The 57,671-nt window shown below is 71.1% G+C and carries 48 protein-coding genes (2 of these 48 running past the window's edge); 20 read left to right on the top strand and 28 right to left on the bottom strand.

Annotation, left to right across the window (positions count from 1 at the left end; genetic code table 11):
- Window positions 1-4,212, bottom strand: partial view of a non-ribosomal peptide synthetase gene (locus tag EWH70_RS07335; protein WP_240686850.1) — the 5' portion only. The gene continues 10,254 nt to the left of window position 1, outside the view; the window shows 4,212 of its 14,466 coding nt (coding positions 1-4,212); its start codon is at window positions 4,210-4,212; the stop codon falls past the left edge of the window.
- The gene (locus tag EWH70_RS07330; RefSeq protein ID WP_130474496.1) at window positions 4,209-5,555 is read right to left on the bottom strand and encodes a lysine N(6)-hydroxylase/L-ornithine N(5)-oxygenase family protein; all 1,347 of its coding nucleotides are present in this window, start codon (window positions 5,553-5,555) and stop codon (window positions 4,209-4,211) included. Before EWH70_RS07330 ends, EWH70_RS07335 begins: the two co-directional genes overlap by 4 nt.
- A gap of 166 nt (window positions 5,556-5,721) precedes the next feature.
- On the opposite strand from EWH70_RS07330, the gene EWH70_RS07325 reads away from it, so the two are divergent.
- The 3 genes from EWH70_RS07325 (at window position 5,722) to EWH70_RS07315 (ending at window position 10,765) form a co-directional block, all read left to right on the top strand.
- Window positions 5,722-6,675: a methionyl-tRNA formyltransferase gene (locus tag EWH70_RS07325; protein WP_130474495.1), complete on the top strand. Its 954-nt coding sequence runs from the start codon at window positions 5,722-5,724 to the stop codon at window positions 6,673-6,675.
- Between the two features lie 39 nt (window positions 6,676-6,714).
- Complete coding sequence (locus EWH70_RS07320; protein WP_130474494.1) at window positions 6,715-7,128, top strand: cold-shock protein; 414 nt, start codon at window positions 6,715-6,717, stop codon at window positions 7,126-7,128.
- Between the two features lie 907 nt (window positions 7,129-8,035).
- The gene (locus EWH70_RS07315; protein WP_240686849.1) at window positions 8,036-10,765 is read left to right on the top strand and encodes an AfsR/SARP family transcriptional regulator; all 2,730 of its coding nucleotides are present in this window, start codon (window positions 8,036-8,038) and stop codon (window positions 10,763-10,765) included.
- Window positions 10,766-11,054: 289 nt separating this feature from the next.
- Here EWH70_RS07315 and EWH70_RS07310 read toward each other — a convergent pair whose 3' ends face one another.
- Window positions 11,055-12,119: a tartrate dehydrogenase gene (locus EWH70_RS07310; RefSeq protein ID WP_130474492.1), complete on the bottom strand. Its 1,065-nt coding sequence runs from the start codon at window positions 12,117-12,119 to the stop codon at window positions 11,055-11,057.
- Window positions 12,120-12,180: 61 nt separating this feature from the next.
- Window positions 12,181-13,050, bottom strand: coding sequence for a LysR family transcriptional regulator (locus EWH70_RS07305; RefSeq protein ID WP_130474491.1), 870 nt, complete (start codon window positions 13,048-13,050; stop codon window positions 12,181-12,183).
- 94 nt (window positions 13,051-13,144) lie between these two features.
- On the opposite strand from EWH70_RS07305, the gene EWH70_RS07300 reads away from it, so the two are divergent.
- A complete protein-coding gene (locus tag EWH70_RS07300) occupies window positions 13,145-14,737 on the top strand; it encodes an SLC13 family permease (protein WP_130474490.1) in 1,593 nt (530 codons plus the stop codon).
- 31 nt (window positions 14,738-14,768) lie between these two features.
- Window positions 14,769-15,701, top strand: a complete 933-nt coding sequence (locus tag EWH70_RS07295; RefSeq protein WP_130474489.1) for a phosphotransferase family protein — start codon at window positions 14,769-14,771, stop codon at window positions 15,699-15,701.
- Here the strand turns inward: EWH70_RS07295 and EWH70_RS07290 are convergent.
- Window positions 15,670-17,433 carry a beta-propeller domain-containing protein gene (locus EWH70_RS07290; protein WP_130474488.1) on the bottom strand — a complete coding sequence of 588 codons (1,764 nt, stop codon included), beginning with the start codon at window positions 17,431-17,433 and terminating at the stop codon, window positions 15,670-15,672. The genes EWH70_RS07295 and EWH70_RS07290 overlap by 32 nt on opposite strands.
- 53 nt (window positions 17,434-17,486) lie before the next feature.
- On the opposite strand from EWH70_RS07290, the gene EWH70_RS07285 reads away from it, so the two are divergent.
- Window positions 17,487-18,077 carry a TetR/AcrR family transcriptional regulator gene (locus EWH70_RS07285; protein WP_130474487.1) on the top strand — a complete coding sequence of 197 codons (591 nt, stop codon included), beginning with the start codon at window positions 17,487-17,489 and terminating at the stop codon, window positions 18,075-18,077.
- Between the two features lie 396 nt (window positions 18,078-18,473).
- Here EWH70_RS07285 and recG read toward each other — a convergent pair whose 3' ends face one another.
- A complete protein-coding gene (recG, locus tag EWH70_RS07280) occupies window positions 18,474-20,627 on the bottom strand; it encodes an ATP-dependent DNA helicase RecG (RefSeq protein WP_130474486.1) in 2,154 nt (717 codons plus the stop codon).
- 1 nt (window position 20,628) lies between these two features.
- Window positions 20,629-22,224 (bottom strand): DAK2 domain-containing protein, encoded by a 1,596-nt coding sequence (locus EWH70_RS07275; RefSeq protein ID WP_130474485.1) that lies wholly within the window; start codon window positions 22,222-22,224, stop codon window positions 20,629-20,631.
- A gap of 137 nt (window positions 22,225-22,361) precedes the next feature.
- On the opposite strand from EWH70_RS07275, the gene rpmB reads away from it, so the two are divergent.
- Entirely contained in the window at window positions 22,362-22,553 is a 192-nt protein-coding gene (gene rpmB / locus EWH70_RS07270; RefSeq protein ID WP_130474484.1) for a 50S ribosomal protein L28, read from the top strand.
- A gap of 550 nt (window positions 22,554-23,103) precedes the next feature.
- Here rpmB and EWH70_RS07265 read toward each other — a convergent pair.
- The 4 genes from EWH70_RS07265 to EWH70_RS07250 are packed head-to-tail and all read right to left on the bottom strand — an operon-like array spanning window position 23,104 to window position 25,801.
- Entirely contained in the window at window positions 23,104-23,781 is a 678-nt protein-coding gene (locus EWH70_RS07265; RefSeq protein WP_130474483.1) for a uracil-DNA glycosylase, read from the bottom strand.
- A gap of 44 nt (window positions 23,782-23,825) precedes the next feature.
- Window positions 23,826-24,347 (bottom strand): gamma carbonic anhydrase family protein, encoded by a 522-nt coding sequence (locus tag EWH70_RS07260; RefSeq protein ID WP_130474482.1) that lies wholly within the window; start codon window positions 24,345-24,347, stop codon window positions 23,826-23,828.
- Window positions 24,347-24,826, bottom strand: coding sequence for a GNAT family N-acetyltransferase (locus tag EWH70_RS07255; protein ID WP_130474481.1), 480 nt, complete (start codon window positions 24,824-24,826; stop codon window positions 24,347-24,349). Before EWH70_RS07255 ends, EWH70_RS07260 begins: the two co-directional genes overlap by 1 nt.
- Window positions 24,827-24,835: 9 nt before the next feature.
- Window positions 24,836-25,801: a thiamine-phosphate kinase gene (locus tag EWH70_RS07250; protein WP_130474480.1), complete on the bottom strand. Its 966-nt coding sequence runs from the start codon at window positions 25,799-25,801 to the stop codon at window positions 24,836-24,838.
- 111 nt (window positions 25,802-25,912) lie between these two features.
- On the opposite strand from EWH70_RS07250, the gene EWH70_RS07245 reads away from it, so the two are divergent.
- Window positions 25,913-26,146, top strand: coding sequence for an Lrp/AsnC family transcriptional regulator (locus tag EWH70_RS07245; RefSeq protein ID WP_130474479.1), 234 nt, complete (start codon window positions 25,913-25,915; stop codon window positions 26,144-26,146).
- Window positions 26,147-26,170: 24 nt separating this feature from the next.
- Window positions 26,171-26,722, top strand: coding sequence for a DUF3515 domain-containing protein (locus EWH70_RS07240; RefSeq protein WP_130474478.1), 552 nt, complete (start codon window positions 26,171-26,173; stop codon window positions 26,720-26,722).
- A gap of 164 nt (window positions 26,723-26,886) precedes the next feature.
- Here EWH70_RS07240 and EWH70_RS07235 read toward each other — a convergent pair whose 3' ends face one another.
- Together EWH70_RS07235 and pdxR are read right to left on the bottom strand one after the other, a co-directional pair.
- The gene (locus EWH70_RS07235; RefSeq protein WP_130474477.1) at window positions 26,887-27,987 is read right to left on the bottom strand and encodes a D-alanine--D-alanine ligase family protein; all 1,101 of its coding nucleotides are present in this window, start codon (window positions 27,985-27,987) and stop codon (window positions 26,887-26,889) included.
- A 25-nt stretch (window positions 27,988-28,012) separates the two neighbouring features.
- Window positions 28,013-29,380 (bottom strand): MocR-like pyridoxine biosynthesis transcription factor PdxR, encoded by a 1,368-nt coding sequence (gene pdxR, locus EWH70_RS07230; protein WP_130474476.1) that lies wholly within the window; start codon window positions 29,378-29,380, stop codon window positions 28,013-28,015.
- 85 nt (window positions 29,381-29,465) lie between these two features.
- Here pdxR and EWH70_RS07225 point away from each other — a divergent pair, with 85 nt between their 5' ends.
- The gene (locus EWH70_RS07225; RefSeq protein ID WP_130474475.1) at window positions 29,466-30,122 is read left to right on the top strand and encodes a pyridoxamine 5'-phosphate oxidase family protein; all 657 of its coding nucleotides are present in this window, start codon (window positions 29,466-29,468) and stop codon (window positions 30,120-30,122) included.
- Here EWH70_RS07225 and EWH70_RS07220 read toward each other — a convergent pair.
- The 3 genes from EWH70_RS07220 to EWH70_RS07210 form a co-directional block, all read right to left on the bottom strand.
- Window positions 30,097-30,579, bottom strand: a complete 483-nt coding sequence (locus EWH70_RS07220; RefSeq protein WP_130474474.1) for a cysteine dioxygenase — start codon at window positions 30,577-30,579, stop codon at window positions 30,097-30,099. The genes EWH70_RS07225 and EWH70_RS07220 overlap by 26 nt on opposite strands.
- Before the next feature lie 634 nt (window positions 30,580-31,213).
- On the bottom strand, window positions 31,214-32,218 hold the full coding sequence (locus EWH70_RS07215) for an NAD(P)H-dependent glycerol-3-phosphate dehydrogenase (RefSeq protein WP_130474473.1): 1,005 nt from the start codon (window positions 32,216-32,218) through the stop codon (window positions 31,214-31,216).
- Window positions 32,211-32,915, bottom strand: a complete 705-nt coding sequence (locus tag EWH70_RS07210; protein ID WP_130474472.1) for a lysophospholipid acyltransferase family protein — start codon at window positions 32,913-32,915, stop codon at window positions 32,211-32,213. The genes EWH70_RS07215 and EWH70_RS07210 overlap by 8 nt, the downstream gene beginning before the upstream one ends.
- Window positions 32,916-33,173: 258 nt before the next feature.
- On the opposite strand from EWH70_RS07210, the gene cofC reads away from it, so the two are divergent.
- The 3 genes from cofC (at window position 33,174) to EWH70_RS07195 (ending at window position 36,986) form a co-directional block, all read left to right on the top strand.
- Complete coding sequence (cofC, locus tag EWH70_RS07205) at window positions 33,174-33,794, top strand: 2-phospho-L-lactate guanylyltransferase (RefSeq protein ID WP_130474716.1); 621 nt, start codon at window positions 33,174-33,176, stop codon at window positions 33,792-33,794.
- Window positions 33,795-33,984: 190 nt separating this feature from the next.
- Window positions 33,985-36,069: an RNA degradosome polyphosphate kinase gene (locus EWH70_RS07200; protein WP_240686848.1), complete on the top strand. Its 2,085-nt coding sequence runs from the start codon at window positions 33,985-33,987 to the stop codon at window positions 36,067-36,069.
- Window positions 36,066-36,986, top strand: coding sequence for an NUDIX hydrolase (locus tag EWH70_RS07195; RefSeq protein ID WP_130474470.1), 921 nt, complete (start codon window positions 36,066-36,068; stop codon window positions 36,984-36,986). Before EWH70_RS07200 ends, EWH70_RS07195 begins: the two co-directional genes overlap by 4 nt.
- A gap of 87 nt (window positions 36,987-37,073) precedes the next feature.
- Here EWH70_RS07195 and EWH70_RS07190 read toward each other — a convergent pair whose 3' ends face one another.
- The 3 genes from EWH70_RS07190 to leuC all read right to left on the bottom strand — a co-directional run bounded on the left by EWH70_RS07190 (window position 37,074) and on the right by leuC (window position 39,987).
- A complete protein-coding gene (locus EWH70_RS07190) occupies window positions 37,074-37,748 on the bottom strand; it encodes an HU family DNA-binding protein (RefSeq protein ID WP_130474469.1) in 675 nt (224 codons plus the stop codon).
- Between the two features lie 217 nt (window positions 37,749-37,965).
- Window positions 37,966-38,568 (bottom strand): 3-isopropylmalate dehydratase small subunit, encoded by a 603-nt coding sequence (gene leuD, locus EWH70_RS07185; RefSeq protein WP_130474468.1) that lies wholly within the window; start codon window positions 38,566-38,568, stop codon window positions 37,966-37,968.
- 15 nt (window positions 38,569-38,583) lie between these two features.
- A complete protein-coding gene (leuC, locus tag EWH70_RS07180) occupies window positions 38,584-39,987 on the bottom strand; it encodes a 3-isopropylmalate dehydratase large subunit (protein ID WP_130474467.1) in 1,404 nt (467 codons plus the stop codon).
- Between the two features lie 143 nt (window positions 39,988-40,130).
- On the opposite strand from leuC, the gene EWH70_RS07175 reads away from it, so the two are divergent.
- On the top strand, window positions 40,131-40,832 hold the full coding sequence (locus EWH70_RS07175) for an IclR family transcriptional regulator (RefSeq protein ID WP_165436191.1): 702 nt from the start codon (window positions 40,131-40,133) through the stop codon (window positions 40,830-40,832).
- Between the two features lie 137 nt (window positions 40,833-40,969).
- On the opposite strand, the gene EWH70_RS07170 is transcribed toward EWH70_RS07175, so the two are convergent.
- Window positions 40,970-41,149 (bottom strand): hypothetical protein, encoded by a 180-nt coding sequence (locus tag EWH70_RS07170; RefSeq protein WP_130474466.1) that lies wholly within the window; start codon window positions 41,147-41,149, stop codon window positions 40,970-40,972.
- Window positions 41,150-41,176: 27 nt separating this feature from the next.
- Window positions 41,177-42,634: a GGDEF domain-containing protein gene (locus EWH70_RS07165; protein WP_130474465.1), complete on the bottom strand. Its 1,458-nt coding sequence runs from the start codon at window positions 42,632-42,634 to the stop codon at window positions 41,177-41,179.
- Window positions 42,635-42,973: 339 nt separating this feature from the next.
- Here EWH70_RS07165 and EWH70_RS07160 point away from each other — a divergent pair, with 339 nt between their 5' ends.
- Entirely contained in the window at window positions 42,974-44,206 is a 1,233-nt protein-coding gene (locus EWH70_RS07160; RefSeq protein ID WP_205669055.1) for a cytochrome P450 family protein, read from the top strand.
- On the opposite strand, the gene EWH70_RS07155 is transcribed toward EWH70_RS07160, so the two are convergent.
- Window positions 44,175-46,427, bottom strand: coding sequence for an ATP-binding protein (locus tag EWH70_RS07155; RefSeq protein WP_165436190.1), 2,253 nt, complete (start codon window positions 46,425-46,427; stop codon window positions 44,175-44,177). The genes EWH70_RS07160 and EWH70_RS07155 overlap by 32 nt on opposite strands.
- A 174-nt stretch (window positions 46,428-46,601) precedes the next feature.
- On the opposite strand from EWH70_RS07155, the gene EWH70_RS07150 reads away from it, so the two are divergent.
- Window positions 46,602-47,414, top strand: coding sequence for a hypothetical protein (locus tag EWH70_RS07150; RefSeq protein ID WP_130474463.1), 813 nt, complete (start codon window positions 46,602-46,604; stop codon window positions 47,412-47,414).
- A 58-nt stretch (window positions 47,415-47,472) separates the two neighbouring features.
- Here the strand turns inward: EWH70_RS07150 and EWH70_RS07145 are convergent, their stop codons facing one another.
- The 6 genes from EWH70_RS07145 to EWH70_RS07120 form a co-directional block, all read right to left on the bottom strand.
- A complete protein-coding gene (locus tag EWH70_RS07145) occupies window positions 47,473-48,309 on the bottom strand; it encodes a hypothetical protein (protein ID WP_130474462.1) in 837 nt (278 codons plus the stop codon).
- A gap of 312 nt (window positions 48,310-48,621) precedes the next feature.
- Window positions 48,622-49,839 carry a PP2C family protein-serine/threonine phosphatase gene (locus EWH70_RS07140; RefSeq protein WP_130474461.1) on the bottom strand — a complete coding sequence of 406 codons (1,218 nt, stop codon included), beginning with the start codon at window positions 49,837-49,839 and terminating at the stop codon, window positions 48,622-48,624.
- A 125-nt stretch (window positions 49,840-49,964) separates the two neighbouring features.
- On the bottom strand, window positions 49,965-50,234 hold the full coding sequence (locus EWH70_RS07135; protein WP_130474460.1) for an amphi-Trp domain-containing protein: 270 nt from the start codon (window positions 50,232-50,234) through the stop codon (window positions 49,965-49,967).
- Window positions 50,235-50,305: 71 nt separating this feature from the next.
- Entirely contained in the window at window positions 50,306-52,336 is a 2,031-nt protein-coding gene (locus tag EWH70_RS07130; protein WP_420809038.1) for an APC family permease, read from the bottom strand.
- An 87-nt stretch (window positions 52,337-52,423) separates the two neighbouring features.
- Entirely contained in the window at window positions 52,424-53,569 is a 1,146-nt protein-coding gene (gene dgoD / locus EWH70_RS07125) for a galactonate dehydratase (protein ID WP_130474458.1), read from the bottom strand.
- Between the two features lie 10 nt (window positions 53,570-53,579).
- Window positions 53,580-54,257 carry a TIGR00266 family protein gene (locus EWH70_RS07120; protein WP_130474457.1) on the bottom strand — a complete coding sequence of 226 codons (678 nt, stop codon included), beginning with the start codon at window positions 54,255-54,257 and terminating at the stop codon, window positions 53,580-53,582.
- 143 nt (window positions 54,258-54,400) lie between these two features.
- Between EWH70_RS07120 and EWH70_RS07115 the strand changes: the two genes are divergently transcribed.
- From EWH70_RS07115 to EWH70_RS07100, 4 genes are all read left to right on the top strand, one after another.
- Complete coding sequence (locus EWH70_RS07115; protein WP_240686875.1) at window positions 54,401-55,336, top strand: nucleoside hydrolase; 936 nt, start codon at window positions 54,401-54,403, stop codon at window positions 55,334-55,336.
- A 72-nt stretch (window positions 55,337-55,408) separates the two neighbouring features.
- Window positions 55,409-55,840, top strand: a complete 432-nt coding sequence (locus tag EWH70_RS07110; RefSeq protein WP_205669054.1) for a hypothetical protein — start codon at window positions 55,409-55,411, stop codon at window positions 55,838-55,840.
- A 95-nt stretch (window positions 55,841-55,935) separates the two neighbouring features.
- Complete coding sequence (locus tag EWH70_RS07105; RefSeq protein WP_130474455.1) at window positions 55,936-57,336, top strand: amino acid permease; 1,401 nt, start codon at window positions 55,936-55,938, stop codon at window positions 57,334-57,336.
- A gap of 119 nt (window positions 57,337-57,455) precedes the next feature.
- On the top strand, window positions 57,456-57,671 hold the beginning of the coding sequence (locus EWH70_RS07100) for a LysR family transcriptional regulator (RefSeq protein ID WP_130474454.1). 648 nt of this gene lie beyond the right edge of the window; the window shows 216 of its 864 coding nt (coding positions 1-216); its start codon is at window positions 57,456-57,458; its stop codon lies off the right edge, out of view.

Raw genomic sequence — 57,671 nt, 5'->3', positions numbered from 1 at the left:
GGCGGGTACCGGGTGCGCCGTGTCGTTGCCGCCGTCGATGCGGGCGATTTCCGCGTCCGACAGCAGCCGCGCCTGCCCGACCAGGGAGCCGAGGTCGGCGGTCATCGTCTCCAGCAGCCGCAGGAGGCGGTCGAGCAGCAGCTCGGCGTCCGCGGGGTCCACCCGGGCGGCGTCGTACTTGAGGCTGAACTCCAGGCGGCGCCCGGTAGCGACGATCAACGCGACCGGGTAGTGCACGGCGTCGACGATCTCCACGCCGGTGACCGGCAGTTCGGTGTCCCGCGGGTAGTTCTCCACCACGACCAGCGTGTCGAACAGCTCGTCGCGGATCCCGGTCAGCCGCTGCAGCTCGGCCAGGCCGATCTGCTGGTGGTCGAGCAGCTCGCTCTGCTCGGCCTGCAGCCGGCGCAGGGTCTCGGCGAACGTGTCGCCCGGCGCCCAGCGCAGCCGCAGCGGGACGGTGTTGATGAACAGGCCGACCGCCGACTCGATACCGGCGACCTCCGCACCACGGCCGGACACGGTGCTGCCGAACGTGAGGTCACGCTGCCCGGTCAGGTGGCCCAACAGCAGGCCCCACGCGCCGTGCAGGACGGTGCCCAGCGTCAGCCCGCGTTCCTGGATCCGGTTCCGCAGCCGGGTGGTGTCGCGTTCGGACAGTACGGCCGTGGTCTTGTCCGGACGCATCGGCCCGGCCGGGCCGGATTCGACCAGCCTGGTGGGGCCGTCCACACCGGCCAGTGCGGTGCCCCAGGCCCGCAGCGCCTCGTCGTGGTCGCGGCGGGCGAGCACGCTCAGGTAGTCACGCCGGGAGCTGGGCGGTGACTCGCCCGGCCCGGCGAGCAGCTCGCGCAGCATGACCACGACCGACCAGCCGTCGGCGACGATGTGGTGGAACGTGATCGCCAGCCGCGTCCGCTCCCCGCGGACCAGGGCGAACCGCACCAGCGTGCTGTTCTCCAGGTCGAACGGCCGGGCGCGGTCCTCGGCGAGCAGTTCCTCGCCACCCTCCCGCCACGGGACCTCGGCGTGTGCGCGGACGACCTGCACGACCTGACCGTCCTGGCGTTGCAGGAAACCCGAGCGCAGCGAGGAGTGGCGGTCGAGCAGGTTCTGCGCGGCCTGCCGCAGCGCGGCCGCGTCCACGGGACCGTCCAGGTCGAAGATCTCCTGGATCGTGTAGACGTCACCGGCCTCGGGGTCGAACTTGGCGTGGAAGAAGAATCCCTCCTGCAGCGGGGTGACCGGCAGGATCTCCTCGATGTCGCCGAACCGGGCGGCTTCCTCCGCGGTCGGTTCGAGCGCGGCGATGCCGGGCCGCTCGTCGACCTGCTTCTCCCGCGCGACCGCGGCCAGCTGCTCAGGTGTGCGGAACCCGAACACCTGGCGGGGCGTGATAGTCAGCCCGCGCCGCGCGGCGCCGAGTACCAGCCGGATCGACGTGATGCTGTCGCCGCCGAGCAGGAAGAAGTCGTCCTCGATGCCGACCGTGTCCAGGCCGAGCACCTCGGCGTAGAGGTCGCAGAGCGTGCTTTCCCTGGCGTCACGCGGCGGGCGGCCGGTGCTCAGCGCGCCGAAGTCGGGCGCGGGCAGCGCGGCCCGGTCCAGCTTGCCGTTGGTCATGACCGGCAGGTCGGCCAGCGGGACGAACGCGGCGGGCACCAGGTAGGCGGGCAGCCGGTCCTCGGTGTAGGCCCGCAGGGCCTTCATCAGGGCCGTGACGTCACGGAACGGCGCGGGCCGGTTGGCCACAGGGTGCTCGCCGGCGGGGCGGTACAGCGGGGCGGCACCGAACACGACGTCGAACCGGCCGTCCGTGGCGCAGGCGGTCCAGGTCAGTGCGGCGTCGTGGCCGAGTTCCTCGCCGATCGCCGCGATGGCCTCGGGGTCGATGCCCGGCTCCGGCTCGGGGCCGCCGTCGATCCGGCTCAGCGCACGCAGGTCCTCGGTGAGCCGCGCGTTGGGCACGCCGGTGACCCGCAGCGGCCCGCGGGCCAGCGCGTCCCGGACGTCGTCGAGCGAGGTGACGTCGGTGCCCCAGCGCAGTTCCTCCGGCTGCCGCCGTGACGCGGGCGCGGCCTTGCGCAGCACGACGTCGTAGCGGTAGCGGCTCAGCTCGTTGTGGTAGGCCGCCCGCTTGAGCCGCAGGTCGAAGTCCCAGCCAAGGCCCGCGAAGAAGTCCGGGTCCAGCAGGAGTTCGCCCTCCCAGGCGACGGCGGCGTCGACGGCGGCCCGCGCGCCGGTCCGTCCCGCCTCGACCCCGGCCCGCAGCGTCCGCAGCAGGCGCAGGTTGCGGACGTCGCCGAGGAACACGGCACCGCCGGGGGCCAGCAGGTCGAGTGCGTGGCGCAGCACGTCGACGAGGTAGTCGGCACTCGGGAAGTACTGCGCGACCGAGTTGATCACGACGGTGTCGAAGAATCCGCCGGGCAGGCCGGTGAAGTCGTGGGCGGGCTGGGCCCGCAGGGTGACGATGTCGCGCAGGCCGTCGATGCGGCTGTCCAGGAGTTCGATGACCTCCTCGGACAGGTCCAGGCCCCAGTAGGCCTCGCAGCCTGGGGCGACCTGCGACAGGATCAGGCCGCTGCCGACACCGATCTCCAGCACCCGCCGGGGGTTCAGCTCCCGGATGCGGTCCACGGTCGCCGCACGCCACGCGCGCATGTCGTCCAGTGGCAGGGCCGAGCCGTCGTAGGTGCTGTTCCAGCCGGAGAAGTCCTCGTCGAACGGGTCGCCGCCGGCGACCGAGTAGAGCAGTTCGTGCAGGCCCTTCCACTGGCCGACCTGCTCGCGCTCACGCCGCTCGTCCCTGGCAGGCGCCTGGTCGGCGTGTGGCACGACGTAGGCGACCAGCCTGCGGTCGCCCGGCTTGACCTCCCGGGGGACCACGGCGACGCGGTCCACCGCCTCGTGTGCGGCGAGCACGGACTCGATCTCGCCGGGCTCCACGCGGTGGCCGCGGATCTTGACCTGGTGGTCGCTGCGGCCGAGGAAGTCGATGTTGCCGTCCTCGCGCCAGCGGGCGCGGTCGCCGGTGCGGTACATGCGTGCCCCGGGGCGCCCGAACGGGTCAGCGACGAACCGTTCCGCGGTCAGCGCCGCGCGCCCGACGTAACCGCGGGCGAGACCGCGGCCGCCGACGTACAGCTCGCCCTCCTCGCCGACGGGCACCGGGCGTAGCGCGTCGTCGAGGATGTAGCAGCGGGTGTTCGGGTCCGGCCTGCCGATCGGCACCGGACCGGTCCAGCCGGGTTCGGCAGGCCACAGGGTCGAGTTCACCGTCGCCTCGGTCAGGCCGTACGCGGCCACCACCCGCAGGCGCCGCGACCAGCGGGCGACCAGTTCGGGCGGGACGGTCTCGGTACCCACGATCAACACGGCGCCCTCGGGCAGCTCGCACTCGGCCGGCAGGGCCGCCACCAGCGACGGCGGCAGGATCATGTGGGTGGCGCCGTGGGCGGCGATGTAGTCGGTCAGCTCGGGCCCGGGAACCCGGCGGTGCGACGGCACCAGGATCACCCTGCCGCCCACGCACAGCGACATCACCAGGTCCCACACGGTCACGTCGAAGCCGACCGACGCGAACTGCACCACGCGGCTGTTCGCGTCGATGCCGATGCGGTCGGTCGCGGTGGCGATCAGGCTGCCGATGCCGTCGTGGGACAGCACGACGCCCTTGGGCGTGCCCGTCGACCCGGACGTGTAGATCACGTACGCCGCGCGGTCCAGCCGCGCCGGTCCGCCAACCGGCGCGGCTGGAGTCCCGGCCAGCTCGTTCAGGACGTCCGGGTCGTCCAGTGCCAGGACGTCGTGCCCGGCGGGCAGCTCCGCCAGCTGGTCCACTGTGGACAACACGAGCCGGGCACCCGCGTCGGTGAGCAGGTAGGCGATCCGCTCCTCCGGGTGGTCCAGGTCGACCGGGAGGTAGGCGGCGCCCGCCTTCATCACCGCGAGCAACGCGACGACCAGCCGTGGTTCGCGGGGCAGCGCGACCGCGACCACGTCCTCGTCGCGCACTCCCCTCGCGGCCAGCAGCCGCGCCAGGCGGTTGGCCTCGGCGTCCAGTTCGCGGTAGGTGATCGCCTCGTCCTCGCAGACGAGGGCGACCGCGTCGGGTGTGGTGGCGGCCTGGCGTTCGAACGCCGCGGGCCAGGTCAGCTCGGGTACCTCGCGCTCGTCGCCGACGAACTCGCTGACGAACTCGACGCTCACCGCGATCCGGCCCCGATGACGGCGTACTCCGGCGCAGGCAGCGTGGCCCGCCGTGCCACCACGGAATCCAGGATCTCGCCGACCCGGACGGCCGTGTTGGACAGCAGCGAGGAGGTGATCCCGTGCGTGTGCTCGGTTCCGCCCTGCAGGTAGATCCCGGCCCGGATCCTGTCGTCGGTGCGCAGCCGGTAGTCCCGCTCCACCAGCACGTTGCCCTGGCCGTCGCGGGCACAGCGCTGGCCCAGCTCGCCGAGCACCGGCAGCGGGTCGGCGGGCCGGTACCCCGTCGCGTACACCACGACGTCGGCGTCGAGCACCGTGCGCTCGCCCGTGGTCAGCTCCTCGATCGTGGTTCGCACCCCGGCCGGGGTCTCGACGACCTCCAGCGGCCGGGAGACGTTGAACATCCGCAGCCGCTGGGCGCCGGTGACCTTCTCCCGGTACATCCGCCGGTACAGCTCGTCGATCAGGTCGATGTCCACGGCGGAGTAGTTGGTGTTGGCGTGGTAGCCGAGCAGCCGCTGCTTGACGGCGTCCGGCGCGGTGTAGAAGTGGTCGACCGCCTCCGGGTCGAAGATCCGGTTGGCGAACGAGCTGTCGTCGGACGGGCTGTAGCCGTAGCGGGCGAACACCGAGCAGACCTCGGCGCGGGGGAACCGGTCGTGCAGGAAGGCGGTCACCTCGGCGGCGCTCTGCCCGGCACCGACGACGACGAACCGGCCCGGGTCGAGGTCGGCCAGGCCGTCCACCCGGTGCAGCAGCTCGTGGTTGTGCCAGATCCGGTCGCTGCGCACCACGCCCTCGGGCAGCTGCGGGCGCAGCCCGGTGCCGATCGCGAGATTGCGGGCCCGGAAATCGGTTTCCTCACCGTTGGCGGTGCGGACGCGGACGTCGAAGAAGTCGACATGGTCGCCGGAAATGACCGGTTCGACACCGATTACCTGGCTGCCGTAGGAAACCAGGTCGTCGACCTTCGCGGCAGACCATTCGAAGTAGTCGTGGAACTCGATCCGCAACGGGAACAGGTTCTTGTGGTTGATGAAATCGACCAGCCTGCCGCGGGCGTGCAGATAGGACAGGAAACTGAACTCGCTGGCCGGATTCCGCATGGTGACGAGGTCCTTGAGGAACGAAACCTGCATCGTCGCGTCCTCGATGAGCATGCCGCGGTGCCAGCCGAAGCGGGGCTGCTGCTCGAAGAAGTGCGCCGTGACGGGCTCGACTCGCGGCACGGCGGCGTTGTGCTCCGTCAACGCGATCGCCAGGGCCAGGTTCGATGGCCCGAAACCCACCCCGATCAGGTCGTACACCGGTCCGTCTTCCCCGGGCACTGACAGCGACATAAAGGTCTCCTCAGCCAGACAACACAGGGAACCCTAACCTAACTAAGGGGAGGCTCGCCTAGTCCATCCGAGGGTGATGTGCGTCCCCCGGCCGCGCCCTTGTGTATGTAGGTAAGGCTTGCTTCACTACTGGGGCTTTGCGCCCAGGACTACCAGGAGGACGACGATGCGGGTTGCGATGTTCGGCTACCAGACGTGGGGCCACCGCACCTTGCAGGCGTTGCTGGATTCTCCCCACGAGGTCGCGCTCGTCGTCACGCATCCGAAGAGTGACCACGCCTACGAGCGGATTTGGTCCGATTCGGTGGCGGAACTGGCCGCAGCCCACAACGTTACGTGCCTGGAACTGAACCGCCCGGACAGCCCGGAACTTCTCGCCAGTCTCAAAGAGGCCGATCTCGACCTCATCGTCGCCAACAACTGGCGTACCTGGCTGCCGCCGGAGATCTTCAACCTGCCGCGGCACGGCACGCTGAACATCCACGACTCGCTGCTGCCCGCGTACGCGGGTTTCTCCCCGCTGATCTGGGCGTTGATCAACGGCGAGCCCGAGGTCGGGGTCACCGCCCACATGATGGACGGCGAACTGGACGCCGGTGACATCGTGTTGCAGCGCTCCGTCCCGGTCGGGCCGAGGGACACCTCGACGGACCTGTTCCACAAGACCGTCGACCTGATCGGGCCGATCGCCGCGGAAGCCCTGGACCTCATCGCCAGCGGTACCGCCCGGCCCGTGCCGCAGGACCGGTCCAAGGCGAGCTTCTTCCACAAGCGGTCCATCGAGGACTCCCGGATCGACTGGAACTGGCCCGCCGACGCGATCGAGCGGCTGATCCGGGCGCAGGCCGACCCCTACCCCAACGCGTTCACCTTCCACGGCGGCAAGCGGTTGCGGGTGACCGCGGCCTCGGTGTCCGAGCGGCCCTACGGCGGCACGCCCGGCCGGATCTTCATCCGGGAGGGTGCTGGCGTGGTGATCGTCGCCGGTGCCGACGCGCGCACCGGGCGCAACCGCGGCGTGGTGCTGGAAACCCTGCGTACCGACGACGGCGCGGAGATCGCCGCCGTCGACTACTTCCGTGCCATGGGCGGGTATCTCACGAGTCATCCTGTCGACTGAATGGCTGACAAAGATCACGCACGGTAGGGTCTGGTGGCTATGACGACCGGCAGGATCCTGCGCTTCGACGAGGTTCGCGGCTACGGCTTCATCGCGCCGGACGAGGGCGGCGAGGACGTGTTCATGCACGCGAATGACCTCCTCGACGACAAGCACCTGTTCCAGGCCGGCGTGGTCGTGGCGTTCGACGTGGAGGACAGCGGGCGCGGGCTGAAGGCGTCGAACATCTCCATCGCCTCCAGCGCCGACGCGCCCGCGGCCGAGCCCGCCGTCGTGCCGCCCGCGCCCCGGGCCGACGAGCCGGGTGACACGGTGTCGGCGGCGCGGTTCCGCGGCGAGATCACCGAGACGCTCCTCGCCGCTGCCCCGACGCTGACCGCGGCGCAGATCGTGCAGCTGCGACGGCAGCTGGTGCAGCTGGCGCAGGACCACGGCTGGGTCGAGCCCGGCTGACCCGCCGCCCCCGCGCAAAGCTCGTGAAGGCCACCTTCACCACGTCTCACGTAATGAAGGGGGCCTTCACCACGTCAGCATCCCGACAAAGTCCGGAGTCGTGGTGCGGAGGGTGGAGTTCGCGTGCCGGAGCGTGGAACTCGCGTGCGTGACGGTGGGACTCGCGTGTCCGGGGGGAGGCGGGTGTCTCACCTGGTGAACTCCACGCTCGTGCACGCGAACTCCGCCTTCCGGCACGCGAGTTCCACGCTCCCGCCCCCGCGCAAAGCACGTGAAGGCCACCTTCACCACGTGAGACGTCAGGCCCCGGCAAAGTCGGCGCTGGCGGGCCGGAGGGCGGAACTCACGACGTGTATCCAGTTCTCCTGTCGTGAGGTGGCGGGCGACCGGCGATGCGGTTGTGACGTCTGGGACGGCTGGGACGTGTGGGTTCGGGTGAAGGCCGAGTTTCTGTCGTCTCACGTGATGAAGGTGGCCTTCACGAGCTTCGCGGCCCCGGTGTCACGGCCCCGGCAGCCTCAGTGGTCACAGCAGGCTCGGCAGCCTCACCGGTCGCCACGAACGAGACAACCCCGCGACCGGCGAACTCCCCCAATGTGGCATTGGGGGAGTTCAAGTACCCCAATGCCACATTGGGGTACCGGCGACAAGCCACCCAAGGGGGCCTTCACGAGCCTCGTGGTCACGTGCCCTGACAAGCACCGGAGTCGAAAGTCGCGAGGGGCCCGACTTAGGTATGGGGCTTGCCGGACTACCTGGCGGTTTGCCGACGTGGTTCCTACGATCCAGGAGTCCGACTCCAAGCCAGGTGATGCGGTTGACGGTCAACTCGTTTCGCGTCTTGGGCCCGTTCGACGTCGTCGTCGACGGCACGGCGTTGGCCATTGGGGGGCCCAAACCCAGGTCGATGCTGGCCACGCTCGTCCTGCACCCGAACGTCCCGGTGTCGGTCGACGTGCTCGCCGAGGTGCTCTGGCCGCAGTCCCAGCCGCGCTCGGCGAGCGCGAACATCCGCACCTACGTCCACAGCCTGCGTCGCGGCGGCCTCGCCGACCGGATCGAGAGCAGGCCGGCTGGCTACGTCCTGCACGCCGAGCCACACGAGATCGACGCCACCCGGTTCGAGCTGGTGGCACAACGGGCCCGCGCGGCACTGAACGACGGCGATCCGGCCACCGCCCTCGCCCTGTACGACGAGGCGGGCGGGCTGTGGCGCGGCACCGTCCTCGAAGACCTGCCGCCGTGCCACGTCTGGGCCGCCTCCGCCGCGCGCCTGAGCGAGATGCGCTCGCTGGTCAGGGAACACCGCATCGACGCGCTCATCCAGCTGGGCCGCAGCGGCGAGGCCGTGATCGAGTTGCGCGGCCTGCTCGCCGAGCAGCCGATCCGGGAGGCGCTGTGGGAGAAGCTGGTCGACGCGCTCGCGGCGGCCGGGCGCACCGGCGAGGCCCTGCAGGCGTGTTTCGACGCCGAGAACGTGCTGCTGGAGGAACTGGGCACCAGCCCGGGCGAGGGCCTGCGGAAGGCACGCGCCCGGCTGCTGGGCGCCGAGCCGGCGGAGGAACCCGACCCGTTCCCGGTCCGGCAGCTGCCGCTCGACCTGCCCGACTTCACCGGACGGCGCGGCACCGTCGACGAACTGACCACGCTGCTGCGCGGTAACGGGCGCGCGGTCGCCGTACTGTCCGGCCCGCCCGGGGTCGGCAAGACCTCACTCGCGGTCCGGGTGGTCCACCAGCTCAGCCCGGTGTTTCCCGACGGCCAGCTCTACCTGGACCTGCGTGGCACCTCGGCACGGCCGCGGCAGGCCGGAGAACTGCTACCGGAAGTCCTGCGCTCGCTCGGGATCCCCGACGCCAGCATGCCGCCCACGCTCGCCGAACGTTCCGCGCTGCTGCGCTCGCAGCTGGCGCGGCGGCGCCTGTGCCTGGTCCTCGACGACGCCGCGAACGCCGCCCAGGTCCGGCCGCTGCTGCCGGGAGCGGGACGGTCGGCCGTGCTGATCACCAGCCGGGTCCGGCTGCCCGAGCTGGTCGGCGCGGCGTCGATCAGCGTGGACGTGCTGCCGGAGACGGAAGCCACCGCGCTGCTGACCGAGCTGGTCGGCGAGCGGCGGGTACGGGCCGAACCGGACACGGCCGCCGAAATCCTGCGTGGCTGCGGGTACCTGCCGCTCGCCGTCCGGGTGGTCGGCGCGAAGCTCGCGCAGCGGCCGGCGTGGCGGCTGCGGGTCCTCGCCGACCGGCTGCGGGACGAACGCAGGCGGCTGCGGGAACTCGAGGTCGGCGACCTCGCGGTGCGGGCCAGCGTGGCACTGAGCTACGACCGGCTCGACCCGGACGCGGCCCGGGCGTTCCGCGGGCTGGGGCTGCTCGGCGCGACGCGGTTCCCCGCCTGGGTCGTCGCCGCGCTGCTCGGCCGCGAGTACGCCGACGACGTGCTGGACCAGCTCGTCGACGTGCACCTGGTCGAGCTGACCAGCTCGGACGAGAACGGCCAGGCCCGCTACCGGCTGCACGACCTGCTCAGGGTGTTCGCCACCGACCGCGGCCACGCCGAGGACACCGGCGCCGACCGGCGGTCGGCCCTGCGGCGGGTGATCGAGGGCTACCTGGACCTGGCAGGCACCGCGGCCGAGCGCATCCCGATCCACTTCTTCGGCACCCACGACGTCCGCACCGACGGCTGGCGCGTCCGGCAGCCGGAGAGCCTCGTCGCCGATCCCACCGCCTGGTTCGAGGCCGAGCGGATCACGGCCACCACGCTGGTCGAGCTGGCCGCCCGGTGGGAACTCGACGATCTCGCCTGGCGCCTGGCGACGGCGTTCATCCCGTTCTTCGACCTGCGTGGCCACCAGGACGACTGGGAACGCACGCACGTGATCGCGCTGGCGGCCGCGCGGCGCCGTGGCTGTCCCCGGGGACAGGCGATCGTCCAGCGCAACCTCGGGCAGGTCCAGCTCTACCGCGACGCCTACCCCGAAGCGCTGGCCGCGTTCGAGGAGTCGAGGATGCTGTTCGAGCGGGAGGGTGACCGGCGCGGTGTCGCGATCGGACACTCCGGTCTCGGCACCGTGCACCGCATTCTCGGCGACAACGACTCGGCCCTGGAGCACTGCGAACGCGCGCTGCGGTTGTTCGGCGAGGTCGGCGACCGGCACGGACAGGCGGTGGCGACCATCGCACTCGGTTCGGTCCGGCTGTCCTCGGGCGACCTGGCGGAGGCCGAGCGGTGCTTCGCCGAGGCGCGGTCGCTGTCGGTGGCGATCGGCGACCGGCACCGGGAGGCGCACGCGCTGATGCGGATGGCACTGGTGCGGCAGGCACACGGGGAGCTGTCCACCGCCCGCGACCTGATCACCACGTCGATCGCGATCTTCGACGACCTCGGCGACCACCACTGCGTCGGCTACGCCAACCAGCGGCTGGGTGAGGTCTGCCTGGACAGCGGCGACCTCGCCCACGCCCGGCTGCTGCTGGTCAACTCCGTCCGGATGCACCGCCGCAACGGCGACCGGCGGTCCGAGGCCGAGGTGTCCGAGCTGCTCGGCCGCCTGCACCAGACCCTCGGCGAGAACGAGCGTTCACACGGCTACTTCACCCGCGCCAGGGCCCTCCGCGCCGAACTGCCCGCCTGACCGACAGCCCGCACGAGTCTCACACTCGGGGCCCGGCGTGCCGGACAGTGGGATCAGGCGGGCGGGAACGTACAACTCGCGCGTCAGAACCTACGACTCGCGCGTCAGAACGTACGACTCGCGCGAACGGCCCGTTCGCGCGCGCGACCGGCACCAGGTGAGAACCGGCGTCCACATCGTGAGTTCTGCGCTCACGCACGCGAGTTCTACGTTCCGGCACGCGAATTCTGCGCTCGGGACCACCCAGCTCGCCGTGCCGGCATCACGCGAGCGAGCGGGCAGGCACGACTCAGCCGAGCGCGTCGATCACGGCCGAGGTGACGTCCTTGGTCGTCGCCGTCCCGCCCAGGTCTCGCGGCAGCACGCCGGCCGCGGTGACGGTCTCCACGGCGCGGTTGACCCGCGCGGCCTCGTCCGGGAAGCCGAGGTGCTCCAGCATCAGCGCGGCGCTGCCGATCGCGCCGATCGGGTTGGCGACGCCCTGCCCCGCGATGTCCGGCGCGGAACCGTGCACTGGCTCGAACATGCTCGGGAACCGCCGCTCCGGGTTGAGGTTCGCGCTCGCAGCCGTGCCCAGGCTTCCGGTCAGCGCGCTGCCCAGGTCGGACAGGATGTCGGCGTGCAGGTTCGACGCGACCACCACGGAAAGGTCCTCGGGCCGGAGCACGAACCGCGCCGCCATCGCGTCGACCAGGCAGCTGTCGGTCTCGACGTCCGGGTAGTCGGCCGCCACCCGCTCGAAGACCTCGTCCCACAGCACCATGCCGTACTGCTGGGCGTTGCTCTTGGTCACGCTGGTCAGCCTGCGCCGCTCCCGCCCCCGCGCGAGGTCGAACGCGAACCGCATGATCCGTTCACAACCGCTCTCGGTGAACAACGACGACTGCACCGCGACCTCGCTGCCGCGCCCCCTGGCCGCGAGGTTACGGCCGCCGAGCCCGGCGTACTCGCCCTCGCTGTTCTCCCGCACGACGATCCAGTCCAGCTCGGTGTCGTCGGCCTTGCGCAGCGGGCTGGTCACGCCCGGCAGGAACCGCACGGGGCGGATGTTGGCCCACTGGTCGAAACCCTGGCACACGGCCAGCCGCAGACCCCACAGGCTGACGTGGTCGGGCACGGTCGGCCAGCCGACCGCTCCGAAGTAGATGGCGTCGAAACCGGCGAGCTGCTCCAGGCCGTCCTCGGCCATCATCCGGCCGGTGCGGGCGTAGTAGTCGCACCCCCAGTCGAACTCGGTCCAGCTCAGTTCGATGCCCGGACCCGTGACGGCGTCGAGCACCGCCCGGCCGGCCTCGACGACCTCGGCACCGACGCCGTCCGCTGGGATAGCCGCGATTCTGAACATGGATCCCATCCAACAAGGACCGCGCCGCACGCGTCCAAGACGCGTCGGTGATGCGCCTGAGAGGCCGCGCCTATCGGTCCAGCGCGATCCCGGTGAACCGCTGGGCGGCCGGGGTGAGCGGGGACGCCCGGTGGATGAGCGAGACCTCCAGTGCCGCGGCCGGTTCGAGTTCGGCCACCCGCGCGCCCGCCCGCCGGGCCAGCGGCGCCCAGGCAGCCGTCGTCACCGCGACGCCGACACCGTTCAGCACCAGCGGCAGGATGATCTCCCGGTGCGCGGTCTCGACCACGATCCGCAGGTCCACGCCGGCGGCGACGATCTGGTCCACTACGTGCCGCATGCGGGTCCCCGGCGGCGCGGCGATCACCGGCCTGCCACCCAGCTGCTCCCGCGTCACGACGTCACCCAGGTCGCTGTCCGGCGGGACGAGCAGGACGAACCGCTGCCTGTCCACCCTGTGCCGCACGACTCCGGGCAGCGCGACGTCCTCCGCCGCACCCAGAACGCCGACCTCGGCCCTGCCGGTCCGGACGGCCTCCAGCACTTCCTGCGGCGTGAACGCCGCGTGCACCACCGTCCGGATTCCCGGATGTGCGGCCGAGAACTCCGCGATCATGCCGCTGAGCGGGTCCACCGCCTGCGACGGCATCGCGGCGACGTCGACCACGCCGGTGAGGCCGGCCGCGACGGACCGCGCGGTGTCCCGTGCGGCGTCGAGATCACGCAGCACCTGCCTGGCGGGGACAACGAGCGCGTGCCCGGCGTCGGTGAGCACGGCCCGCCTGCCGATGCGGTGGAACAGGTCGACGCCGAGTTCCTTCTCCATGGCCCGGATCGCCTGGGACAGCGACGGCTGCGCGAGATGCAACCGGTCGGCGGCGCGGTTGAAACCGTTCTCGTCGACGATGGCGAGGAAGTACCGCAGCTGCCGCGCATCCATAGGCACTGCCTACCACGGTGGTAGCGAAGTGGTGTTGGACACACCGGACGGGTGACGGAAGGCTGGCAGGAACGTCAGCGCACAGGGAGGGCAGATGGCAACGAAGCCGGCCCGGACCGATGTCGAGAGCGTACTGCTCACGGCCAACCGGGACAGCCTTGGGCAGGAACGCCTCTCGTCACGGGAGGAGAAGTTCGAACGGGCACGCCGGACGACGGGACTGTGGCTGGCTCCGCTGGTCACGATCACGTTCCTGGCGTTGCCGCTCGGCCTCGCCGGGAACCAGCAAACGCTTGCCGGCGTCCTGCTCGGCGTCGTGGTGCTGTGGATCTGCGAACCGATTCCGCTGCCGGTGGCGGGGTTCATCGGGGTCGCCTGCGTGGTGGTGCTCGGCGTCGCACCGGTCGACGACGTGCTCGCGCCGTTCGGCTCGTCGACGATCTTCACCTTCATCGGCGCGTTCATCATCGCCCAGGCCATGCTCAAACACGGCCTGGCCCGCAGGTTCGCCTTCCGGGTGCTGTCGCTGCCCGGTGTCGGGACGTCGACCACCCGGATCGTGCTGGCGTTCGGCGCGATCACCTGCCTGCTGTCGGCGTTCGTGTCGAACACGGCGACGGTGGCGATGCTGTTGCCGACGGCACTGGGCATCCTCACGGTCATCGCGAAGCTGATGCAGGACCGCGGCGTCGTCGCCGAGAACTTCGACCCGCGCATGCTGCGCGTCGGCACGGCGCTGATGCTGATGCTCGCCTACGGCGCCAGCGTCGGCGGGCTGCTCACGCCGGTGGGTTCCCCGCCGAACCTGATCGGCCGGGCACAGATCGAGAAAGCGACCGGAACGCGGATCTCGTTCACCGACTGGGTGCTCTCCGCGGTGCCGATCTGCCTGCTGATGTTCGTCCTGCTGGCCGCCGTGCTGCTCCTGCTGAACCGGCCGGAGATCCGCAAGATCGAGGGCGTCCGCGAGTACGTCGCCGAGCAGCGCGGCGACATGGGCAGGTTCAGCGGCGCCGAGCGGAACACGCTCATCGCGTTCGGGTTCACCGTCACGCTCTGGATCGCGCCCGCGATCGTCGGGCTGATCGCCGGTGACCAGTCCGCCGCGTTCAAGACGGTGAGCGACCGGCTCGACGAGGGCGTCGTGGCGGTGCTCGGCGCGGCGTTGCTGTTCCTGCTGCCGGTGTCGTGGAAGCGCCGCGAGTACACGCTGTCCTGGTCGGACGCCGCCCGCATCGACTGGGGCACGATCATGCTGTTCGGCGCGGGCATCATCTTCGGCACCCTGCTGGCGGAAACCGGCCTGGCGAAGACCATCGGCGAGGCCAGTGCCTCCGGGCTCGGGCTCGCCAGCGCCGTGCCGATCACGATGTTCGCCGTGGTACTGGCGATCCTGATCTCCGAGACGACGAGCAACACCGCGGCCGCGTCGGTGGTGGTGCCGATCGTCATCCCGATCGCCGTCGCCGCGGGCATCAACCCGCTGCTGCCCGCGCTCGCCGCGACGTTCGGCGCCTCGTTCGGCTTCATGCTGCCGGTGGCAACCCCGCAGAACGCCATCGTCTACGGCTCGGGCACGGTGCCGATCACCAGGATGATCCGGTCCGGGCTGGCGTTCGACGTGTGCGGCGCGATCCTGATCGTCATCCTGCTGCCGGTCACCGCGACCCTGGTCGGGCTGGGATAAACCGGTTGCGCACGGCTCTAGGTTCGACGGTATGGGACTGCTGCCGTACGCCGACACACCCGAGGAGTTCGAGTCGCTCCGCGCCGAACAGCTGGAACCCGGTGTCGCCGCGATCCTCGGGCACACCGGGTTCACGCGGTTCCCGGAGGGGTCGCTGCCGGTGTACGCCGTGGGCGACGACCTCGTGCTCAAGCTGTACCCGCCGCCGTTCCACGACGAGCTGAGCACCGAGAGTTCGGCGCTGCGGGCGGTCGAGGGCAAGCTTCCGGTGCCGACGCCCGCGGTGGTGCGGACCGGAACGCTGGAGGGCTGGGGTCACCTGCTGATGAGCAGGCTGTCCGGCGTCTCGCTCACCGAGGCATGGCCACGGCTGACCGATGCCGACCGGGCCGACGTCGCCACGCAGCTGGGAAGCGCGCTGGCAGCGCTGCATCAGGTCCCCGCTCCGTCGCTGGAACCGCCCGACTGGGCGGAGTTCCTCACCCGGCAGCGGGAATCGGCCGTCGACCGGCAGCGGCGGGCGGGACTGGCCGAGGAGTGGCTGGACCAGATCCCCGGCTTCCTGGACGGCGTCGACCTCGGTGACCCGGCACCGGTGTTGCTGCACACCGAGGTGATGCGGGACCACGTGCTGGTCGAGCGTGCCGGTGACCGCTGGCGGTTGTCCGGCCTGTTCGACTTCGAGCCCGCCATGCGGGGAGCCGCCGAGTACGAGTTCGCCGCCGTCGGCCTGTTCACCGCGATGGGCGACCCGGCGTTCCTGCGCGGGCTCCTGCTGTCCTACGGCTACTCCCCCGGCGAGCTGGACCACGACTTCTCCCGGCGGTGCCTGGCCTACACGCTGCTGCACGTCTACAGCAACCTGAAGTGGTACCTGAAGATCCTGCCCGCACCGGCCGAGCCGACGCTGGACGCGCTGGCCACGGCGTGGTTCAGCGCAGCGGAATCCACGCCTGCCGGGTGAGCCCGGACAGCGCGCTGACCATCGCACCGGCTTCGGAGACCGTCCACAGCTCCGAGCCGATGACCAGGGACCGCCGCACCTCCGCGGAGTCGTGCCGGACGACGCCCAGCTCGGTGAACCCGCCGTCGCCCAGCCGCAGGACCATCGCTCCGCCGGTGGTCTCCGTGGCGCTGGTGCTGCTCAGCGGCACGACTACGAGGTTGTCCTTGGGCCAGAACAGGAACGCGTGCGGGTCGGACTCCACCTCGGTGCCGGAATCGGGTACGTGGTGCTGGGCCAGCCGGCGCGGGGCGGCCGGGTCGGCGACGTCGAACAACGACACCTGGGTGCCCAGCCTGCGGCCGCTGGTGTCGGCTTCCTGGCCGACGCCGATGAGCCGGTTGTTCCCCACGTCGTGCAGGTAGGCGGAGTAGCCGGTGATCTTCAGCTCGCCGGTGGCCCGCGGCCGTGCCGGATCGCTCAGGTCCACTGTGTACAGCGGGTCGGTCTGCCGGAACGTCACCACGTAGCCGACCGGCCCGACGAACCGCACGCCGTGGATCCGCTCGCCGCGGCCGAGACCGTCGACCCGGCCCACGGTGTCCAGCCGGTTGTCCCTGCGGGCGAGCACGGTGACGGCACTCTCGCTGTCGCCGCGCTCGCCGCTCAGGGTGGTCGCCACCCGCAGGTGCCCGGCGTGCTCGGACATCGCGTACTGGTTGAGCAGCAGGCCGTCCACCCGGCCGGACGCCACGTGCTTCGGCGGGCCGGGCTGGGAGATGTCGAACTGGTGGATGCCGGTGTCACCGAAGGAGTTCCCGCGGTCCACACGCGACGCCGACTGCTCCGCGACGTAGAGGCTGGTCTCGGTGGCGTAGACGTCGTTGCCGTCGGCCACGATGGAAACCGGATCGCCCCGGCCGATCTCGCCGAGCAGGTCGAAGGTGAGCACGGTCAGCATGGACGACGCCGTGTAGCCGTCGGGATGGCTGATGCGGGTGCAGTCGACGAGGCTGCCCTCGGACACCCGGCCGCCGGTGTCGAGCCGGTAGCGCGGCAGCCAGTCCTCGATCGGTGCCGTGTCCGGCGTCCTCGCCGGAACCTGAGGCGTGGAACGGACGACGACCCTGGCCAGGTTGCCGGTCTGCCGCCCGGCGACGTAGGCGCCGTCCACCTCCAGTGTGCCGATCACCCGGCCGGAGCCTGTCAGGTCGACCAGCACGATCTCGGTGCCCGCCGGGCGGTCCCAGCGCGCGTTCGGCGGCCGCATGACGGCCTCGCCCGGCGCACCGAGGATCAGCGCCCGGTCGCCGGCCAGCAGCAGTTCGCCCGCCGCCGACCCACCGGGCAGGTCGACGGTCGCCGTCACGGTCTTCGACGCGACGTCCACCACCCGCAGCCGCGAGCCGGACAACGTCACCACCCGGCGGCCGTCGGTCTTGACCAAATCGCCCTCCTGGACACCTGCCTCGTGGTTGTTGGTGCCCGAGTGTTCCTGCGCTTCGGGTGCCGCGGCCCGGGCGTCGCCGCTGCCCCGGTCGGGCACGGCCTGTTCGCCGAACCAGTAGGTCTTGTTCCTGGCCGCGCTGCGGAAGCCCTCCAGCGCGGCCGGGCAGGAGTCGAATGCCGCCAGGGCGGGGCTCGCCGTCACCTCCGGCGGGACGGTGGTCTCGCGGTCCCCCAGCGCGACCACTGCGATTCCGGCGACGAGTGTCGTCGCCACGCCCAACCCCAGCCACAGTCTTGGTCTCATGTCGTCAGGACGGGACGAGGCCGGTGCGGGGTTGCACGTGAAATACTGCCGCGATGGCTGATCGGCGACCGGGTGGACGTTCCGAGCGGGTCAGGCTGGCCGTGCTCCACGCGACCCTCGACGAGCTGGGCGCCACCGGCTACGCCGACCTGACCGTCGACGCCGTCGCCGAACGTGCCGGGGTGCACCGCACGACGCTGTACCGCCGCTGGGGTTCGGCCGAGGGGCTGGTGGCCGAGGCGCTGCTGTTCGGCACCGAGCAGGACTGGGTGGCCCCGGACACCGGGACGCTGGAGGGTGACCTCGCGGCGATGGGCCGGGAACTGGTGCACTACTTCACCACGCCCGGCCTGTCCGCTCTGCCGATCGCGTCGATCTCCGCCGCGTTCCAGTCGCCGCGAGCCGCGGAGTCGCTGCGGCGCTTCTACGTCGACCGGCACGCCCGCAGCGCGGTGGTGGTCGAGCGGGCCGTCGAGCGCGGCGAGGTCCCGCCGGGCACGGACGGTCCCGAGGTGATCCGCGCGGCCACCGCCCCGGTGTTCTACCGGCTGTTCATCAGCAGGGAACCGGTCGACGACGCGGTTGCCGACACGGCCGCCCACGTCACAGCCGTCGCCGCCGCGGCGGGCGCCTTCGTGGTCTAGGTCTTCTCCGGTGGGCGCAAGCACGTGAAGGCCACCTTCATCACGTGAGACGTCAGGGCCCCGGCAAAGTCGGTGTGCAGCGGGGTGAGTGGTGGTCCCGAGCGCAGAGTTCGCGTGCCGGAATGCAGAACTCGCGTGCGTGAGCGCAGAACTCAGAATGTGGACGCCGGTTCTCCCGTGGCGCCGGTCGCCTGTGTGAACGGCCCGCTCGCGCGAGTCGTCCGTTCCGGACCCGCGAGTTGTCCATTCCCGCCCACCTGGTCCCACTGTCCGGCACGCCGGTTCCGGATCACGAGACGCGGGCCTGAGGTCAAGCTCGTGAAGGCCACCTTCATTACGTGTGACGTGGTGATGGTGGCCTTCACGTGCTCTGGGCCGTTGCCGCACCCGGCTCGGCTAGGTCTTCTCCAGGTATTCGGCACGCTCGGCGTCGACGACCGACGCGACCAGCTGGGCCAGGCCGGGCTGCCCGTCCAGCGCCGGGTCCTCGGTGATGATCGCCTGCGCGTGCTTGCGCGCCCGCGCGATCAGGTCCTCGTCGCGCAGCAGCGACAGCAGCTTGAGCCCGGACCGCGTACCCGACTGCGCCGCACCGAGGATGTCGCCCTCGCGGCGCAGCTCCAGGTCCAACCGGGACAGTTCGAATCCGTCCGTTGTGGACGCCACCGCGTCCAGCCGCTCGCGCGTGCTGGTGCCGTCGAACGACTCCGTCACCAGCAGGCACAGCCCCGGCACGTCACCCCGGCCGACCCGCCCGCGCAGCTGGTGCAGCTGGCTCACCCCGAACCGGTCGGCGTCCATGATCACCATCGCTGTCGCGTTCGGGACGTTGACGCCGACCTCGACGACCGTGGTGGCCACGAGCACGTCGACCTTCCCCGCCGCGAACGCCCGCATGACGGCGTCCTTCTCGTCGGCGGGCAGCCGCCCGTGCAGGATGCCGACGGTCAGCGCCTTGAGCGGGCCCTCGGCCAGCTCACCGGCCACGTCGAGAACCGCCAGCGGCGGCCGCCTGCCGCTCTTGTCCGACGGCGGCTCGTCGCCGATGCGCGGGCACACCACGTACGCCTGGTGCCCCTTGCCGACCTCCTCGACGATCCGCTGCCACGCCCGGTCCAGCCACGCGGGCCGCTCGTTGACCGGCACCACCGTGGTCGAGATCGGCGACCGCCCGGCGGGCAGTTCACGCAGGGCGGCGATCTCCAGGTCGCCGTACACGGTCATCGCCACCGTGCGCGGAATCGGCGTCGCGGTCATCACCAGCACGTGCGGGCTGGTCGACTCCGCACCCCTGGTGCGCAGGGCGTCGCGCTGTTCGACGCCGAACCGGTGCTGCTCGTCGACGACGACCAGCCCCAGATCGGCGAACGACACCGTGTCCTGGATCAGCGCGTGGGTGCCGACGACGATCCCCGCCGCGCCGCTGGCGGCGTCCAGCAGCGCCTGCTTGCGTTCCTTCGCACCCATCGACCCGGTCAGCAGCGTGACCCGGGTGGCGTTCTCCGCACCACCCAGCTCGCCAGCCTGGCCCAGGTCGCCGAGCAGCTCACGCAGTGAACGGGCGTGCTGCGCGGCCAGCACCTCGGTCGGCGCCAGCATCGCCGCCTGCCGCCCGGCGTCGACGACCTGCAGCATCGCCCGCAGCGCCACCACGGTCTTGCCGCTGCCGACCTCGCCCTGCAGCAGCAGGTTCATCGGGTGCTCGACCGACAGGTCGGCGGCGATCTTCTCGCCCACCTCACGCTGTCCGGCGGTCAGCTCGAACGGCAGCCGCCCGTCGAACGCGGCCAGGATGCCGTCGCCGCTGGGCGGGCACGCGGGCGCGGGCCGGGACACCGCGGAATGCCTGCGCTGGGCGAACACCAGCTGGATGGCCATGGCCTCGTCCCACTTCAGCCTGCGCCGGGCGGCGTCGAGCCACTCCCAGCTCTCCGGCCGGTGGATGTTGCGCAGCGAGTCGTGCAGCGACCGCAGCTTCAGCTCTTCCAGCAGCCCGGCGGGCATCGGGTCGTCCTTGGGTTCGAGGACGTCGAGCACCTGCCGGACGCAGCGGGCGATCGACCACGACGGCATTCCCTGCGCCGCGGGGTAGACCGGGATGATCTCGCCGAGGAACTCGTCCATCGTGGACGTCTGGTCCTCCGACTCCAGCAGCTCGTACTCGGGGTTGGCCAGCTGCAGCTTGTCGCGGAACGCCGTCACCTTCCCGGCGAACAGGCCGGTCTTGCCCGGCCGCAGTTCCTGCTCGCGCCAGGCCTGGTTGAAGAACGCGCAGGTGATCCGGCGCGTCCCGTCGGTGATCACCAGCTCCAGGATGGACCCGCGCCGCGAGCGCATGGTCCGCTTGCTGGTGGTCTCGATCCGGGCCAGCACGGTGGCGTGCTCGCCCAGCTCCAGCCCGGCGATGTCGGTGAGCTGGCCGCGTTCGGCGTAGCGGCGCGGGTAGTGCCGCAGCAGGTCGCTCACCGTGTGGATGTTCAGCGCCGACGCCAGCGCCTTGGCCGAGCGCGCACCCAGCAGCGGCACCAGTTTGTCGCCAAGGACAGCCATGTCACTCCACCCCGATCAGCAGCACGGTGTCGGTCTGGTCGCCGGCGTAGCAGGTCAGTTCCACCTCGGGATGTTCCGCCCGCAGCTCCTCGGCGAGTACCCGCTCGATGCCGGCCGGGGCGTCGGCGCCGGTGATGACCGTGATCAGCTCGCCGCCCAGCGCCAGCATCCGGCCGAGCACGCGGACGGCCGTGGCGGCGATGTCGTCGTCATCCGCCGGACCCTGCTCGATCAGCACGACCTCGCCGTCGACCAGCCCGACGACGTCACCGGCGTACACCCGGCCGACCCAGGTGAGCGCCTCCCCGGCGGCGACCCGCAGCTCGCCGCGGCGGGTGGCAGCGGCGGCCTCGGCCATGGCGACGACGTCGTCGTTGACCCGCCGCGCCGGGTCGTGCACGGCCAGCGCGGCCAGCACCTGGACCGGCGAGGCACACGGGATGATCACGACATCGCGGTCGCCTGCCATGGCGTGCCCGACGGCGGCGTCGGCGGCCGCGGTCAGCTCGGCCCCGCCGGGCAGCACGGTGACGTGCTCCCCGGCCGTCTCCGTGATCAGCCCGAGCATCTGCTCCACGCTGGGTACTGAACCAGTCGGCACCGACAGGACCGCGACGTTCTCCGCCCGCAGCACCTCGGCCAGTTTCTCCCCGTGGACCACGGCGACGACCGTCCGGTCCAGCCCGCCGGCCGGCTCCAGTGGCGCGGGGGTGATCAGCGGTTCGACCCGGATCCGGCGGGGCCTGCCCGCCTCGATTCCGGCCTCGATGGCTGCGCCGATGTCGGCGCAGTGGACGTGGACGGCGTGACTGCCCGCGCCGTCGGCCGCGACCGTGACGCTGTCGCCGAGCCCGCTCAGTGCCGTGCGCAGGGCGGGGATGGCGTCGCTGTCGGCGCCGTCGAGCAGGTACATGACCTCCCAGGCATACGGGGCCCGCGCGGCCGGCTCCGGCCGGATCTCGGTGTGGACGGGCACCTCGGTGGCCTGCTCGCGGCCGGTGATCACGCCCAGCAGCGCGTCGAGCACGGCCACCAGGCCGCGGCCGCCCGCGTCGACCACCCCGGCGCGGGCCAGCACCGGGAGCTGGTTGGGGGTGTTGCGCAGGGCCCGCTCCGCCGCGTCGACGGCCCGGCGCGCGACCTCCGGCAGCGGAGCGGTCAGGTCGCGCACGGCGTCGGCCACGACGTGCAGCACGCTGAGCATGGTGCCCGCGACCGGCCGGGTGACGGCGCCGGTGGCGACCCGGTCGGCGTGCCCGAGTGCTCGCGCGAGCGTGGGGCCGTCGAGCCGCTCGGCGTCGCCCGCCGACTCGGCCAGGCCCCGCAGGACCTGCGACATGATCACCCCGGAGTTGCCCCTGGCGGCCGCGACGGCGCCGCGGGCCAGCACGGCCAGCGCGGCACCGGCCCCAGCCGGTTCGGATTCGGCGGCCAGGGTGTCGCGGGCGCCGGTGAACGTGTGCAGCAGGTTGGAGCCGGTGTCGGAGTCGGCCACCGGGTAGACGTTGATGCCGTTGATCTCGGGACGCAGGACGTCCAGGGTGTGCACGCACGCCGAGGCCCAGCCGGTCACGGCGGCCGCGTCCAGTTCGTGCACCGGTACCCTCCTCGCACAGCGTCGGGTGCGAGGGTATCGACCCGGTTCCGGCCCCCCGGAACGCACCAGTTACCCTGTTTCGAGTTGCCCGCCGTGGCGGGCTGTGTTGTCTTCCCTGATCCAAAGGAGTGTTCGACGTGGCTGCCGTGTGCGACGTCTGTGGCAAGGGGCCCGGCTTCGGCAAGTCGGTCTCGCACTCCCACCGGCGTACCTCTCGCCGGTGGAACCCGAACATCCAGACCGTCCACGCCAAGGTCGGTCTGTCGCAGAGGAAGCGGCTGAACGTCTGCACGTCCTGCCTGAAGGCCGGCAAGGTCGTTCGCGGCTGACCCTCGCGCCAAGCCGAACCGGCCCGGGTGACCGTCAGGTCCCCGGGCCGTTTGGCGTGCACGGGCCCACCGGGGCCGCGAAGCACGTGAAGGCCACCTTCACCACGTCTGACGTCAGGGCCTCGGCAAAGTCCGGGGTGCTGTGTGCCCCCAATGTGGCATTGGGGAACTTGAACTCCCCCAATGCCACATTGGGGGAGTTTGCTGGGTCTCTTTCGTGGTGACGGCTGGGTCTGCTGGGTCGGGTGTGACTGGTGAGGCTGCTACCCCGGTACGGGAAGGTCGTGAAGGCCACCTTCATCACATGAGACGACAGAAACTCGGCCTTCATCCGAACACCGGGCTATCGCGGTCACCACACCAGCCCCACCAGTCACACCCGTAAAGCAGCGAGGGAGCTTTACTACCCTTCTTCGCCAGCAAAGCTCCCTCGCTCACATCGGACGCCCGACTTTGCCGGGGCCCTGACGTCTCACGTAATGAAGATGGCCTTCACGTGCTTTGGCCGGGACTGGCACCGGCACCTGGGCGCGCGGACGGCGCCGGCCGGTTAGGGGAGCTTCCAGTCCAGGGGCTCGGCGCCCTGCCGCACCAGCAGTTCGTTGGCCCTGCTGAACGGCCGCGACCCGAAGAAGCCGTTGTGCGCCGACAGCGGGCTCGGGTGCGCCGACTCGATGCACGGCACCTCGCCCAGCATCGGCCGCAGGTTGCGGGCGTTGCGGCCCCACAGGATGGCGACCAGCGGCCCGCCACGCTCGGCGAGCGCCTTGATGGCCTGCTCGGTGACCTGTTCCCAGCCCTTGCCCTGGTGCGAGTTGGGCCGCCCCGGCGACACGGTCAGCGCCCTGTTGAGCAGCAGCACGCCCTGCTCGGTCCACGGCGTCAGGTCGCCGTTGGCGGGCGGCGGGTGACCGAGGTCGTCGCAGTACTCCTTGTAGATGTTGATCAGGCTCTTCGGCAGCGGCCGCACGTCCGGCGCCACGGCGAAGCACAGGCCGATCGGATGCCCCGGCGTCGGGTACGGGTCCTGGCCGACGATCAGCACCCGCACCCCGTCGAACGGCTGCTGGAACGCCCGCAGCACGTGGTCGCCCGCGGGGAGGTAACGGCGCCCTGCCGCGATCTCCGCCCGTAGGAAGTCCCCCATCGCGGCGATGTTGTCCGCCACGGGTTCGAGGGCCTTCGCCCAGCCGGCTTCGACGATCTCGTGCAGCGGTCGTGCGGTCACGGCCAGCGACTCTATAGGCGCCGTCACACTGCCGTGTCAGCGCCCTAACCGATCCGCCGCAGCTCCGCCCGGAAGCGCGCCGACCTGCGCACGTAGCTCTCCACGACGGCGGCGACGTTCTCCGGCCCGAACGAGGTGTTCTCCCTGGTCTTCGCAGGCACGCCGAGTGCGATGTGCCCGGACGGCACCCGCTTGTCGTAGGACAGCACGGCCCCGGCGCCGACCACGGCGTCGTCCTCGACGACCGTCCCGTTCAGTACCACCGAACCCGACGCGATCAGGCAACGGGTGCCGATCGTCGCACCCTCCACGTGGACCGCGTGCCCGAGCGCGGACTCCGGGCCGATCAGCGTGGGGTGCCGGGTCGTGCAGTGCACGACACAGCCGTCCTGCACGTTGCTGCGCTCACCGATGGCGATGTACCCGCCGTCGCCCCGCAGCACGGTCTGCGGCCACACCGACGCGAACGCGGCGATCCGCACGTCGCCGATGACCGTGGCGTCCGGATGAACGTAGGCGTCGGGGTGGATGTCGGGCACCAGATCGCCCAGCGCGTAGATCGCCACTAGTCCTCCACAAGCGACTTGCTGAAGTACCGGCTGTCCGGTTCGTCGGCGTAGTAACCGAAACCGGACATCGGGGTGTAGCCACTGGACTCGTAGAGGGCGATGGCCTCCGGCTGTTTCGTCCCGGTCTCCAGCACCATCCGCCGCCTGCCCGCGGCCCGGGCCGTCGACTCCAGCTCGGCCAGCACCGCACGCGCCAGCCCGCGGCCACGCGCGGTGGCCGACACGTACATGCGCTTGATCTCGGCGTCCCCGTCGAGCAGGTGACCGCCGTCCGCGTCGCGCACCCGCCACGCGCCGGTGGCCACCGGGACACCGTCGAGATAGCCGACGACGAACAGCCCGAGCGGCGGGGCGAACTCCTCCGCCCGCACCACGGTGGCGTCGGCCGAGCCGTACCGGACCACGTACTCCTGCTGGACCTCGGCGATCAGCTTCTGGGCGTCCGGGTCGTCGTAGGGCACCACCTTGATCTGCACGACCGGACCCTAACGCCAGTGCTGCCAGCCCGGCTCCCCGTTGTGCGGTTCCCCATCGACGGTGACGCCGGTGTCCGGCATGGTGACCGAGCCGATCCGCCGCCAGCCCTCCGGCAGATCGGCGAACGGCGGGAACGTCGCGGCCAGCGCGTGGTCCTCCCCGCCGGTGAGGACCCAGCTCATCGGGTCGGCCCCCAGCGCCTGGCCGACCTCGCGCAGGCGCTGGTGCACCTCCAGCCGCTCGGTCCGCACGTCGAGACCGACCTCGGAGGCGGCCGCCAGGTGCCCGAGGTCGGCCAGCAGGCCGTCGGACACGTCGATCATGGCCGTCGCACCCGCGACGGCCGCCGCCGGACCCGCGGCGTAGTCCGGCTCGGGGTAGCGCTGGGCATTCACCACGCCGACCGGCGACCGGAAACCCCTGCCGAGCACCACGAGCCCGGCCGCGGCCCAGCCCAGCCGCCCGCACAGCGCGAGGATGTCCCCCGGCCGCGCGCCCGACCGGGTGACCGGCTGGCGGCCTTCCAGGTCGCCGAGCGCCGTGACGCTCACCACGAGCTGGTCGGCCCGCACCACGTCGCCGCCGACGACGCCGACGCCGGCCCGCTCGGCCTCGCCCCACATGCCGTCGACCAGCTCGGTGATCACGTCGGTGGGTGTGTCGGCCGGGCACGCGAGTCCCACCAGGACCGACGTCGGCCGCGCGCCCATGGCGGCGACATCGGCCAGGTTCACGGCGACGGCCTTGCGCCCGACGTGCTCGGGAGCCGACCAGTCCAGCCGGAAGTGCACGCCCTGGACCAGGACGTCGGTCGACACCACGGTCCGGCCGTCGGGTGCGGCCACGACGGCCGCGTCGTCGCCGGGGCCGAGCAGCGTCGACTCCGGCTGTCTACGGCCCGTGGTGACGGCGCGGATCAGACCGAACTCGCCCGTCGCGGCCACGGTCGGCTTCTCCGGTGTGTCGTTCGGCACGTGGTCGCCTCCTGATCTCCAATAGTCGGACCCCCTATCGTTGTCCGAACTGGGGTAAGTTCCTTCCACGTTCCTACCCGTAGCCGACCGATCAAGCCGAAGGGGCGCGCCGTGGTCCACGCATACATCCTGATCCAGACCGAGGTCGGCAAGGCCGCGTCGGTCGCGGCCGAGATCTCCGGAATCCCTGGTGTCACCAGCTCGGAGGATGTGACCGGCCCCTACGACGTCATCGTGCGCGCGGCGGCCGACAACGTCGACCAGCTCGGCCAGCTCGTCGTCGCCAAGGTGCAGAACGTCGAGGGCATCACCCGCACGCTGACCTGCCCCGTGGTCAACCTCTGATCGACGACATGCTGTAGTAGGCGGGTGCCCGAGCAAGACACCGAAACGGGAGGCCCCCCGCGGGTCCTGATCGTCACCGCCACCGTCATCGCGGTGCTCTTCGCCGCGGGCGTGGCGGTTTTCGGCATCGTGACCAACAAGCCGGAGCCGGACCAGCCCGCGGCGGGCGGTCCGCTGCCGCTGGTGTCCGTTCCCGCCCCGCAGGCGGGCACCCCAGCCTGCGCGCGGCTGATCGAGCGGATGCCCGGTGAACTGACCTCGAACGGCCGGCCGCTGGCCCGGCGCACGCTGGCCGACCCGGCGCCGCCCGCCGCCGCGGCCTGGGGCGACCCGGCGCCGGTGGTGCTGCGCTGCGGGCTGGACCGCCCACCGGAGCTGACCCCGACGGCGCCGCTGCGGCTGGTCAACGGCGTGCAGTGGCTGCAGGTGCAGAGCGCGGGCACGGCGACCTGGTACGCCGTCGACCGTGAGGTCTACGCGGCGCTGACCGTGCCGGACACCGCGGGCACCGGGCCGCTGCAGACCGTGTCCGACGTGGTGGCCGCGGCGCTGCCGCCGCAGCCGTTGCGGTTCTAGGAGTGTGCTGAACGGCCCCGCCCGTCGCGAGCGGTGATCCAGGCGCCGCCTCGCAAGGCGGAGGATCGCCCTCGTACTGGACCGTACTCGGGCGATCCGACAACGCAGCGAGGCGCCGCCTGGGCGCCGCGCAGCAGGGCGGGGCTGTTCAGCGCACTCCTTACCTAACGCAGGCCCGTTCCGCGGGCCATGGCCGTCTCGATGAGCGTGGTGAGCAGCGTCGGGTAGTCCACGCCGGTGACGCCCCACATCTTCGGGTAGGCCGACGTCGTGGTGAAGCCCGGCATGGTGTTGACCTCGTTGATCAGCAGCTCGCCGTCCTCGCGCAGGAAGAAGTCGACTCGCGCCAGCCCCTGGCAGTCCAGCGAGTGGAAGGCCTGCACGGCCGTCGCGCGGATCCGCTCGGTCACCGCGTCGTCCAGCTTGGCCGGGATGTCGAGTTCCGCGCCGTCGCCCAGGTACTTGTTCTCGAAGTCGTACCAGGCCGAGTCGTCCTCGGACAGCATGCGGATCTCGGCGGGCAGCGACGCCTCGACCCGGCCGTCGGGGAACTCCAGCACGCCGCACTCGATCTCGCGGCCGGCGACCGCGGCCTCCACGAGCACCTTCGGGTCGGTCTCGCGGGCCAGCGCGATGGCCGCGTCGAGCTCGGCCCAGTCGGTGACCTTGCTCATGCCGATCGACGAACCCGCGCGGGCAGGCTTGACGAACACCGGCAGCCCCAGGCGGTCCCGCGTCGCCTGGTCCAGAGTGGACTGTCCACGGCGGACGACCGCGTAGTCGCCGATGGGCAGCCCCTCGGCGACGAACAGCTTCTTGGCGAACTCCTTGTCCATGGCCGCGGCACTGGCCAGCACGCCGGGGCCGACGTAGGGAACGTCGGCCATCTCCAGCAGACCCTGGATGGTGCCGTCCTCGCCGAACGCCCCGTGCAGCACGGGGAACACGACGTCGACCGCGCCGAGCGCCTCGGTGCCAGCGTCCAGCGAGACGAGCTCGCGGCGGGTCGGGTCACCGGCGAGAACCAGCGCGGCGCCGCCGTCGACCGTCGGCAGCCGCGACCCGGTGATCTTCAGATGCTCGGAGTCCGACGTGCCGAGCACCCAGCCACCCTGACGGGTGACGCCGATCGGGATGACGTCGAACCGGTCGGTGTCGAGGTTGGCGAGGATGCTGCCAGCGGAAACGCAGGAGACGGTGTGCTCGGTGCTGCGGCCGCCGAACACGACCGCCACCCGGATCTTGCGGGAGTTCGCGCCGTTCATGACCGGTCACCCTACCGGGCGCTTGTCAGCGCAGTAGTTCGACCAGTACGTCAAGGGCCCGCTGCAGGGCCTCCCGCGAGCAGTTCGAGTAGGCGATCGCCACCCCGTGCGTGGTGGGTTCGCCCGCGAAATGCCTGCCCAGGTTGTCCAGCCGGATGCCTTTCGCCTCGGCGGCGGCGACGGTGCTGCGTTCGACCTGCGCCGACGGCAGCGGAACCACCAGGTGCGCACCCGCGTCGTCACCGAGCACCCGCACGCCGCCTGCCCGCAGCGCGGTGACCAGCATGGTTCTGCGTTCGGCCAGCTCGCGGCGCAGCCGCCGCAGGTGCCTGCCCAGGTCGCCGTGACGTGCCAGTTCGACGAGCACCCGCTGCCCGGCGGGCGAGGGCCGGGTGCCGGTGCGGTCCCGGTGGTCGAGCACGGCGGCGGTCACCGCGGCGGGCGCGACCATCCAGCCCGCGCCCAGCGTCGGCGTGAGGATCTTGCTGGTCGTGCCCAGGTGGACGACGACGTCCGGGGCGAGCGCGGCCAGCAGCGGCAGCGGCGCGACGTCGAAGCGCAGTTCGCCGTCGTAGTCGTCCTCGATGAGCAGGATGTTCTCCGCCCGCGCCCGCTCGACCAGCTCCACCCGGCGGGCGGCGCTCATCCGGCTGCCCATCGGGTACTGGTGGGCGGGCGAGCAGTACACCGCCCGCACACCGGGCGGCACGGCACCCGGCCGCAGGCCCTCGTCGTCCACCGGCACGCCGACGACACGCAGGCCGTAACCACGCAGCGCCTGCACGGCCCGCTGGTAGCCGGGTTCCTCGACGGCGATGACGTCGTCGCGGCCGAACACGGCGGCGGCCAGCTCGATGACGGCCGCGGTCGTGCCGCCGGTGGCCAGCACCGACTCGGTGCCCGCGACGAGGCCGCGATGACGCAGCAGGTGCTCGGCGATCACCGTGCGGTACTCGTAGAGGCCTGCCCGTTCCGAACGGGCCTCAGCCGGGGCGTCGGCGGCGGCTCGCCAGGCGCGGCGCCACGCCGAACGGTCCAGTCCCTCCGCCCACGGAACGCCGGGGGTCAGGTCGAGCAGCGGCGCGGGCGCGCGCTGCGGGCCGGGTGTGGCGGCGTCGGCGGGCCTCGAGCGCTCCGGTGGCGAGGTGGTGACGTAGGTGCCCGAGCCGTGCCTGCCGGCGATCCAGCCCTCGGCATGCAGTTGCTCGTAGGCGGCGGAGGTGACCGTCCGGCTCACCCCGAGCCTGCGGGCGAGCGCCCTGGTCGACGGCAGCCGGTCCCCTCCCCGCAGGTGTCCCGCCGACGCGGCGGCCCGCAGCGCGTCGGCGAGCTGCACCGCGAGCGGTACGTCCGCATCGCGGTCCAGCGTGACCGGCAGCGCGGTCTCGGACACGGCGGCCTCCTCCGGCAAGTGGACTGCTAGATTGTACTACTTTTGGCTATTCTCGAAGTCCACTATGGGTGTTCATGCTCAGCGTATGACCCTTTCGCCGACCCCACGCAGCACGCTGACCCGCAAGCGAGACCGCGCCCGCGACGATCGTCAGGCACTGTACGACGTCCTCGACGCCGGCCTGGTGTGTCACCTCGGCCTGGTGCTCAACGGATCGCCGGTCGTGCTGCCCACCGGCTACGGCAGGGACGGCGACACGCTCTACGTGCACGGGTCGACCGGCTCGGGCAACCTCCGGGAGGCCGCGCGGGGCGTGGCCGTGTGCGTGACGGTCACCCTGCTCGACGGCATCGTCTACTCCCGCTCGGTGAACGACCACTCGATGAACTACCGCTCCGCGGTCGTGCACGGCAACGCCCGCCCGGTGACCGACCCGGACGAGAAGCTACGCGGGCTGCGGGTGCTCACCGACCACCTGGCGCCGGGTTCGTGGGGCTACGCGAGGGACCTGAACGCGAAGGAACTCGCCGCGGTCAGCGTGCTGGCGGTCGGGCTGGCCGAGGCGTCGGTGAAGGTGCGGGCGGGCGACCCGACCGACGAGCCGGAGGACGTCCTGAACTCCCCGGCGTGGGCCGGTGTGCTGCCGGTGCGGACGGTCTTCGGCGAGCCGGAGTCCTCAGCCGACCTGGCCGTCGGCACCCCGGTGCCGCCGCACGTCAGCCGACGCGCACGGGGCCGCTGACCGGATCCGGCAGGTAGCTGCGCATCGTGCGGCCGCCGGAGCGGTAGACGTGCACGCTCACCGCGGGGTCGGGCCCCTCGTTGCGGACCTGGTGGACGTAGCCGGGGCCGAACACGCGGGACTGGCCGGGCGAGAGCGGGTGCACCTCGGTGATGACCCTGCCGGACGCGGTCCGGCGGGTGACGGTCTCGGTCAGCGAGCCGGACACGATGGTGAACGCGCCGGTCGAGTGGCCGTGGTCGTGCAGGTCGGTCTGCTGGCCGGGTAGCCAGCCCATCAGCCAGATCTCCTGGTGTTCGTCGCGCTCGACGAGGGTGAAGAACCGCTGGTCGGGGTCGTAACGCAGCAGGTGCCGCCAGCGGTCACGGTCGGTGGCGACCTCGAGCGCGACCCGCACGGGGTGACGCAGGGCGGGGTTCTCGGGCGCGAGCAGGGTGTTGTCCGGAACAGCGAACATGGCTGGGTGTGTCCTTGGATGTGGGTTGTCGGCCGGGCGTGGATTCGCGGCTAGCGACAACACGGACACAGCGCGGTAAGACGGGAAGGCCCCTGGCTGGGCGACCCCGTCTCGAACCGCGCACGCATCAACACGGCGACCACTCAACCGCACCCGTCACCGTCGGTCAACCCGTCCCAGCCTCCGGGACGGCCCGTCAATGCACGTGAAGGCCACCTTCATTACGTCTCATGTGGTGAAGGTGGCCTTCACGTGCTTGTGCCCGACGCGCGAGGGTCTCGTTCGTGGTGGCCGGTGGGACTGCTGAGCCCGTTGTGCCTGTTGTGCACGCTGTGCTCGCCGAGGCGGCGAGACCCGGGCCGGGAAGCGCATGAAGGCCACCTTCATCAAGTCAGACGACAGGAACTCGGCCTTCACACCAATCCAGCTGACCCGGCCACCACAACGGCACCGCCGGTCACACGAACGAGACCCCACACTCGCAGCCAACGGCACCATCCTGGCGAATCTCGCCACCAAGGTGCCCTTCGCAGCAGCGCCGCGGCCGCGGTCACCGGACTTTGCCGGGACCCTGACGTCTCACGTGATGAAGGTGGCCTTCACGTGCCTTGCGCCGGAGCCGGACCGAACGCCGTCAGGACCACTCGTGTTTCTGCGAGCGGCCCAGCAGCTCGGCGCCCACCTTGCGGGGGTCGACGTCCTCGTGACACACCCGGTGCATCGCGTCGGTGATCGGCATGTCGACACCGTGCAGGTCGGCCAGCGCCCGGATCGACGAGCACGACTTGACCCCCTCGGCGACCTGACCGCCGGTGGCCTCCTGTGCCTGCTTCAGCGTCTCGCCCCGGCCGAGGCGCTCGCCGAACGTCCGGTTGCGGGACAGCGGCGACGAGCAGGTGGCCACCAGGTCGCCGAGCCCGGCCAGGCCGGCGAACGTGAGCGGGTCGGCGCCCAGCTTGACGCCCAGCCGCGCCGTCTCGGCCAGGCCGCGGGTGATCAGCGTGGCCATCGTGTTGGCCCCCAGCCCCAGCCCGGCAGCCATGCCGCAGCTCAGCGCGATGACGTTCTTGCACGCCCCGCCCAGCTCGCAGCCGACCACGTCGGTGTTGGTGTACGGGCGGAAATAGGAGTTGAAGCTCGCCCGCTGCACGGCCACCGCACGCTCGTGGTCGGCACAGGCGACGACGGCCGCGGCCGGCTGGCCCTGCGCGATCTCCCTGGCCAGGTTCGGCCCGGACACGACGGCCACCTGCCCGTCGGGCACTCCGGCGATCTCGGTGATCACCTCGCTCATCCGCTTCAGCGTGCCCAGCTCGACGCCCTTGGCCAGGCTCACCAGGGTGACGCCGGCCGGCAGCAGGTCCCGCCACGCGGTCAGGTTGGCCCGCAGGCTCTGACTGGGTACCGCCAGCACCACGGCCTGCGCGCCGTCCAGCGCCCGCGCCGGGTCGGCCGTCGCGTCCAGCGTGGGCAACGTCACCCCGGGCAGGTACGACTCGTTGGTGCGGGCGGTGCGGATCTCCTCCGCGACCTCCTCGCGGCGGGCCCACAGGGTGACCTCACGCCCGGCGTCGGCGAGGACCTTGGCGAACGCCGTGCCCCACGAACCGGCACCGAGCACGGTGATCCGCTCAATCACCCGGCTGCTCCGGCTTCTTGGCCGGGGCCTGCTCGCCCCGCACGTCGGCCAGCAGGTCGGTGACCCGGTCCATCATCAGCTCGGTGACCTCGCGCAGCGTGGCGCTGCTCGCCTGCCTGCCCCGGTAGGCGCCGAGGTCGATCGGTTCGCCGACCGAGTGGGTCACGGTCTTGCGGGGGAACGGCCGGAACTTCTTCGTGTAGCCGTTGAAGATGTCCTGGGTGCCCCAGCGGGCGATCGGGATGACCGGGACGTCGTTCTCGATCGCCAGGCGCGCGGCGCCGGTGAACGAGCGCTTCGGCCAGCCGTCCGGGTCCTTGGTGATCGTGCCCTCCGGGTAGATCACCACGACCTTGCCCTCCCGCAACGCCTGGTGCGCGGCCCGCAGGCTGTCACCCGCCGTCGCCGACCCGCGGTACACCGGGATGCCGCCGGAGCCGAGGAAGATCCGGCCGAAGATCGGCGCCTTGGCGACGCTGTCCTTGGCCAGGAACCGCGGGACCCGCTTCTGCCGGTGCACGAACACCGCGTCGACCGCCGGGTCCAGGTGGGACACGTGATTCAGCACGAGCAGCGCCGGCCCCTGCCGCGGGATGCGCTCGGCTCCCCGGTAGACCCGACGCGCCATCCAGGTCAGCGGGTAGAACAGTGCGGCGGCGGCGCCGACCCAGAACCCGCCCTTCTCCCGATCAGCCAACTCTCCTCCTGCGTCCGATGGCAGAGATCCTAGGCCGTGTCCGATGGGTGGCTCCGTCGCGAGCGTGGATCAGCGTGGTGATCGCCAAGGCGGAGGCAGATCCTCGTACTGGGTCGTACTCGGGTCTGCCGACAACGCAGGCGATCGCCGCGCTGGCCGCGCGCAGCAGGAGCCATCCGTCGGACGCGGCCTGTGCGTGGTGGTTCCGGCTCAGGTAAAGATGGTGACGTGGCATTCGAGGTGGACCTGGTGGTCCCGATGAAACCGCCGAACGTGGGTAAGTCACGCCTGCGCGGTGCCGTCGACTACCACCCGCAGGACGAGGAGACGCACACCGAGCTGGTGCTCGCACTCGCCGCCGACACGGTGGGCGCGGCGACCGCGAGCAGCGTGGTGCGCAGGGTGCTGGTGGTCGCCGCCGACCCCGCGGCGCTGTCCGGCCTGTGCATGCTGGGCGCGGAAGTCGTCGACCAGGGGGCGGCCCGTGATCTCAACACGGCGTTACGGCACGGTGAACGGATCCTGCGCGCGGCCGACCCGACCGGCGTGGTGGCCGCCCTGCAGGCAGATCTGCCCGCACTGCGGGCCGAGGAGCTGTCCGCGGCGCTGTCGGCCGCGGCGGGCAGGCGGGCGTTCGTGGCCGACCGGCAGGGCACGGGCACCACGCTGCTGGTGTCGGCGCCGGGTGCGCCGCTGAATCCGCTGTTCGGCCCGGGGTCGGCGCTCGCGCACACCGCCTCCGGTGCGGTGCCGCTGGACGTCGACGCCCCGAGCCTGCGCAGCGACGTGGACACCGCCGCCGATCTCGCCCACGCCCGGCGAATCGGCCTGGGTGAACATACGGCGACGCTTCTGGGTGAGAGTTGCTGTCTCGGTTGAGAACTGAAGAGACAAGAACAACTCGATCCGCGCAACTCGCGCGGGCGTGGGGAACAATGCAGGTGTGAGCGAGCAGCACGAGACACCGGCCCCACCCACACAGAGCAGTCCACCCACGCCCACGGGCGAGGGCGAGCTCGCACAGCCTCGCCACCAGGAGAAACACTCGGTACCGTCGGCGCCACCCGCCGTGACCCCCGTGGTCGCCCCACTGGCCGACAGCCTGCCCGACGACCGCTACTTCAACCGGGAGCTGTCGTGGCAGGACTTCAACGCCAGGGTGCTCGCACTGGCCGAGGACTCCTCCCAGCCGCTGCTGGAGCGGGTCAAGTTCCTGGCGATCTTCGCGTCTAATTTGGACGAGTTCTACATGGTCCGGGTCGCCGGGCTGAAGCGCCGCGACGAGACGGGCCTGTCCGTCCGCAGCGCCGACGGGCTCACCCCGCGTGAGCAGCTCGCCTACATCGCCAAGCGCAACCAGGACCTCGTCGAGCGGCACACCGGCGCCTTCGAGGAGGAGCTGCGGCCGCTGCTGGAGCAGGAGGGCATCCGGATCGTCGGCTGGGCCGACCTCGACGACCCGGACCGCCTGCGGCTGTCCAACTACTTCAGCGACCAGGTCTTCCCGGTGCTCACCCCGCTGGCGGTCGACCCGGCGCACCCGTTCCCCTACATCTCGGGGCTCTCGCTCAACCTCGCCGTGACGGTGCGCGACCCGGAGGGCGGCACCGAGCGGTTCGCCAGGGTCAAGGTGCCCAACAACGTCCCCCGCCTCATCCGGGTGGAGCAGCGGCGGGAGGAACGGACGGCGACATTCCTGCCGCTGGAGGAACTGATCTCGGCCCATCTCGGTGAACTGTTCACCGGGATGGAGGTCACCGAGCACCACGTGTTCCGGATCACCCGCAACGCCGACTTCGAGGTCGAGGAGGACCGCGACGAGGACCTCCTGCAGGCGCTGGAACGGGAGCTGGCGCAGCGCCGGTTCGGCCCGCCGGTGCGGCTCGAGGTGGCGCAGGACATGAGCGAGCACATGCTCGAACTGCTGCTGCGAGAGCTGGAGGTGGACCCGCACGACGTCGTCGAGGTCCCCGGCCTGCTCGACCTGACCTGCCTGCACCAACTGTCCGGTGTGGACCGCAAGGAGCTGAAGTACCGCTCGTTCGTCCCGGCGACCCACCCGGCGTTCGGCGAGCGGGAGACCCCCAAGAGCGTGTTCGCCACCCTGCGCGAGGGCGACGTGCTGGTGCATCACCCGTACGACTCGTTCTCCACGAGCGTGCAGCGGTTCATCGAGCAGGCCGCCGCCGACGACAAGGTGCTGGCCATCAAGCAGACGCTGTACCGCACCTCGGGCGACTCGCCGATCGTCGACGCGCTCGTCGACGCGGCCGAGGCCGGCAAGCAGGTCGTGGCGCTGGTGGAGATCAAGGCGCGCTTCGATGAGCAGGCCAACATCACCTGGGCGCGGACGCTGGAGCGCGCGGGAGTCCACGTCGTCTACGGACTGGTCGGGCTCAAGACGCACTGCAAGACGGCGCTGGTGGTGCGGCAGGAGGGGTCGACGATCCGGCGGTACTGCCACATCGGTACCGGCAACTACAACCCGAAGACGGCGCGGATCTACGAGGACCTCGGGCTGCTGACGGCAGACCCGGAGATCGGCTCGGACCTGACCGACCTGTTCAACGTCCTCACCGGCTACTCGCGCCAGGACCGGTTCCGCAGCATCCTCACCGCCCCCAACGGCATCCGGCGCGGCATCCTGCGCCGCATCGCCGAGGAGATCGAGCACGCGCGGCGCGGCCGTCCGGCCGGTGTGCGGATCAAGTGCAACTCGCTCGTCGACGAGCAGGTCATCGACGCGCTGTACCACGCGTCGCAGGCCGGTGTGCCGGTCGAGATCGTGGTGCGCGGGATCTGCTCGCTCAAACCGGGGGTCGAGGGGCTCAGCGAGAACATCACCGTGCGGTCGATCCTCGGCCGGTTCCTTGAGCACTCGCGGGTGTTCCACTTCCGCGGTGGCAACTCGTACTGGATCGGCAGCGCCGACATGATGCACCGCAACCTCGACCGGCGCATCGAGGCGCTGGTGCGGGTCAAGGATCCCAAGCTGACCGCCCAGCTGGACGACATCTTCGACTCCGCGCTGGACGAGCACACGCGCTGCTGGGTACTGACCTCGACGGGCGAGTGGTCGCCCGCGCCCGCCGACCGGTCCGAGGTCCGCGACCACCAGTTCGAGCTGATCACACGCCACGGAGCGGCCGGGTGAGTTCACCGATCCGCGCCGCCGGCGTGGTCCTGTGGCAAGGCTCCGAACCACGCGTAGCCGTGGTGCACCGGCCGCGGTACGACGACTGGTCACTGCCCAAGGGCAAGCTCGACCCGGGCGAGACGATCCACGTCGCCGCGGCGCGGGAGACCGTGGAGGAGACCGGGTTCACGCCCGTGCTCGGCCGGTACCTGCGGCAGATCCGCTACACCGTGGACGCCGTCCCGAAGACCGTCGACTATTTCAGCGCGCGGGTGGCCGGCGGCCGGTTCGAGCCGAACGACGAGGTCGACGAGCTGCGCTGGCTGACGCCGGCCGAGGCCGAGGCGACGCTCACCCGGCCGGCCGATGTGGACGTTGTGCGGGACTTCGCCGCGCTGCCCGCCGGGCTCACGACCGTACTGCTGGTGCGGCACGCGAAAGCGGGCAAACGCGACGAGTGGACCGGCGACGACGACCTGCGGCCGCTGTCGGACGCCGGCGTGCGGCAGGCGCAGGGACTGCGTGTGGTGCTCGGTCTGTTCGGTCCGGACAGGGTGGTGTCCGCGCCGCGGCTGCGGTGCGTCCGGACCGTCAGCGGTGTCGCGGCCGACGCCGGGGTGGAGACCGAGCAGGACCCGTGGCTGTCCGAGGAGGTCTACTGGCGCGACCCGGATCGCGCGCGGGCCCGGTTCGTCGAACTGGCCGCCGGGGGCGGGACGCCGCTGGTGTGCAGTCAGGGCAAGGTCATTCCGGACCTGGTCGCGTCGCTGGCGCGGCGCGACGGTGTGCCGCTGCCCGCCCCGGCACCGCAGGCGAAGAAGGGGTCGCTGTGGCTGCTGTCGTTCCTGCCGCCCACGGGCTCGCAGGGGCCCCGGCTGGCGGCGGCCACGTACTTCGCCTCACCGCTGCCCACTCCCCTGCCCACGGCCCCCTGAGGCCCGCGCGCTGACCCGGAACGCGGCAGGGCCCCGTGCGGAGTCGCACGGGGCCCTGCCGAATCGGGTACCGAAATACCTACCCGGTTACTTCTTCTTCGCCGCGGCGGAGGTCTTCTTCGCCGGGGCCTTCTTCGCCGTGCTCTTGGCGGCCGTGCTCTTCGCGGCCGTCTTCGGCGCGGCCTTGGCGGTGGTCTTCGCCGCGGCCTTGGGCGCCGCCTTGGTGGCGGTCTTGCGAGCGGTGGTGGCCTTGGCGGTGCTCTTGGCAGCCGTCTTCGGCGCCGCCTTGGTGGCGGTCCGGCTCGCGGTGGTGCGGGTCGAGGCGGCACGCGTGCGGGTCGTCGTGCTGCGCGTGGCAGCGGGACGGCTCGCGGTGGTGCGGCTCGACGCGGCACGGGTGGTGGTGCTGCGCGACGCGGTCGTGCCACCGGTGGAACGGGTGGCGGCGGCCGCCTTCTTCGGGGCGGTCAGCTTCGGCAGCTTCTTCGAACCGCTCACCACGTCCTTGAACGTGGTGCCGGCGCGGAAGGCCGGGACGTTGGTCTTCTTCACCCGCACGGTCTCACCGGTCCGCGGGTTGCGGGCGGTGCGGGCGGCGCGGGCGCGCTTCTCGAACACACCGAAGCCGGTGATGTTGACCTTCTCGCCCTTGTTGACCGTCCTGATGATGATGTCGACGAGGCCGTCGACCGCTGCCGATGCAACCTTCTTGTCGCCCAAACGCTCCGAGAGCGCTTCGATCAGCTGGGCCTTGTTGGCCATTCCAGTCCTCCAAGCAGAACAACCTGTACACGGCCACGTTAGGCCGACTTGCGCACACGGTATTACCAACCGCGCAATTTTTCCAAACGGCGCGCGCAAGTTTCTGTTGCCGCGAGCGCGGTTCCGCCTCTAGAGGGACACCCGCACAAGCCGTCCGACGCAGTCCGCGGGCAGGTCGCCCGGGCACGAATTCCCTTGTCGAACAGGGATTTTGCCCCTACGGGGATGCCTGGAGAGTGGTCACCGGCTTCCATGAAGGCCGACCGGACTCGAACGAGTCGATGGCTTCGGCGTGTCGGAGGGTGAGAGCGATGTCATCGAGCCCTTCGAGCAGCCGCCAGCGGGTGTAGTCGTCGATCGCGAACCCGGCGACGAACTCTTTGGCCCGCACGGTCTTCGCCTGGAGGTCGACGGTGACCTCCGTGCCGGGCTCGTTCTCCAGGATCTTCCACAGCTGCTCGACGTCGGCCTGCTCACACTGCGCGGCCACCAGACCCTGCTTGCCGGAGTTGCCACGGAAGATGTCGGCGAACCGGGAGGAGATGACCACCCGGAAGCCGTAGTCCATCAGTGCCCACACGGCGTGCTCACGGGAGGAGCCGGTGCCGAAGTCCGGCCCGGCGACGAGGACGCTGCCCGCGCGGAACGGCTCCTGGTTGAGCACGAACGTGTCGTCGCCACGCCAGGCGGCGAACAACCCGTCCTCGAACCCGGTGCGGGTCACCCGCTTCAGGTAGACGGCCGGGATGATCTGGTCTGTGTCCACGTTGGACCGGCGCAGCGGGACGCCGACGCCGGTGTGGGTGGTGAACGCTTCCATGGGTGTTTCTCCTGATCAGACGAGGTCTTCGGGGCTGGACAGGGTGCCGCGCACGGCCGTCGCGGCCGCCACGAGCGGGGACACCAGATGGGTCCGGCCGCCCTTGCCCTGCCGCCCCTCGAAGTTGCGGTTGGAGGTCGACGCGCTGCGCTCACCGGGCGCCAGCTGGTCCGGGTTCATGCCGAGGCACATCGAGCACCCGGCCTGACGCCACTCGGCGCCGGCCGCGGTGAAGACCTCGTGAAGGCCCTCCTCCTCGGCCGCCTTGCGCACGCGCATCGAACCGGGCACCACGAGCATCCGGACCCCGCTGGCGACCTTGTGGCCGCGCAGCACGTCGGCGGCGGCCCGCAGGTCCTCGATCCGGCCGTTGGTGCACGACCCGAGGAAGACGGTGTCGACCGCGATCTCCCGCAGCGGGGTGCCCGGACGCAGGTCCATATAGGACAGGGCCTTCTCGGCGGCGGCCCGCTCGTTCTCGTCGGCGATGGCCTCCGGGTCCGGGACCGACGCGCCCAGCGGCAGGCCCTGGCCGGGGTTGGTGCCCCAGGTCACGAACGGGGTCAGCTCGCTCGCGTCGATGTGGACCTGCTCGTCGAACTCGGCGTCGTCGTCGGTGCGCAGCGACCGCCAGTTCTCCACCGCGGCGTCCCAGTCGGCGCCCTTCGGGGCGTGCGGGCGGTCCTTCAGGTAGGCGAACGTGGTCTCGTCCGGAGCGATCATCCCGGCGCGGGCGCCGGCTTCGATGGACATGTTGCAGATGGTCATCCGCGCCTCCATCGATAGCGCCTCGATGGCCTCGCCGCGGTACTCCAGCACGTAGCCCTGGCCGCCGCCGGTGCCGATCTTGGCGATGACGGCGAGGATGATGTCCTTGGCCGTCACGCCCGGCCGCAGCCGACCGTCCACGTTGATCGCCATCGTCTTGAACGGCCGCAGCGGCAGCGTCTGGGTGGCGAGCACGTGCTCGACCTCGGACGTGCCGATGCCGAACGCCATCGCGCCGAACGCGCCGTGCGTGGAGGTGTGACTGTCACCGCACACCACGGTCATCCCCGGCTGGGTCAGGCCGAGCTGCGGGCCGATCACGTGGACGATCCCCTGCTCCGCGTCGCCCATCGGGTGTAGCCGGACGCCGAACTCCTTGCAGTTGCGGCGAAGGGTGTCGACCTGGGTGCGGGACACCGGATCGGCGATCGGCAGCTCGATGTCGACGGTCGGGACGTTGTGGTCCTCGGTGGCGATCGTCAGGTCCGGCCTGCGGACCGGACGACCCGCGAGGCGGAGTCCGTCGAACGCCTGCGGGCTGGTGACCTCGTGCACCAGGTGCAGGTCGATGTAGAGCAGATCGGGCTCGGCTCCCTCGCCGCGACGCACGACGTGTGCGTCCCACACCTTCTCCGCCAATGTGCGGGCCATCAGGGTTTCCTCCCACTGCTGTTGCCAGGGAGAAAGGAGAACTCGGGTTCCGGCCGGCGGGCCGAGCCACGCCGGACGGCGACTCGGTTCCCAATCATCCCAGCATCTGGACTTCCCAAACTTCGGGAAGATAGTATCGCGCTGTGGGACAGCATAGCGGCATCGGAGTATTGGACAAGGCAGTGGCCGTCCTGCAGGCGGTCGCCGAAGACCCCTGCGGGCTGGCGGAGCTGTGCAACCGCACCGGCCTTCCCCGCGCCACCGCGCACCGGCTCGCGGTCGGCCTGGAAGTGCACCGGCTGCTGCGCAGAGGGCCGGACGGCCGGTGGCGGCCGGGCACGGCGCTCGCCGAACTGGCCGGGGGCACAACCGATCCCCTGCTCGACGCGGCGGGTTCGGTACTGCCCAAACTGCGGGACATCACCGGCGAGAGCGTCCAGCTCTACCGCCGCGACGGCGTCCAGCGGGTCTGCGTGGCCACGGCCGAGCCGCCGAGTGGTCTGCGCGACACCGTCCCGATTGGATCAAGGCTGCCGATGACCGCGGGCTCGGGCGCGAAGGTTCTCGCCGCGTGGGCCGACCCGCACACGCAGCGCACCATCCTCACCGACGCCGTCTTCGGCGAGCGCACGCTGCTGGAGGTCCGCCGCCGCGGCTGGGCGCAGAGCGTCGCCGAGCGCGAGCCGGGCGTCGCCAGTGTGTCCGCGCCGGTGCGGGACTCCTCCGGCTCCGTGGTCGCCGCCGTGTCGGTGTCCGGCCCGATCGACCGCATCGGGCGCAAGCCCGGTGCGCGCTGGGCGGCCGACCTGCTGGCCGCCGCCGAGGCGCTGCAGGAGCGCCTCTAGCGGCGGGCGGGTCGCGGGCCCGATCAATGTGGCTTCCGTCGCGCCCCCAATGTGGCATTCGGGGAGTTCAAGTACCCCAATGCCACATTGGGGTACTTGAACTCCCCCAATGTGGCATTGGGGTACTTCACCGGCGTTCAGGACGCCGCGGCGCAGGTGTCGCAGCAGCGGTCGTCGTCCTGGTAGGACACCCGGCCGCAGTAGCGGCACTGGCGCCAGCGCAGCCGTCCCCTGACCCTGCCCCGGCGGGGCCGCATCGGCTCCGCCGGGTCGGCGAGGTCGTCGGCCCTGCGCCCGAACCACAGTCTCACTGTCATCACGTCACCCCCGAGACGTTCCAACCGTTACGCCACCTCGATCGCCAACCTGCCGGCCGGTTCACGGTGGTCGCGCTGCTTCGGAGCGGTCACCTCGGGCAGGTCGCCCGCCACCGCCACCCGGTCCCGGCCTGCGTGCTTGGCCTGGTACACCGCGCGGTCGGCGCGCTCCAGCAGTTCCTCGTAGTCCGTGCCGTGCTCGGGCGCCGCGGCGACCCCGATCGACACGGTGCACCCCGCCCTCGGCGGCAGCGCGGCGCCGCCGGCCTGGTCGGTGAGGCCGTCGATGTGCGTGTCCCGCACCGCCTGCCGCAACCGCTGCGCCAGCAGCTCGGCCTCGGCGACCGTGGTTCCCGGCAGCAGCACGGCGAACTCCTCGCCGCCGAACCGGCCGACGAGGTCGGTCCGCGACCGCACCTGGGCCCGCAGTGTCCTGGCGACGGCCTTGATCACCAGATCGCCGCCGGGGTGGCCGTAGGTGTCGTTCCACCGCTTGAAGTGGTCGAGATCGCACATCAGCATCGCCGTCGGCTGGCCGTGTGCCCTGTCCTCGATGACCGTCAGCTCGGCCATGGAACGGAACGTCTCGGCGTTGAGCAGCCCGGTCTTGCCGTCGTACCGGCTGCGCACATCGGCGGCCACCAGCAGCTGCTGCGTCCGGGTGAGCCGGATCAGCGCCGGTGTCACCACCAGCGGCACCAGCAACACGCTGAACGCGGCCACCACCGTGGCGCCGACGGCCAGCTGGAGCACGTGCACGAAGTCGGCGTTGTCCTGCCGCTCGCCGATCAGGTCCCGCAGCGTCCACCGCTTCCAGGCCAGCCCGCGGGCGATGCCGATGATCAGCGTCTGCGCGGCGAAGTACCAGACCGCGGCGCCCGCCAGAGCCGCGACGACGACGGCGATGTTGGCGGGTTCGCTCGGCAGCGTCCCGGTGTCGAAAACTCGCCCGATCGGGGTAAGCCGCGCGATGACGTAGACACCGAGCCAGCTCGCGGTGTGCGCGGCGGTGGTGAGCAGGTAGGTGGTCATCGGCTTGCGCGCGATGGAGTACCGCTGCAGCCGGATGACCAGCAGCAGCATCAAGGTGTACGCCGGGGGCAGCAGCACCGCCCCGGTGAACAGGAACACCGGCGTGTGCGAGATGTGCTCGACCTTGCCCTCGGTGTGCCGGCCCTGCTCCTCCGGTCCCTGGGTGTGCACGAGGTACCAGACGGTGCAGGCCAGCAGGACGCCGAACCAGGCGAGATCGGTGAGGTTGTGGTCGGCGGTCACGGCGGCGTAGCCGGTGGCCGCGGCCACTCCCAGCTCCACCAGCAGCATCCAGACGATCGCCATCGGCGGCAGCGCCCACAGGCCCCAGTCCCGTGGGTGGGTGAGCACTCGCCAGCATCGCTTACGCAGCCGCCACACCCGGAGCGCGGCCAGCCGGAGGGCGGCGAGGACCCGGACCGCGGCACCTTGCCGAGGCCGTATCCGCCCCATCCCGCTCACCCGGCCCTTCCCGCCTTCCCCGCGACTTCGGAGTGCGCTGAACGACCCAGCCCTGCTGCGCGGCGCCCAGACGACGCCTCGCTGCGTTGTCGGATCACCCGAGTACGACCCCGGTACGAGGGCGATCCTCCGCCTTGCGAGCCGCCGCCTGGATCACCGCTCGCGACGGGCCGGGACGTTCAGCACACTCCTGGCGCTACTTACCGTGCACTTTCCGATAGTGGCGGGCTCGCGCGCTCACGGTAAGAGTTGGGGCGTTGACAGAATGCGTCGGCAACTGGCAACCGACTAAAGGGTCACATTTGTCCGGGCGCGAGTCATCGTAAGCGCATGTCCCACGCCGGCCCCGCCATGTTCGGTCCCGAGTTCGACCGCAACCCGTCCCCCGCCTACGCCTGGCTGCGGGAACGTCCCCCGCATCGCATCGACTTCCCCGGCGGGGCGTGGGCCTGGCTGATCACCCGGTACGAGGACGCGGTAACCGCGCTGACCGAACCCAGCCTGGCGAAAAGCCCGGAGGCAGGCAACCCCGCGTGGCGGGTTTCCGGGATGGGCCTGCCGCTGGACCACCGGCCGACGCTGGCGTCGCACATGATCAACGCCGACCCGCCCGACCACGCCCGGCTCCGCAAGGCGTGCGCGGGCGCGTTCACCGCCCGGCGGATGGAACTGCTGCGCGAACGCACCCAGCGGCTCACCGAGGACCGGCTGGCCGCCATCCGCGAGCGCGGCCACGGCGACCTGGTCGCCGAACTGGCCTACCCGCTGCCCATCGCCATCATCTGCGACCTCATCGGCATCCCCGAGCACGCGAGGGAGGAGGTGCACCGGTGGGCCATGGTGATCGACTCGTCCGACGACAGCGACAACACGAAGGTCGCCGAGGCCACCGACGCGCTGGAGCGTCTGGTGACCGAGGTCGTCGCGGCCAAACGGAACGAACCAGGCACGGACCTGATCAGCGACCTCATCAAGCAGGAAACCGAGGGCAAGCTCACCGCGGACGAGGTCGTGTCCACGGCGTTCCTGGTGCTGATCGGCGGGCACGAGACCACGGTCGGCCTCGTTGCCACGTCGGCGCTGGCGCTGCTGACCCATCCCGAGCAGGCGGAGCGGGCCCGGGTCGACCCGAAACACCGCACCGCCGTCATCGAGGAGACGCTGCGGCTGCACAGCCCGCTGCAGAACGCCACCTGGCGGTTCCCCACCAGGGAACTGGAGATCGGCGGGCGCACCATGCGTCCCGGCGACCCGATCCTGATCTCACTGCTCGCCGCCAACCGCGACCCGTCCGCGTTCGACGAGCCGGACACCTTTCGTCCCGGTGAGCGCGACCGCACCCGCAAGCACATCGCGTTCGGGCTGGGCCCGCACATCTGCATCGGCGCGGCGCTGGCCCGCATCCAGGGCGACGTCGTCGTCGAGACCCTGCTGCGCCTGCTGCCCGACGCGAAGCTCGCGGTCCCCGAGGACGAACTGCGGTGGTGGCCCAGCCCAATCACCAGGGGGCTCTACGAGCTGCCGATCGAACTCACCCGGCAGCCGTCAGCCGCGACCGGATGACGGCCACCTTGCGGTCGTCGAGGTCGGCGACGAGTTCCTCGGCCGAACGCCAGCTCGTCACGGCCTCCTCGGTGCGGCCGAGTTCGGCGAGAACACAGCCGCGGACGTCGAGCGCGTCGGCGACGCCCCAGGTGTCCCCGCAGGTGCGGTAGGAGCTGACGGCGTCCTCGGCGTAGGCCAGCGCCTGCTCGAGGTCGTCGAAATGCAGGCAGGCACGGGCAAGTGGCACCAGCGCGTAGCCCCGGCCCTGCTCGTCACCGGCCTCGGTGTAGAACTCCAGCGCGCGTCTGCCGTTGTCCATGGCCTTCTCGCGTTCGTTCAGCGAGCGGTAGGCCCTGCCGAGGTGGACGCGCCCGGTCGCCTCGCCGAAGCGGTAACCGAGTTCGACGGCGCGGGCGACACCACGTTCCAGGTAGCGCGCGGCGTCGGCGTACTGCTCGCGTTCGTGCGCGACGTTGCCGAGGCCGACCAGCGCCCAGACGTGGTAGATCGTCGGGTCGGTGCGCTCGGTCCGCTCGCAGATCTCCAGTGCCCTGGTGTAGAGCGCGTGGGTGCGTTCCATGTCGTGGCGGCGGCGGTGTGCCTCGGCGAGGTTGGTGCACACCCACACGATGCCCTCGTCGTGCCCGCTCGCCTCCGCCGCGGCGAGCGCGACGTCGTGGCTGGAGATCCAGGTTTCCCACGGCCGGTTGATCAGATGGAAGTCGAACAACTCCACCGGGAGCCGCCAGGCGATCTCGTGCAGCCCGCTGTCCAGCGCCAGTTGTGCCACCGGCGTGATGCTGCCCAGTTCGGCGACGCACCACTGGTAGGCGTCGTTGAAGTCGGTGAACGTCATGGGTTCCACGCCCTCGGGCGGTTCGCCGAGGTAGTCGTGGTGCCCGCGGTTCGGTGTGAGGACCGCGCAGGCGCTGTTGACGCTGTGCAGATACCAGGCGGCCAGCCGGTGCACGGCCTGCGCGCGCTCGTCGTCCCACTTCGCGGCGGCGGCCTCCTCGGCGGCATAGCTGCGCAGCAGGTCGTGGAACTGGAAGTAGTCGCGGCTGGTCTGCTGGATCAGGTGTGCCTCGAGCAGTTCCTCCAGCTGCCCGCGCACCGTGCCGAGCGGGAGACCCGCCAGCGCCGCCGCGGCGGCGAAGCTGATGCGCGGCCCGGGATGCAGGCCCAGCAACCGGAACAGCCGGGCGGCCGGCGGACTCAACGCACGGTAGGACCAGGAGAACGCGGCGCGGACGTTGATCGTGTCGTCGTCGCCGACGGCCAGCATCTCCAGGCCGAACTCCTCGGCCAGTTCGTCGACCGTGCGGTGCGGATAGCGGGCGATCCGCTCCCCGGCGATGCGGACCGCGAGCGGCAGCGAGGCACACAGCTTCACCACACGGTCGACGGCGTCCTGCGCACCGCGTGCCCGGCCGGGGCCGATCAGGGTGGCGAGCAGCTTCGCCGCCTCCTGCTCGGCCAGCGGCGCGAGCGCGACCGGTGTCGCGCCGGGGTCGACCATCAGGCCGCCGAGGCGTTTGCGGCTGGTCACCAGCACCGGGCAGGTCGGCATGCCGGGCAGCACCGGGCGGACCTGCTGGGAGTCCACGGCGTTGTCCAGCACGATGAGGTAGCGCCTGCCGTGCAGGAGGCTGCGGAACAGCGTGCCGCGCATCGCCTCCTCCGCCGGGATGCGGTCCGGGGTGACGCCGAGGCCGCGCAGCAGGTCCTGCAGGATTTCCGACGGCTGCGCGGGAACGCCCGCGCCGTAGCCACGCAGGTTGGCGAACAGCACGCCCTCGTACCGTTCGTGCACCCGGTGGGCCCAGCGCAGCGCGAGCGCGGTCTTGCCGACGCCCGGCGGGCCCGCGACCAGGACGACCGAGGCCGAGCCGGCGTCGTCCAGGCTCGCCGCGGTGGCCTCGTCGAGTTCGGCCAGCTGGGCGTCGCGGCCGACGAACCGGGCTGGGGCGGCGGGAAGCTGCGACAGGTGCGCGTACATCTCCGCCCGCGCCGCGGCGGCCAGCGTGATCAGCACGCCGGACGCGCCGAGTTCCTGGTCACAGAGCTTGGCTATGGTCTGCGACGGTGTCCGTTTGCCGCTTTCCAGCCTGCTCAGCGTGCTCTTGTGGATGTGGATGCGCGCGGCCAGGTGGTCCAGCGACAGGCCGGCGTCGCGGCGGTGCGTGCGCAACGCGTCGCCGAACTGCCTGGCCGCGACAGACACCTCGTCGTCGTTCATCGCGCCCCCGTCCCTCCGGCTCGAGGAGGTGAGCCCCATGCGTGACAGGGAGATGTGAACGGCTCAGGAACTGCGTGAGCGAACCATGACTCCTGGTGCACGCCGTCCATTCTGTCGGACGGCGACCGGATCGCACAGCTCGCCTGGTCAGCGGTGGTGTGCTTGGCTGGCCCGATGGATTTGCGGTCGGTTGTCGACGAGCTGTACGGCGGCACGCGGGAGGACTTCACCGCCGAACGAGACGAGCGGGTCAAACGCGCCCGCTCGGCCGGCGACAAGGAGCTGGCCAAGCAGATCGCCGGTCTGCGCAAGCCGACCATGGCCGCCTGGCTCGTCAACCGGCTCGCTCGCGAGCATCACGATCAACTGGTCGAGCTGACCGAGGTCGGCGAGAAATTGCGCACCGCGCACCAGCAGCTGGCCGGTGACGACCTGCGGGCCCTGTCGCGGCAACGGCACGAGCTGGTCGACGGCCTGCTGGCGCGGGCGCGGAAGCTGGGCCAGGTCAGCGACAGCGTGGCACGGGAGGTCACCGAGACCCTGGCCGCCGCGACGTCCGACGCCGAGGCGGCCGAGGTCGTGCTCGGCGGCTGTCTGAGCACGGCGCTGGATCCCTACGCGGGCGAGAGCTGGCTGACCGCGGCCGCGGTGGCGCCCGCCCCGCGGGCTCCCGACCGGGAGGCCGAGAAGCGGCGGGAAGCCGAGGCACGCAAGGCACGCGAGGCCGAGAAGGCCGCGGCGGAGGCGGCCTCGAAGGAGGCGGAGCGGCAGGCCGCCCGCAGGGCGGCGGAACTGGATCGCCTGCGGCGCAGGGCGGAGACGGCCCAGGCGGCGGCCGACGAGGCCGAGCGGGAACTGGCCGACGCCGAGCGCACCCTGCGCCAGGCCACCAAGGCCGCGGACGCGGCCCGCCGCCGCGCCGAGTCGGCGCGTGCGAAGGCGGACGACGCCCGCCGCGCCGTCACCGACCGCGAGTCCGAGTCCTGAAACACGTGAAGGCCACCTTCATCACGTCTGACGTGGTGAAGGTGGCCTTCACGTGCTCTCAGCTACAGCGCCAGACGGTGGGCTGCTCGACGCCGTTCACCTTGCGGGAGCCGGCGACGGCACCGTCGTCGCCGACGGTGTTGGCGACCGTGTCCGCACCCAGCGTCGCGTCCAGGGCACCGAGGCGCCACACCGCGGCCTGGCCGTTCTTCGCGACGCCCGCGCTCAGCCCGTCCCGGTTGATGTCCACGGCCGTCTCGCCGTTGGGCAGCTTGCGCGCGACACCGTCGGTGTTCCAGAAGACGGCGTCCTCGACCCACTGGCCCGCCGAGTTCTGGTAGTACAGGCTGCCAACGACGCGTCCCGCCGACACGGACTCACCACGCAGGTCGCCGTTCGGGGTGGTCTTGCCCAGCGCGGTGAGCTTGCCGTCCTTCAGGAAGTGCGGCCGCTGCTGGGTCAGGCTGCTCTCGGGCACGTTGACCAGCACCGTGCCGTCCTCGTCGAGCCCGGCGATGTTGGCCGTCTCCGGAGCGCCGGGGATCTTCTCCACCGTGCCCGGCTTGCTCGCCGGCCACCGGATGGCCGTGATGGGGCTGGAACGGCTGGTGCGGGAGCCGCCGGCGATGTCACCCTTGTCGTTGATACCGGCCGACGGGAACGTCATGGTCGCGCCGGTGAGGGCGGGCAGTGTTTCCGTGCCCGTTCCGGTGGTGCGGAACGGGGTGATGCGCGGCGGGATGCTGGGAGCGCCCGCGGTCGTCGAGCCGACGATCGTGCCCGCGCGGTTCTGGTCGTACACCCGGATCGAGCCGAAGCGCGACGAGAAGGACCCGTAGTCGGTGATTCTGCCGTTCTTCCAGCCGATGATGTGCGTGCTGTCGGAAAACTTCACCGTGCCCGCGAAACCACCTTGATGGTCGGTCGCGCTCACCACACCGGAAATACCGCCGGCGGGAAGCGGAAGTGCGGTCGGCTGCCAGCCGCACGCTTCCGCGGCAGCCGACATCGTGCCTGGTCCGGCAATCATCGCCGTCGCGAGGGCAGCACCGAACAACAGACGAGAAGTGCGTCTCATCAATTTTCCTTTCCCCAATTCGGGAAAAACGCGAGAGAGAATGAGAATTCAAAACTAGCATGATGCCGGCGCGTCACGGAACGTTCGGTAACGGCGTCTCGCCAGCGGTACGGATGCGCGAAAAAGCCGTCAGCCGGCTGTTACGCCCAGGCGTCTCGCGACGATCAGCGCGACGTCGTCCTCCGGGGCAGCGTTGCCGACCATCACCGACATGGCGCGGGCGCACACGGTCTCGGCACGGTCAACCAGCAGCGCACCGCGTAGCCGCTCCAGGCCGTCGTCGAGCGGGATGTGGCGGCGTTCGACGAGCCCGTCGGTGTAGAACGCGAGCACGCTGTCCGGCGGGAGTGCCACCTCGGTGGTGTGCCGCGGCATGGGTTCACGCCACAGGCCGATCGGCGGATCCGGTTCGGCAGGCACCAGTTCGGCGCCGCCGGTCGTGGCGAGCACCGGCGGCAGGTGCCCGCCCAGCGACAGCCGCAGCCGGTCGTGGGCGGGGTCGATCACGCCGTACCCCACGGTGGCCATCACTCCGTGCTCGAAGTGACCGGCCTTGCGGTCCAGTTTGCCCAGTACCTCGCCGGGGTCGTCGCCGTCGAGTGCGTAGGCCCGCAACGCGCTACGCAGCCTGCCCATCACGACGGCAGCCTGCAGACCGTGGCCCGCGACGTCGCCGATCACGATCCCCAGCCGGTCGCCCGGCAGCGGGAACAGGTCGTACCAGTCCCCGCCGACCGCGGCCTTGGCGCCGGGAACGTAGCGCGCGGCGAACTCCATGTCGTCGATGCTCGGGAGCCGGCCGGGCAGCAGGCTGCGCTGCAGCGCCGAGGCCGCCGCGCGCTCGGCGGTGGTCGCCTCCGCCTGCATCGCCAGCGCCAGCCGGCCGGCGACCAGCTCCAGCAGTTCGACGTCGCCCGCGGTGAACTCCCGCTGTTTCAGCGAACCGATGTGCACGACACCGATCAGGTCACCGCCGACCAGCATCGGCGCGCCGAGGAGGGTCTTGAGGCCCTTTTCCCAGAGCAGCGGGTTGACCACCGTCGTGCTGTCGACGTGGTCAACCGTCACCGGCTCGCGCAGGGCGGCTACCCGGCCGGCGAATCCGGCGCCGACGGGAACCCGCACGCCCTGGAAGACCTCCTCCTCCAGACCCGCCGCGGCGACGGCCACCAGCTGCTCGGCCGACGGTTCGTACTGCAGCACGGTGGCGGTGTCCACCCCGAGCAGATCACGCAGCCGGTTCAGCAGCCGTTCGAGGAGGGTGTCCAGGTCGAGGTGCCCCAGCGCGCTGTCGGTGACAGCCTCGAGCGTTCGCAGGCGCTCGTCCCTGTCAGCCGGTTCGGACACGGAGGGAGCCTAGCGCGGCCGGAAAACCGCACGTCCCGGGACGCCCGAAGCACGTGAAGGCCACCTTCACCACGTGAGACGTAATGAAGGTGGCCTTCACGTGCTTTGGACGAGACGGAAGGGCGTCAGACGACGGGCGACTGCTCGGCGTCGTCGTCCTCCTCTTCGGCCTCGGGGATGTCCCACTTCAGCTGGAACTCGATCTCCTCCTCGCCGTCCCCGCGCTCGTGCTCGATGGAGAACTGCGCCCTGGCGGGAACCCGGATCCGCTCCCCGGCGATCTGGATGCGGAACGGCGTCTCGGTCTCCAGCGCGTCGGCTAGCCTGCGCAGCTTCGCCACGACATCGGCGGTGGAGTAGATGCGTTCGACATCGCGGGGGCTGGTCTCTGCCACGGTGACCTCCGGCTCGGGCTCCTCGGACGGGTGCCTGTGGCGTCATTCAATCGTGGGACCGGCGACGGCGTCTAACCGCCGACGTGGATGCCCGGCCGCCGGGACGGGTCCTCCTCGTCGTGCTGCCGCAGGATCTCCCGCACCACCGGCGGCGTGTCGCCCTGCCCGAGGATGAGGTAGCGGAACAGGTGCCCGAGCGGATTGCCCTCCGACCATTCGAAGTAGCAGTGCGGCCGCACGCCGGTGCTGTCCCGCAGGGCCAGCAGCACGGCGGCGATGGCGTTGGGCACCGCCGGGCTGTCCACCCGCAGGATCCGGTGCCCGGCGACCTCGACGCCGCGTACCTGCAGCACGTCGCTGAAGTCCGACGGGTCGATGACGTCGATCTCCAGGAACAGCACGTCATTCGACCGCGGCACCGGGTTGAGGCCGCGCTGCTCGCCCTCCTTGGCCGAGTACTCGGCCTCGTCACCGGCCTGCCGCTTGTTGGCGATGATGTCGAGCTGGCCGTCGAACGCGATCGACTCGGTGATGAACCGGCGCGCGGCGTCGTCGAACTCGATGCTGTCGGCCCGCAGCTCGGTCGTCCTGGTGACGCGGGAGATCAGCGAGACGACGATGACGCCGAGGATGAACACCGCGGAGATGGCGATGCCGTCCGGCTTTTCGATGATGTTCTCCGCCAGCGCGTAGAGCAGCACCAGGGTGAGCACGGCCGACCCGGCGACCGCACCCCGGCGGCGCCTGCGGGCCGAGGAGATCAGCACCGCGACCGCACCGGACACCATCATCGCCAGGATTCCGGTGGCGTAGGCACCCGCCTGGGAGTTGACGTCCGCGCCGAACGCGATCGTGATACCGATGCTGATCAGGGTGTAGACCACCACCACCGGCCGCACCGCCCTGCCCCAGTCCGGCGCCATGCCGTAGGACGGCAGGTAGCGGGGCACGATGTTGATCAGGCCCGCCATCGCCGACGCCCCGGCGAACCACAGGATCAGCACGCTGGAGATGTCGTAGGCGGTGCCGACCACCTCGCCGAGGTACTGGTGGGCGAGGTAGGCCATGGCCCGGCCGTTGGCCGCGCCGCCCGGCTCGAACTCCTTGTGCGGGATGAGCACGGTGGTGACGAAGCTGGTGCTGAGCAGGTACACCGACATGATCACCGCGGCGGTGGTCAGCAGCCGCCGGGTGTTGCGGATCCGCTTGGCGAGGCGCTCGGCCGCCGACTTCCCCTCGGCCGCGACCAGCGGCATCATGCTGACGCCGGTCTCGAAGCCGGACAGGCCCAGCACCAGGCTGGGGAACGCGAGGATGGCGGGCCCGACGATGTCGGTGACGCCACCGCGTCCGGAGGTCAGCGCGTCGGTCCAGGCGGTGAACGTCTCCGGGCGGCCGAGCACCTCGATGACGCCCGCGCCGACCACGACGGCGTTGAGCAGGAGGAACACCGCGACCAGCGGGATGGCGACGCCGACGGCCTCGGTGAAGCCGAGCAGGAACACGCCGCCGAGGATCAGCAGCAGCACCACCGTGATGGTGACCTCGTGGCCGTGCAGGAAGCCCGGCGTGATCGGGTTCTCCAGCAGGTGCACGGTGGCGTCGGCCGACGACAGGGTGATCGTGATGATCCACGACGTCGCCACGAAACCGAGCAGTACCAGCACGAAGATCTTGCCCCGCCAGAACGGGAGCAGATCCTCCAGCATGGCCACCGACCCCTGGCCGTGCGGGCTCTCCTTCGCCACCCGCCAGTACATCGGCAGCATTCCGAACAACGTCAGCACGACGATCAGCAACGTCGCCAGCGGGGAAAGCGCGCCGGAAGCCAGCGCGGCGATTCCAGGCAGATAGGACAATGTCGAGAAATAGTCGACGCCGGTGAGGCACATGACCTTCCACCACGACTGTGGCGTTCCGTGCCCCTCACCGCTCTCCGGCCCGACGGGTGGCACCCGGTGCTGCAACAGCCACCGGGAAAACCGTGTGCTGGGCTGTTTCGGACGGACAGGGCTGTCCACACAGGCCGGGACAACCAGCTCATCCGTACTGCTCACACTTTCCTCCAGTGGATTTCCCAGATCACGGTGCACGTCCAGCATGCCCGTTTCCGAAATCCTGCCGGTGGCACCTACGGATCTTTACGCGATATTTGCGCGAAATCCGACAAAGGGGATCAGCGAAGCAAGTCACCACTCGGCGAGCGCGCCGTCCGGCGTGCGCCAGACCGGGTTGCGCCAGCGGTGCCCGGACTCGGCGGCCCGTTCCACCGCGGCCGTGTCGACCTCGATTCCCAGCCCCGGCCCGGTGAACCGCTCGACGTAGCCGTCCCGGTAGCCGAACACCGACGTGTCCACCAGGTAGTCCAGCAGGTCCGACCCCTGGTTGTAGTGGATGCCGAGGCTCTGTTCCTGGATGAGCAGGTTCGGCGTGGCGAACCCGAGCTGCAGGCTGGCCGCGAGCGCGATCGGGCCGAGCGGGCAGTGCGGGGCGAGCGCGACGTCGTAGGCCTCGGCCATGGCGGCGATGCGCCGCGTCTCGGAGATGCCGCCCGCGTGCGAGAGATCCGGCTGCGCCACGGCGATTCCCTTGTCCAGCACGCGTTTGAAGTCCCAGCGGGAGTACAGCCGCTCGCCGGTGGCGATCGGGATGCTGGTCGACGTCACGACGTCGCCGATGTGCTCACTGCACTCCGGCACCACCGGTTCCTCGACGAAGAACGGCAACAGCGGCTCCAGCAGCGGCAGCACCCGCCGTGCCATGGCCGTGGTGAGCCTGCCGTGGAAGTCCACCGCGATGTCGAACCCCGGCCCGGTCGCTTCGCGGACGCTGGCGACCCGGTCGACGATCCCGGTCACCGCCTCGGGGGTGTCGATCCGGGCCAGTGCGCCGGAGGCGTTCATCTTCACCGCGGTGAAGCCGTGTGCCTGCCGTTCCAGCGCGGCCTGCGCCACCTCGGCCGGTTCGTCGCCACCGATCCAGCTGTACACCCGGATCCGGTCGCGCACGTGTCCGCCGAGGAGCTGGTGCACCGGCACACCGAGCGACTTTCCCGCGATGTCCCACAACGCCTGGTCGATTCCCGCGACGGCGCTGGACAGCACCGGCCCACCCCGGTAGAAGCCGCCCTTGGTCAGGGTCTGCCAGTGGTCCTCGATGCGCAGCGGATCCTGGCCGACGAGATAGTCGGCCAGTTCCCCGACCGCCGCCGCGACCGTGGCGGCGCGTCCCTCGACGACCGGTTCGCCCCAGCCGGTGAGGCCCTCGTCGGTGTCGATCCGCAGGAAGCACCACCGGGGTGGGACGAGATAGGTACGCAGTGAGGTGATCCGCACCGGGGCGACGTTAGCCCTTGCCGACCCGGCCGGCCAACCACGAGACGAGGGCGCTGGGGTTGCGGGTCTGGGTGTAGACCTGGCCGGGTCCGGTGAAGTCGAACACCAGCGCCTCGCCGCTCTTCACCGACTGCAGCACCCCGGCGGCGACCTTGCGGGTGGTGGACTGGACGGTGTCGGCGTAGGCGACGACGTGACCGGAGTCGATCGTGATCGTCTCGCCGGGTTGCAGCACCACCGACTCGAGCGCGCCGTAGCAGGCGATGACGAGCTGCCCCTGGCCGGTGACGTGGGTGAGGAAACCGCCCTCACCGCCGACCAGCTTGCCGAAACCGCCCCACTTGGTCTCCGTCTCGACGCCGTGCGACGACGCCAGCCAGCAACCCCGCGTGACGCACCAGCCGACGCTGCCGTCCAGGTCGATGACCTGGCTGTCGCCCGGGAGGTTGGACGCGACGTCGACCCAGCCGCCGTCCTGCGGCGCGGTGTAGGTGGAGACGAAGAACGACTCGCCACCGAGCACAGCCCGGCTGAGGCCCTTCATGAGCCCGCCCTGGGCCTTGGCCGAGACATCGACGCCGTGGCTGGTGGCCACCATGGCGCCGGACTCGACCCGCACGGGCTCGCCGGGGTCGAGCAGCAGCCTGGCCACGGCGAACGACGGGCGCTGACGAATGTCTACCTTCATCGGGATTCTCCTGAGCACCGGGGATGTGCGACGTCAGCCAGCATTGGGCCACGGCCACGATCCGGTCATCGACCGGCGGGATGACGCCGGAATACCACCAGCGGCTGACAGGCGCGGATTTCTGGCACAATCCGGGCGTGCGGATGGTCATCGACACCGATCCCGGCATCGACGACGCGGTCGCGCTGCTGTACCTCGCGGCGCAGCCCGGCGTGGAGATCGCCGCCGTCGGAACGGTTCACGGCAACGTCGAGGCGACGGCAGGTGCCCGCAACGCGTTGCAGATCCTCGACGTGGCAGGGCTCGCCGACGTCCCGGTCGCCATCGGCGCCGCGCGCCCGCTGGCCCAGCCGCCCACGTTCGCCGAGTTCATCCACGGCGCCGACGGGCTCGGCGGCCACGGCGTCGAACTGGCCGACGGCCGCGGCACGGTCGAGGAATCGGCTGCCGAGCAGCTGGTGCGGCTGGCCCGCAGGCACCCCGGCGAGCTGACCGTCCTGGCCATCGGCCCGCTCACCAACCTGGCGCTCGCGCTGCTGCTGGAGCCCCGGTTGCCCGCGCTGCTGCGCTCCGTCGTGGTCATGGGCGGCTCGGTCAACGCCCCGGGCAACATCACCGGCCAGGCGGAGGCCAACACCGCGCACGACCCGGAAGCGGCGGACCTGGTCTACGGCGCGGGCCTGAACCTCACCCTGGTCGGCCTGGACGTCACCGAGACCGCCCGCGCGGACGCGGCCTGGCTCGACCGGCTCGCCGCCGCGACGACCCCGCGGGCCCGCTTCGCCAGCAGGCTGCTCAACCACTACGCCACGGTGTACGAGGGCCTGTTCAGCGAGCACATCGTGACGCTGCACGACGCGCTGGCCGCGGCCATCGCGGTCGATCCCACGCTGGCGACCTACGGCGAGCACGTCGTCGACGTGGAGCTGCGCGGCACCCACACCCGGGGCCGCACCGTCGTCGACCTGCGGCCGTACCGGCTGGCCGGGCAGGACCAGACGAGGCCGCCGGTCCGCGTGGCGACCGCCGTCGACGCGCCGGCCTTCCTCGACCGCATGGCCGCCGCGCTCCTGGACTGACCGCCCGATCTCCGGGGCGGGTCGGTGATTACCCCGATGTGATCGGGCTTGCGCGGCAATAGGTTTCCGCCCATGACGAACCGCGAGGACGTGCGCCCGGCCGGGATTCCGGTGGCCCGGCGGTGGGCCACCGGCGCCGCCGCGCTGTACGTGTTGTGGGGGCTGCTGCACATGGGCCTCGGCGTGTCGATGGTGATCAGCGCCCTCGCCGACGGCGTACCCGGCGCCGAGCTGGCAGCCGAGAGCCTGTTGTTCTTCGTCTGCGTGACGGTGCTGGGCGGGCAGGCCATCTTCGTCGCGCTGACCATGAACCGGGTGAACAGCCGCGCCGGGTACTGGATCAACGTCGTCGTGCTGGGGATCGTCGACGTCGCCTTCCTGCTGCTCCTCGTGCTGCCCGGCCACGTCGACCTCGTCGGCGGGACCGCGGGTCCGGTCATCTGGCTGCTGGCCAGCGGCTGCGCGACCGTCGCGTTGCTGCGGGAGCCCGGGCGCGCAGTCTGACCCCCGCAGCGGCATCGACCGGCCGGGGAATAGGGTGCGGTCCACCGGCAGCGTGAACGCTTGCTAACCGGAAGGGTCGAGCACGGAGGACCACCATGGATCAGCAGCAGACCAGTCCGAACGTCGACGACGAGGGCTACGAACGGGGACTCAAGAACCGGCAGATCAGCATGATGGCGATCGGCGGCGCCATCGGGGTCGGGCTCTTCCTCGGCGCGGGGGCCGCGATCGAGGCGTCGGGACCGGCGCTGATCGCCTCGTATGCCCTGGCCGGCGTCGTCATCTTCCTCATCATGCGGGCACTCGGCGAACTGCTGGTGTACCGGCCCGTTTCGCGTAGTTTCGCCGACTACGCCGAGGAGTTCCTCGGCCGGTTCGCGGCATTCGCCACCGGCTGGGTGTACTGGCTGATGTGGGTGGTCACCGCGATGGCCGAGATCACCGCGGCCGGAATCTACGTGCAGTACTGGTTCCCCTCGATCCCGCAGTGGGTCACCGCGGCGGTCGTGCTCGGCCTGCTGTTCCTGGCCAACCTCATCTCGGTGAAGGTGTTCGGCGAGTTCGAGTTCTGGTTCTCGATGATCAAGGTGGTCACGATCGTCGGCGCCATCCTGCTCGGGCTGGCGGTGATCCTGTTCGGCTTCGGACCGGCCGGTGACACCGCGTCGTTCGCGCACCTGTGGGACCACGGCGGGTTCTTCGCGGGCGGCGTCGACGGCGCGCTGCTCGCCCTGCAGAGCGTCATGTTCGCCTACCTCGGCGTGGAGCTGATCGGCCTTACCGCCGGCGAGGCGCGCGACCCGCAGAAGGTGCTGCCCAAGGCCATCAACAACGTGGTCGTGCGGATCGCCGTGTTCTACGTCGGCGCGCTGGTCGTGCTGCTGTCGCTGGTCCCGTGGACGGAGTTCCGCGAGGGCGAGAGCCCGTTCGTCAAGGCGTTCGACGTCATCGGCATCCACGGCGCGGCCGGGATCATCCAGTTCGTCGTGCTGACCGCGGCGCTGTCGTCGTGCAACTCCGGCATCTACTCCACCGGCCGCATGCTGCGCACGCTGGCCGTGCAGCGCTCGGCGCCGAAGGCGTTCACCAAGCTGTCCAGCCGCAAGGTCCCCGCGGCCAGCATCTACGCCTCCGCGGCGGTCATGGCACTGGGCATCCTGATCAACGCCGTGGTGCCGGAGAAGGCGTTCACCTACGTCACCAGCGTCGCCACCGTCGGGGTGCTGTGGACGTGGGGCGTGATCCTGGTGTGCCAGCTGCGCTACCGGCGCAAGGCCGACGCGGGCGAGCTGCCGAAGTCCGGCTTCCGGATGCCCGGCGCGCCGTGGACCGGCTACTTCGGACTGGCGTTCCTGGCGCTGGTGGTGGTGCTGCTCGGGTTCTCCGAAGACACCCGGATCGCGCTGTACGTCACGCCGGTCGTCGGCGTGCTGATCGGCGTCGGCTACCTGGTCGTGCGCAAGCGCCAGGCCGCGCTGGAGACAGCCCCCCGCTAGGTCGGGCCCGTCGGCGTCTGGACTGACGAGCCCAAAGGCCGCTCAGCGGCCGACGGCGAGGAGGGAAGACGCCGACTCAGGGGGGCCGACCACGCCCGAACGAAGAGAGGGCAGAAGCTATCGAGATTCGGCAGCTGGAGCACTTCCTCGCCGTCGTCCGCGGCGGCGGGTTCACCGCGGCTGCCCGGGATGTCCACATTGTCCAGTCGGCACTGAGCGCGTCGATCCGCAAGCTGGAGAACGAGCTGGGCACGCCGCTGTTCGAACGCACCACCCGGCGGGTGGTGCTGACCGAGGCGGGCCAGGCACTTCTGCCGGTCGCCGGGCGCATCCTC

Origin of the sequence: Amycolatopsis suaedae, from assembly GCF_004214935.1 — a bacterium.
GTDB classification, from domain to species: domain Bacteria; phylum Actinomycetota; class Actinomycetes; order Mycobacteriales; family Pseudonocardiaceae; genus Amycolatopsis; species Amycolatopsis suaedae.
Note: the sequence above shows the minus strand (reverse complement) of the source record. Positions and strands in the feature narration are given on the sequence as shown.

Excerpts from the sequence above, each read along its gene's own strand:
- cofC (WP_130474716.1), top strand. The coding sequence starts at position 33,174 with ATGAAACCGCCGAACGTGGGTAAGTCACGCCTGCGCGGTGCCGTCGAC.
- EWH70_RS07330 (WP_130474496.1), bottom strand. The coding sequence starts at position 5,555 with ATGTCGCTGTCAGTGCCCGGGGAAGACGGACCGGTGTACGACCTGATC.
- EWH70_RS07110 (WP_205669054.1), top strand. The coding sequence starts at position 55,409 with ATGACGAACCGCGAGGACGTGCGCCCGGCCGGGATTCCGGTGGCCCGG.
- EWH70_RS07165 (WP_130474465.1), bottom strand. The coding sequence starts at position 42,634 with ATGGGGCGGATACGGCCTCGGCAAGGTGCCGCGGTCCGGGTCCTCGCC.
- leuD (WP_130474468.1), bottom strand. The coding sequence starts at position 38,568 with ATGGAAGCGTTCACCACCCACACCGGCGTCGGCGTCCCGCTGCGCCGG.
- EWH70_RS07120 (WP_130474457.1), bottom strand. The coding sequence starts at position 54,257 with ATGAAGGTAGACATTCGTCAGCGCCCGTCGTTCGCCGTGGCCAGGCTG.
- EWH70_RS07130 (WP_420809038.1), bottom strand. The coding sequence starts at position 52,336 with ATGCTGGACGTGCACCGTGATCTGGGAAATCCACTGGAGGAAAGTGTG.
- EWH70_RS07315 (WP_240686849.1), top strand. The coding sequence starts at position 8,036 with ATGCTGGCCACGCTCGTCCTGCACCCGAACGTCCCGGTGTCGGTCGAC.
- EWH70_RS07310 (WP_130474492.1), bottom strand. The coding sequence starts at position 12,119 with ATGGGATCCATGTTCAGAATCGCGGCTATCCCAGCGGACGGCGTCGGT.
- EWH70_RS07295 (WP_130474489.1), top strand. The coding sequence starts at position 14,769 with ATGGGACTGCTGCCGTACGCCGACACACCCGAGGAGTTCGAGTCGCTC.
- EWH70_RS07300 (WP_130474490.1), top strand. The coding sequence starts at position 13,145 with ATGGCAACGAAGCCGGCCCGGACCGATGTCGAGAGCGTACTGCTCACG.
- EWH70_RS07115 (WP_240686875.1), top strand. The coding sequence starts at position 54,401 with ATGGTCATCGACACCGATCCCGGCATCGACGACGCGGTCGCGCTGCTG.
- EWH70_RS07320 (WP_130474494.1), top strand. The coding sequence starts at position 6,715 with ATGACGACCGGCAGGATCCTGCGCTTCGACGAGGTTCGCGGCTACGGC.
- EWH70_RS07325 (WP_130474495.1), top strand. The coding sequence starts at position 5,722 with ATGCGGGTTGCGATGTTCGGCTACCAGACGTGGGGCCACCGCACCTTG.
- EWH70_RS07225 (WP_130474475.1), top strand. The coding sequence starts at position 29,466 with ATGACCCTTTCGCCGACCCCACGCAGCACGCTGACCCGCAAGCGAGAC.
- EWH70_RS07155 (WP_165436190.1), bottom strand. The coding sequence starts at position 46,427 with ATGAACGACGACGAGGTGTCTGTCGCGGCCAGGCAGTTCGGCGACGCG.
- recG (WP_130474486.1), bottom strand. The coding sequence starts at position 20,627 with ATGGCTGTCCTTGGCGACAAACTGGTGCCGCTGCTGGGTGCGCGCTCG.
- leuC (WP_130474467.1), bottom strand. The coding sequence starts at position 39,987 with ATGGCCCGCACATTGGCGGAGAAGGTGTGGGACGCACACGTCGTGCGT.
- EWH70_RS07220 (WP_130474474.1), bottom strand. The coding sequence starts at position 30,579 with ATGTTCGCTGTTCCGGACAACACCCTGCTCGCGCCCGAGAACCCCGCC.
- EWH70_RS07105 (WP_130474455.1), top strand. The coding sequence starts at position 55,936 with ATGGATCAGCAGCAGACCAGTCCGAACGTCGACGACGAGGGCTACGAA.
- EWH70_RS07290 (WP_130474488.1), bottom strand. The coding sequence starts at position 17,433 with ATGAGACCAAGACTGTGGCTGGGGTTGGGCGTGGCGACGACACTCGTC.
- EWH70_RS07285 (WP_130474487.1), top strand. The coding sequence starts at position 17,487 with ATGGCTGATCGGCGACCGGGTGGACGTTCCGAGCGGGTCAGGCTGGCC.
- EWH70_RS07170 (WP_130474466.1), bottom strand. The coding sequence starts at position 41,149 with ATGACAGTGAGACTGTGGTTCGGGCGCAGGGCCGACGACCTCGCCGAC.
- EWH70_RS07150 (WP_130474463.1), top strand. The coding sequence starts at position 46,602 with ATGGATTTGCGGTCGGTTGTCGACGAGCTGTACGGCGGCACGCGGGAG.
- EWH70_RS07160 (WP_205669055.1), top strand. The coding sequence starts at position 42,974 with ATGTCCCACGCCGGCCCCGCCATGTTCGGTCCCGAGTTCGACCGCAAC.
- EWH70_RS07305 (WP_130474491.1), bottom strand. The coding sequence starts at position 13,050 with ATGGATGCGCGGCAGCTGCGGTACTTCCTCGCCATCGTCGACGAGAAC.
- EWH70_RS07190 (WP_130474469.1), bottom strand. The coding sequence starts at position 37,748 with ATGGCCAACAAGGCCCAGCTGATCGAAGCGCTCTCGGAGCGTTTGGGC.
- EWH70_RS07235 (WP_130474477.1), bottom strand. The coding sequence starts at position 27,987 with ATGAACGGCGCGAACTCCCGCAAGATCCGGGTGGCGGTCGTGTTCGGC.